Annotated in this window: 47 protein-coding genes and 1 tRNA gene (2 of these 48 running past the window's edge); 18 read left to right on the forward strand and 30 right to left on the reverse strand. The window is 46.1% G+C overall.

Features of this window, described 5'->3' with window-relative positions:
- Window positions 1–260, reverse strand: partial view of a single-stranded DNA-binding protein gene (locus ACU37H_RS04880; RefSeq protein ID WP_472703241.1) — the 5' portion only. It extends 85 nt beyond the left edge of the window; 260 of the gene's 345 nt are visible here — the first part of the coding sequence; the start codon lies at window positions 258–260; its stop codon lies beyond the left edge, outside the window.
- 235 nt (window positions 261–495) lie between these two features.
- On the opposite strand from ACU37H_RS04880, the gene ACU37H_RS04885 reads away from it, so the two are divergent.
- From ACU37H_RS04885 to ACU37H_RS04905, 5 genes are all read left to right on the forward strand, one after another.
- Window positions 496–1,125, forward strand: coding sequence for an HRDC domain-containing protein (locus ACU37H_RS04885; RefSeq protein ID WP_472703242.1), 630 nt, complete (start codon window positions 496–498; stop codon window positions 1,123–1,125).
- Between the two features lie 44 nt (window positions 1,126–1,169).
- Window positions 1,170–1,568, forward strand: a complete 399-nt coding sequence (locus ACU37H_RS04890; RefSeq protein WP_472703243.1) for a hypothetical protein — start codon at window positions 1,170–1,172, stop codon at window positions 1,566–1,568.
- A gap of 78 nt (window positions 1,569–1,646) precedes the next feature.
- Window positions 1,647–2,744 (forward strand): vWA domain-containing protein, encoded by a 1,098-nt coding sequence (locus tag ACU37H_RS04895; protein ID WP_472703244.1) that lies wholly within the window; start codon window positions 1,647–1,649, stop codon window positions 2,742–2,744.
- A 101-nt stretch (window positions 2,745–2,845) separates the two neighbouring features.
- Complete coding sequence (locus tag ACU37H_RS04900) at window positions 2,846–4,372, forward strand: MoxR family ATPase (RefSeq protein WP_472703245.1); 1,527 nt, start codon at window positions 2,846–2,848, stop codon at window positions 4,370–4,372.
- Window positions 4,373–4,875: 503 nt separating this feature from the next.
- Window positions 4,876–5,940 carry an N-acetylmuramoyl-L-alanine amidase gene (locus tag ACU37H_RS04905; RefSeq protein ID WP_472703246.1) on the forward strand — a complete coding sequence of 355 codons (1,065 nt, stop codon included), beginning with the start codon at window positions 4,876–4,878 and terminating at the stop codon, window positions 5,938–5,940.
- 548 nt (window positions 5,941–6,488) lie between these two features.
- On the opposite strand, the gene ACU37H_RS04910 is transcribed toward ACU37H_RS04905, so the two are convergent.
- Together ACU37H_RS04910 and ACU37H_RS04915 are read right to left on the reverse strand one after the other, a co-directional pair.
- Window positions 6,489–7,250: an endonuclease/exonuclease/phosphatase family protein gene (locus tag ACU37H_RS04910; protein WP_472703247.1), complete on the reverse strand. Its 762-nt coding sequence runs from the start codon at window positions 7,248–7,250 to the stop codon at window positions 6,489–6,491.
- Window position 7,251: 1 nt separating this feature from the next.
- Entirely contained in the window at window positions 7,252–7,695 is a 444-nt protein-coding gene (locus tag ACU37H_RS04915; RefSeq protein ID WP_472703248.1) for an acyl-CoA thioesterase, read from the reverse strand.
- Window positions 7,696–7,927: 232 nt separating this feature from the next.
- Here ACU37H_RS04915 and ACU37H_RS04920 point away from each other — a divergent pair, with 232 nt between their 5' ends.
- A complete protein-coding gene (locus ACU37H_RS04920) occupies window positions 7,928–8,641 on the forward strand; it encodes an FKBP-type peptidyl-prolyl cis-trans isomerase (protein ID WP_472703249.1) in 714 nt (237 codons plus the stop codon).
- 26 nt (window positions 8,642–8,667) lie between these two features.
- Here ACU37H_RS04920 and ACU37H_RS04925 read toward each other — a convergent pair whose 3' ends face one another.
- The gene (locus ACU37H_RS04925) at window positions 8,668–9,159 is read right to left on the reverse strand and encodes an Lrp/AsnC family transcriptional regulator (protein ID WP_472703250.1); all 492 of its coding nucleotides are present in this window, start codon (window positions 9,157–9,159) and stop codon (window positions 8,668–8,670) included.
- A gap of 152 nt (window positions 9,160–9,311) precedes the next feature.
- Between ACU37H_RS04925 and ahcY the strand changes: the two genes are divergently transcribed.
- The 6 genes from ahcY (at window position 9,312) to ACU37H_RS04955 (ending at window position 14,032) form a co-directional block, all read left to right on the forward strand.
- The gene (gene ahcY / locus ACU37H_RS04930; protein WP_472703251.1) at window positions 9,312–10,640 is read left to right on the forward strand and encodes an adenosylhomocysteinase; all 1,329 of its coding nucleotides are present in this window, start codon (window positions 9,312–9,314) and stop codon (window positions 10,638–10,640) included.
- A 345-nt stretch (window positions 10,641–10,985) separates the two neighbouring features.
- Window positions 10,986–11,291: a hypothetical protein gene (locus ACU37H_RS04935; protein WP_472703252.1), complete on the forward strand. Its 306-nt coding sequence runs from the start codon at window positions 10,986–10,988 to the stop codon at window positions 11,289–11,291.
- A gap of 176 nt (window positions 11,292–11,467) precedes the next feature.
- Window positions 11,468–11,827 (forward strand): hypothetical protein, encoded by a 360-nt coding sequence (locus ACU37H_RS04940; protein ID WP_472703253.1) that lies wholly within the window; start codon window positions 11,468–11,470, stop codon window positions 11,825–11,827.
- A 118-nt stretch (window positions 11,828–11,945) separates the two neighbouring features.
- A complete protein-coding gene (locus ACU37H_RS04945) occupies window positions 11,946–12,368 on the forward strand; it encodes a hypothetical protein (RefSeq protein WP_472703254.1) in 423 nt (140 codons plus the stop codon).
- Between the two features lie 198 nt (window positions 12,369–12,566).
- Window positions 12,567–13,094, forward strand: a complete 528-nt coding sequence (locus ACU37H_RS04950) for a DUF4251 domain-containing protein (protein ID WP_472703255.1) — start codon at window positions 12,567–12,569, stop codon at window positions 13,092–13,094.
- An 83-nt stretch (window positions 13,095–13,177) separates the two neighbouring features.
- Entirely contained in the window at window positions 13,178–14,032 is an 855-nt protein-coding gene (locus ACU37H_RS04955) for a type 1 glutamine amidotransferase (RefSeq protein ID WP_472703256.1), read from the forward strand.
- A gap of 189 nt (window positions 14,033–14,221) precedes the next feature.
- Here ACU37H_RS04955 and ACU37H_RS04960 read toward each other — a convergent pair whose 3' ends face one another.
- From ACU37H_RS04960 to ACU37H_RS05035, 16 genes are all read right to left on the reverse strand, one after another.
- Window positions 14,222–15,970, reverse strand: coding sequence for an alkaline phosphatase family protein (locus ACU37H_RS04960; RefSeq protein WP_472703257.1), 1,749 nt, complete (start codon window positions 15,968–15,970; stop codon window positions 14,222–14,224).
- A gap of 39 nt (window positions 15,971–16,009) precedes the next feature.
- Entirely contained in the window at window positions 16,010–18,067 is a 2,058-nt protein-coding gene (locus ACU37H_RS04965) for a M60 family metallopeptidase (RefSeq protein WP_472703258.1), read from the reverse strand.
- Window positions 18,068–18,125: 58 nt separating this feature from the next.
- Window positions 18,126–19,868: a DUF4983 domain-containing protein gene (locus ACU37H_RS04970; RefSeq protein WP_472703259.1), complete on the reverse strand. Its 1,743-nt coding sequence runs from the start codon at window positions 19,866–19,868 to the stop codon at window positions 18,126–18,128.
- A 44-nt stretch (window positions 19,869–19,912) separates the two neighbouring features.
- Window positions 19,913–21,556, reverse strand: a complete 1,644-nt coding sequence (locus tag ACU37H_RS04975) for an IPT/TIG domain-containing protein (protein ID WP_472703260.1) — start codon at window positions 21,554–21,556, stop codon at window positions 19,913–19,915.
- Between the two features lie 25 nt (window positions 21,557–21,581).
- A complete protein-coding gene (locus ACU37H_RS04980; RefSeq protein WP_472703261.1) occupies window positions 21,582–22,292 on the reverse strand; it encodes a hypothetical protein in 711 nt (236 codons plus the stop codon).
- 78 nt (window positions 22,293–22,370) lie between these two features.
- Entirely contained in the window at window positions 22,371–23,930 is a 1,560-nt protein-coding gene (locus ACU37H_RS04985) for a RagB/SusD family nutrient uptake outer membrane protein (protein WP_472703262.1), read from the reverse strand.
- A gap of 37 nt (window positions 23,931–23,967) precedes the next feature.
- Window positions 23,968–27,132, reverse strand: coding sequence for a SusC/RagA family TonB-linked outer membrane protein (locus ACU37H_RS04990; protein WP_472703263.1), 3,165 nt, complete (start codon window positions 27,130–27,132; stop codon window positions 23,968–23,970).
- A gap of 39 nt (window positions 27,133–27,171) precedes the next feature.
- Complete coding sequence (locus tag ACU37H_RS04995) at window positions 27,172–28,206, reverse strand: DUF5007 domain-containing protein (protein ID WP_472703264.1); 1,035 nt, start codon at window positions 28,204–28,206, stop codon at window positions 27,172–27,174.
- Between the two features lie 37 nt (window positions 28,207–28,243).
- Window positions 28,244–28,951, reverse strand: a complete 708-nt coding sequence (locus tag ACU37H_RS05000) for a fasciclin domain-containing protein (protein WP_472703265.1) — start codon at window positions 28,949–28,951, stop codon at window positions 28,244–28,246.
- A gap of 35 nt (window positions 28,952–28,986) precedes the next feature.
- Window positions 28,987–30,534, reverse strand: coding sequence for a RagB/SusD family nutrient uptake outer membrane protein (locus ACU37H_RS05005; protein ID WP_472703266.1), 1,548 nt, complete (start codon window positions 30,532–30,534; stop codon window positions 28,987–28,989).
- Between the two features lie 112 nt (window positions 30,535–30,646).
- Complete coding sequence (locus ACU37H_RS05010; RefSeq protein WP_472703267.1) at window positions 30,647–33,616, reverse strand: SusC/RagA family TonB-linked outer membrane protein; 2,970 nt, start codon at window positions 33,614–33,616, stop codon at window positions 30,647–30,649.
- 905 nt (window positions 33,617–34,521) lie between these two features.
- Window positions 34,522–35,628: a hypothetical protein gene (locus ACU37H_RS05015; RefSeq protein ID WP_472703268.1), complete on the reverse strand. Its 1,107-nt coding sequence runs from the start codon at window positions 35,626–35,628 to the stop codon at window positions 34,522–34,524.
- Window positions 35,629–35,730: 102 nt separating this feature from the next.
- Window positions 35,731–36,363, reverse strand: a complete 633-nt coding sequence (locus ACU37H_RS05020) for a fasciclin domain-containing protein (protein WP_472703269.1) — start codon at window positions 36,361–36,363, stop codon at window positions 35,731–35,733.
- Between the two features lie 80 nt (window positions 36,364–36,443).
- On the reverse strand, window positions 36,444–37,982 hold the full coding sequence (locus tag ACU37H_RS05025) for a RagB/SusD family nutrient uptake outer membrane protein (protein WP_472703270.1): 1,539 nt from the start codon (window positions 37,980–37,982) through the stop codon (window positions 36,444–36,446).
- A 12-nt stretch (window positions 37,983–37,994) separates the two neighbouring features.
- On the reverse strand, window positions 37,995–41,186 hold the full coding sequence (locus ACU37H_RS05030; RefSeq protein ID WP_472703271.1) for a SusC/RagA family TonB-linked outer membrane protein: 3,192 nt from the start codon (window positions 41,184–41,186) through the stop codon (window positions 37,995–37,997).
- Window positions 41,187–41,598: 412 nt separating this feature from the next.
- On the reverse strand, window positions 41,599–42,990 hold the full coding sequence (locus ACU37H_RS05035) for an RsmF rRNA methyltransferase first C-terminal domain-containing protein (protein ID WP_472703272.1): 1,392 nt from the start codon (window positions 42,988–42,990) through the stop codon (window positions 41,599–41,601).
- 204 nt (window positions 42,991–43,194) lie between these two features.
- Here ACU37H_RS05035 and ACU37H_RS05040 point away from each other — a divergent pair.
- From ACU37H_RS05040 to ACU37H_RS05060, 5 genes are all read left to right on the forward strand, one after another.
- Window positions 43,195–43,278, forward strand: a tRNA-Leu gene (locus tag ACU37H_RS05040).
- Between the two features lie 286 nt (window positions 43,279–43,564).
- Entirely contained in the window at window positions 43,565–43,981 is a 417-nt protein-coding gene (locus ACU37H_RS05045; protein ID WP_472703273.1) for a hypothetical protein, read from the forward strand.
- Between the two features lie 462 nt (window positions 43,982–44,443).
- Window positions 44,444–44,812: a VOC family protein gene (locus ACU37H_RS05050; protein ID WP_472703274.1), complete on the forward strand. Its 369-nt coding sequence runs from the start codon at window positions 44,444–44,446 to the stop codon at window positions 44,810–44,812.
- A complete protein-coding gene (locus ACU37H_RS05055; protein WP_472703275.1) occupies window positions 44,809–45,249 on the forward strand; it encodes an EVE domain-containing protein in 441 nt (146 codons plus the stop codon). Before ACU37H_RS05050 ends, ACU37H_RS05055 begins: the two co-directional genes overlap by 4 nt.
- The gene (locus tag ACU37H_RS05060) at window positions 45,242–45,703 is read left to right on the forward strand and encodes a MarR family winged helix-turn-helix transcriptional regulator (protein WP_472703276.1); all 462 of its coding nucleotides are present in this window, start codon (window positions 45,242–45,244) and stop codon (window positions 45,701–45,703) included. Before ACU37H_RS05055 ends, ACU37H_RS05060 begins: the two co-directional genes overlap by 8 nt.
- Before the next feature lie 211 nt (window positions 45,704–45,914).
- Here the strand turns inward: ACU37H_RS05060 and ACU37H_RS05065 are convergent, their stop codons facing one another.
- The 9 genes from ACU37H_RS05065 to ACU37H_RS05105 form a co-directional block, all read right to left on the reverse strand.
- Window positions 45,915–46,874: a hypothetical protein gene (locus ACU37H_RS05065; RefSeq protein ID WP_472703277.1), complete on the reverse strand. Its 960-nt coding sequence runs from the start codon at window positions 46,872–46,874 to the stop codon at window positions 45,915–45,917.
- Window positions 46,875–46,962: 88 nt separating this feature from the next.
- Entirely contained in the window at window positions 46,963–48,177 is a 1,215-nt protein-coding gene (locus ACU37H_RS05070) for an acyltransferase family protein (RefSeq protein WP_472703278.1), read from the reverse strand.
- A 149-nt stretch (window positions 48,178–48,326) separates the two neighbouring features.
- The gene (locus ACU37H_RS05075) at window positions 48,327–48,704 is read right to left on the reverse strand and encodes a hypothetical protein (RefSeq protein WP_472703279.1); all 378 of its coding nucleotides are present in this window, start codon (window positions 48,702–48,704) and stop codon (window positions 48,327–48,329) included.
- A 25-nt stretch (window positions 48,705–48,729) separates the two neighbouring features.
- On the reverse strand, window positions 48,730–49,026 hold the full coding sequence (locus ACU37H_RS05080; protein ID WP_472703280.1) for a hypothetical protein: 297 nt from the start codon (window positions 49,024–49,026) through the stop codon (window positions 48,730–48,732).
- A gap of 26 nt (window positions 49,027–49,052) precedes the next feature.
- Window positions 49,053–49,655, reverse strand: a complete 603-nt coding sequence (locus ACU37H_RS05085; RefSeq protein WP_472703281.1) for a hypothetical protein — start codon at window positions 49,653–49,655, stop codon at window positions 49,053–49,055.
- Between the two features lie 128 nt (window positions 49,656–49,783).
- Complete coding sequence (locus tag ACU37H_RS05090) at window positions 49,784–51,688, reverse strand: hypothetical protein (protein ID WP_472703282.1); 1,905 nt, start codon at window positions 51,686–51,688, stop codon at window positions 49,784–49,786.
- A 4-nt stretch (window positions 51,689–51,692) separates the two neighbouring features.
- The gene (locus ACU37H_RS05095; RefSeq protein WP_472703283.1) at window positions 51,693–52,283 is read right to left on the reverse strand and encodes a hypothetical protein; all 591 of its coding nucleotides are present in this window, start codon (window positions 52,281–52,283) and stop codon (window positions 51,693–51,695) included.
- A 56-nt stretch (window positions 52,284–52,339) separates the two neighbouring features.
- Window positions 52,340–53,173, reverse strand: a complete 834-nt coding sequence (locus tag ACU37H_RS05100) for a hypothetical protein (RefSeq protein WP_472703284.1) — start codon at window positions 53,171–53,173, stop codon at window positions 52,340–52,342.
- A gap of 343 nt (window positions 53,174–53,516) precedes the next feature.
- Window positions 53,517–54,533: a hypothetical protein gene (locus ACU37H_RS05105; RefSeq protein WP_472703285.1), complete on the reverse strand. Its 1,017-nt coding sequence runs from the start codon at window positions 54,531–54,533 to the stop codon at window positions 53,517–53,519.
- A 476-nt stretch (window positions 54,534–55,009) separates the two neighbouring features.
- Here ACU37H_RS05105 and ACU37H_RS05110 point away from each other — a divergent pair, with 476 nt between their 5' ends.
- Window positions 55,010–56,827, forward strand: coding sequence for a M60 family metallopeptidase (locus ACU37H_RS05110; protein ID WP_472703286.1), 1,818 nt, complete (start codon window positions 55,010–55,012; stop codon window positions 56,825–56,827).
- A gap of 568 nt (window positions 56,828–57,395) precedes the next feature.
- Here the strand turns inward: ACU37H_RS05110 and ACU37H_RS05115 are convergent.
- On the reverse strand, window positions 57,396–57,671 hold the final stretch of the coding sequence (locus tag ACU37H_RS05115; RefSeq protein WP_472703287.1) for a toll/interleukin-1 receptor domain-containing protein. It continues 1,164 nt past the right edge of the window; only the last 276 of its 1,440 coding nucleotides appear in the window; its start codon lies off the right edge, out of view; its stop codon occupies window positions 57,396–57,398.

Consider the following 57,671-nt stretch of genomic DNA (forward strand, 5'->3'; position numbering starts at 1 on the left):
TAACCCCGGTGAATGAGCTTGCCTTCAATGGCTACTTCTTTCCCCTTTTCAAGATACTTGCCGGCTATCTCGGCAATCTGGCCCCAGGCGACCACATGATGCCATTGGGTTTCTTTCACGCGTTCTCCCTTCGCATTTTTATAGACCTCGCTGGTGGCGATCGTGAAGCGGGCCACTTTCTTTCCGCTATCCAATGTCTTTACTTCGGGATTGATACCCAGGTTTCCGATCAGCTGAACTTTGTTTCTTAGTGCGTACATAATGGTAAGTTTTGTGTTGCCATAGCAACGGTTTACGATTTTTATTTCAATCATCCGGCGCCGGACGACCACACAAAGATGTCCCCCGCCAATACCGTTACTCGTATTTTAAAGATTTACTTACGACAATAAGTGGTTACAAACGTTTACAAATGAATACAGATACAGGTGAAATCAATAAAACAATTAAATTTATATCGCCAAAACTAAGGACACCAACCAACCGATATAACATATGAAAAAAGATAAAGACCTGATAGGTACGATCTTATCCGATTATGAAATAGCGCTGACAAAAATCATTCTATACTGCGTTAATGAACTACCATTCCCTTTGGGTATTAAGAAAACCATCTCCGTACTTAAAGGAGTAAAATCAACGTTTGCAATCAATAATCAATTGCAACATCTTGTAACATTTTCTTTACTATCGTCATTTTCAAAGAGCCAATTAGCCACAATGATCGAAGTATTGCTATTAGCAGAACTTTTACGGATTGAAGGAGTGTCCGTTTATGGCAATATGCCGGTACTTAAAATAAGTGAAAAAGGAAGCAATTGCCTGAACGGAAAAGAAGTACTGCTCATCTCTTTTTTAGACGCACTTACCGACAATGACGTTCAGGAGCTTAATGAATCAGAGCAAATGCTCTTTTTAACGTTAAAAACTTTAAGACGGGCATGTGCAGGAGAGAACGACTTACCTGCATTTGTTGTTTGCAGCGATCAGGTTTTAAGAGAAATATGTTTGAAAAAACCAACAGATAAAAAGTCATTGCTTGCAATAAAAGGTGTCGGGGAAAAATTTATTGATAAATATGGAAGCGCCTTCATCCAATCAATCGAAACACACCTGCAACGGTAGTCCCAAGGTCAGAACAACTATTCATCACACTTAACTGCCACCCTATGCTTCCGACAGATCAAACCCCATCCCGTCTCTGCCTTTCCTGCGGCAAACCCGTAAAGGGCAGAAGCGATAAAAAATTCTGTGACGATTATTGCCGCAATCAATACAACAACCAATTGAAAGGATCAGACCATCTCCTGATGCGCAATATCAATAATGCGCTCAAAAAGAACCGGCACCTGCTGGCCACCTTGCTCCCCACGGGATCAGACACTTTCAAGATCAACCGGGATCGGCTGCTCGCGCTCGGATTCAACTTCAAATACATCACCCATCAGTATACCACTCAAAAAGGAAACACCTATTCCTACTGCTACGACCTCGGGTACCTTCCTTTGGAAAATAACTGGATCCTGGTAGTAGCCGACAAAGACCAGCAAGCGGCGGCCGGGCGATAATCCGGCGCGATTGGGCCTGAAGATCAATTCGTTTGATGATCAGTGAACCGGGTTGCCGTTTTAGCGTTATATTTAGGTATGCGCGGATTCCATTTCTCAAAATTTGACATCAACCAGCAAGGAAAGTCGCCCTTCGAAAAATTGCTGGACATATTTATGCAGCTCCTCACCTACACCAGCGGCGACGTAGGCGAAGTCCTGCAGTGGCTTAACCAGCTGGACAAAGAATACCAGTTAACCGATGATGAGTACGGCATCGGTGATTTCATCGACGATCTCAAACAAAAAGGCTATATCACGGGTGACCAGGAAAAGGGAGAAATAAAGATCACTCCCAAAACCGAACAAGGCATCCGCAAAAAGAGCCTGGAAGAGATCTTCGGAAAGCTGAAAAAAAGCAATCAGGGCGATCATAAAACCTTCAAACCCGGTCAGGGAGATGAAATCAACCCGGAAACCAGGCCATTCCAGTTTGGCGACATGCTGGAACAAATCGACTTCACTGAGTCTATCAGAAACGCCCAGATCAACCACGGTGTGGAAAGCTTTTCGCTTCGCGAAGACGACCTCAGCATCCGCGAAACAGATTTTAAGACCCAGACCTCCACGGTGCTGATGATCGACATTTCTCATTCTATGATACTTTATGGAGAAGACCGGATCACGCCTGCCAAGAAAGTGGCTATGGCCCTCAGCGAGCTGATCACTACCCGGTATCCCAAGGACACACTGGACATTGTAGTGTTTGGCAATGATGCCTGGCCGGTTGAGATCAAGGACCTCCCCTATCTGCAGGTCGGGCCCTATCACACCAACACCGTTGCCGGCCTGGAACTGGCTATGGATCTGCTCAGACGGAGAAAAAACCCCAACAAGCAGATCTTTATGATCACCGACGGTAAACCCACCTGCCTTAAAATTGGCAAGCGCTACTATAAAAACGCTTTCGGCTTGGATCGCAAAGTGGTCAATCGCTGTATGAACCTCGCAGCGCAATGCAAGAAAAATAAGATCCCGATCACCACCTTTATGATCGCGACCGATCCCTATCTTCAAAGATTTGTGCAGGAATTTACCGAGATGAATCATGGCAAGGCCTACTTCGCCTCGCTGGATAACCTGGGAAGCTTTATCTTTAAAGACTTCGAAAGCGGTAAATCAAAGCACGTCTTTTAACCTGGAATTTACAGAGCTAAAATATTACATGAGTAGCGCTCAACTTCACCCTCGAAACCTACATATCACCATCTATAACATTAAATAAAACTTAATACATCGTGGTCAAAACCTTAGGCGAATTAATTAAAAGCGGATACCAATCCAAATCGATCAAAGAAGAAGTCAGGCAAAACCTGATACAGAAACTAAAAGAAGGAGATCCGACGTTTACGGGAATCGTCGGGTACGAAGACTCTGTCATTCCCGAAACAGAACGTGCCTTACTCAGTAAACATAACATCCTCTTATTAGGCTTGCGGGGGCAGGCCAAAACCCGTATGGCGCGACAAATGACAGACTTGCTTGACGAATACATCCCGGTTGTAGCAGGCAGCGAAATCAATGACGATCCCTTAACCCCGATCTCCAGGTATGCCGTCGATCTGATCGCTGAAAAAGGGGATGCCACTCCTATTGAGTGGCTCCATCGCAGCCAGCGCTACGGTGAAAAGCTGGCTACCCCTGACGTAAGTGTGGCCGACCTTATCGGAGACATTGATCCTATCAAGGCCGCCAATTTAAAACTGAGCTTCGCAGATGAACGGGTATTGCATTATGGTATCATTCCCCGGAGCAACCGGAGCATTTTCGTGATCAATGAGCTGCCCGACCTGCAGGCGCGCATCCAGGTATCATTGTTCAACATCCTGGAAGAAGGCGATATACAGATCCGTGGCTTCAAATTAAGACTACCGCTGGATATCCTGTTTGTGTTCACCGCAAACCCCGAGGATTATACTAACCGCGGCTCGATTGTAACCCCGCTGAAAGACCGTATACAAAGCCAGATCCTGACGCATTATCCCAAATCGCTCGAACATGCTTTGGAAATCACGGAGCAGGAAGCCGTCGTGCATGATGAAGTGGTAGAAAAGATCATGATCAGCGACCTCGTGAAAAGACTGATCGAGCAGGTGGCATTTGAAGCGCGCAACAGCGAATTTGTCGATAAAAAAAGTGGCGTCAGCGCGCGACTGACCATCTCGGCCCGGGAAAATGCCGTAAGTGCAGCCGAGCGCCGCGCCCTGATCAATGGCGAAAAATCAACCCAAGTCTGGATCTCCGATCTGGCAGGCATCATCCCATCGATCACCGGGAAGGTAGAACTGGTCTATGAAGGCGAACAGGAAGGACCTTACCAGGTAGCGATGAACCTGGTGGATAAGGCCATCAGAACACAATTTGTTCAATATTTTCCAGATCCCGATCAGCTTAAAAAGAGAAGAAATACCGGGAAGCCCTCCGCACAGCAAAAGGCGGATGAAAACCCATACCGGTCCATCATCAACTGGTTTGACAAAGGCAACCAGTTGAATATTCCTTTCAATACCAAAGATGAGCAGAAACTGCAATTGCTCTATGCCGTGGACGGACTACATGCACTGGTAAAAAAATACTTTGCCGGAGCGAATGACATGCAGGCCGGCCTGCTCATGGAATTTGTATTACACGGTCTGGCTTCCTACTCCACCATCAGCAAAAAGATGTTTGAAAGCCAGGTCGAATTCAAAGATCTTTTCGGAAGCATGATGAGTATGGACACCGGGCACGATGAAGACCTGGGGTTTGAGGAGGACGATGCCTGATCATGCGTCAGTAGCTTTTCATTAACAACAATTATATATATTGGCGTTGTTTAAACTTTTTTCATTCTGCGAAAGGGATGGAGCCGGATCATGTGTGCCAACAAGAGCGATATTTTATGCCGGTCTTTATGGCTTCAGCGGCCCCGCACTAATTCCTGGCGCTGGCAGCGCTTTCTGATCCGATGATTTGATTGGAGCTTGCGTACAGAAACGGTCAGACGGAGACCGTCAGACCGGGTTAGGTGGGACTTCTCCGCTTCGGTTCGCTTTGAATGAGGATATTATTTTAAAATGTTCTGCTGAAAAATATTCAAAAGGTTAAACAACTTCATTGATAAGACACAAATGCGTTGAAGTGCATTTGTGTCTTTTGTTTAATGGACCCTCAAAAATTTAATTGTGCATTCATGGTGTAAAAGTTCACCCGCTCAAACGGTCCAAAGTGGCTCTTATCGCAAGAAAGAGTAGTAACTTTAGTAAAAGATCACACGCTGAAGAACTGTATGACAAAAACCCTGGCGATGCTGTTGCTGCCTGCGATAGGGCTGCTGTTACTGGGCTGCCCCAATAGCTCGGTGCCCAAAAAGTCAAATGTCCTCAACGGATCTCCAGGTGGACAACGCGATCCGCAACCCGCGCCGTCAACGTCGAACCAAACTGTTTTTGTCACACCAAACGATGGCGAAAAAACCGAACCGGCAAAAAAGGATGCTGCCGGGAATACAGCATCGACATCATCCCCTGCAGGTACTGCAACGTTCCCTTACGGATCAGCTGCTTATTACAAGTATAAAGCCGACAGTCTGCAAGCAGCTTATTCCCAAAATGATTACGCCAGGAATATCCGGATCATTACCGATCAGCTTTCGCAACCACCTTACGGACAACCGAACCCGGCGGTCAACACGAAAGAATGGTACGCTGCTATTGACTTTGATATCAGAAAGCCCAACTTTATCATCTTACACCATACGGGTCAGAACAGCGCAGCACAGACCCTGCATACTTTTTCGCTCCGCCGCCCCGGCCGGGAATCGAGCGCCCATTACCTGGTAGGCAGGAACGGGGAAGTGTATCAGTTACTCAACGACTATGTACGATCCTGGCATGCCGGTGCCAGTAAATGGGGAACCATTACCGACCTCAACTCCTGCAGCCTGGGCATAGAAATAGATAATGATGGTAAAAACGAATCGTATAGCGAACAACAGGTCGTTTCCCTGTTAAAGCTCCTTGGCTATTTAAAAGAAAAATATAAAATACCGCAATCCAATATCCTCGCCCATTCGGACATTGCACCAGGGAGAAAAGAAGACCCCAGCATCTATTTTCCATGGAAAAGGCTTGCAGACGCGGGGTTCGGGTACTGGTATGACAGCAGCCGTCTGCAGGAGCCTCCCTCCGACTTTGATCCTATATGGGCATTGCGTTTAATAGGCTACAACGTCAGCGACCCGGCCAAAGCGATCATCGCTTTTAAACACCATTATTTGCAGGCATACAATTCAGGCACGCTGACGGGCTACGATAAAAAGATCCTTTACGCGATCGCCTTGCTGTATAAATAACATGATACGAGCCTACGCCTCGCATCACCTCCGCGGCGTTTTAGTCAACGAACTGAAGTCCGTTGCTGTCAGATTACCGAAGCGCCGCTTATTGTCCCGGTCTTTTTCTCACAATCGTCTCATCACACTCAGCCTTAAGCCCTGTATTTAAAAAAGGAAACGCTTAGGTGCGCGGATACGTTACGGACGTATCCGACGAGGTTCCTGACCTACTGCGTTAGGTTTCGGACACATCCGGACGATCAATACAATGGTTCGTCGGGCTTCCGCGCCTGTTCAAGGCGGTTCCGCACCCAGGTAGTGAGATGTTGAACCTTGCGCTACCGGTGGTTCCACCCCAAAATACCTGTTCGGGACGCGTCGGGAGGGGTATCGAACAGGTATGTACCAGTTTCCGGCTGATCCGGATGATTCCGGAACGCCGGGGAACCATTCAACAACCCCTCTAGATCATTTCCTGCAAGGCACCGAACGAAAGGCACCTGACCAGTCTGAACAAGGAATCTTTCTAACCTGATTGAACCGCTGTCAGCAGGCCCTGCCCTGCATTACCGCAAGACAATGGTAGCCATCACCGGCAGGTGATCAGACAAACGATTAACAGGAACCCCGTGCTTTCGGACCTGCTTCAGGCGGTCTTTTTTCACGAGAATATAATCGATCCTTTTAAAGGCTTCAGGCGCAGGATACGTGAGGATGTTTTGATCATCCGTGTCGGTGAAGTGTTTTTCGAGTTCCCGAATCTCTTTAGCATCAGGCGTCGCATTCAAATCGCCGGTAAAGACGACCGGCATTTCCTGGTTGTGTAAAAACCTGATCACTTCGCTTGCCTGTACCCATCGCGAACTATCGTCCAGCGCAAAGTGAGCCGACGCAAACCGGATCTTTTTATCACCGGGAATAGTAATGATGGCACTGATCATCGCTGTTGAAGCATGCTGGCTTTTCAGCAACGGCATTCTTATTTGCGCCACATCCGAAATAGGATAGCGCGACAGAATGCCCATGCCATACGCACCGCCCTGAAAGGCAAAGTGCCGGACAAAAGCATAATGATAGCCGGTTTGTTCACCCAACCTCCGCATCTGATCTACGTTACCACTGCGCGTGCACACGCTGTCTACCTCCTGCAAACCAATAAGGTCAGCCCCGGACGCCTTTATAAAAGCAGCCATAGCATCCAGCTGACCCTGCTCGTCCTTGTCCGCTCCATGGTGGATATTGTAGGTCATAATGGTCAACTCTTGCGCAGGAGCGGTCTGCGCAAAGGACAACAAAATAGCTATCATCCCGTAATAAGTTGCTTTCATATTATGATTCATTGAGCCATTCAAAATCTGCCGAACGGGGCATGGCGTCATAGGCGGATATGACCAGCTCGGGAGGCGCACATAGTTTTCTTCGGATGGTATCCATCCAGGCGCCATCCAGGTTCAGCACCGCGGAGATCGTGTCACCATTCTTCACAATGGTATGACGCATAGAAAAACGGCTGAAATCTCTTTTCGCTTTCGTAAGTTCCACGTCAATCACCACTTTATCTCCCTGCCTGATCTCGAGCTTGAACACACATTCTTCTCTGAACAGCACCGGGCCGATATGCAGCTCCTGCATGGTAATCGTTGAAAGGCCGTGTTCCAGGAGAAACGCAATCCGGCAGGAAGCGCCCCAGTCGTAATATACACTATGTCTCAGATGCGCATTCGCGTCCAGGTCCGACCACCTGATCTCCACCTCTTGTTGGTATACCGGCATGATCCTGATGATTTAAAGTAGTTTCAAAATTGGGTGCATAAAACTATTCTTCTTCCTCTTTGTGCTGCTCTATTTTATTGCGGTCTCTGTCGTAAAAAATGTATAAGTTCAAAATGTTAAGCACCCCAAAAATTGTTTATCAGTTCCGTAACAATGTTACGACTATTTTTGCACCTCCCGAACCGCCCGGGCCCGGCCCGGGTAGTAAACATTAAAATATAAACATCCACGAATGAAGAAAGTCAGTATTATTCTTGTATCATTTACTATAACCACGGCGGCGTTTGCACAGACCAAGGCCAAGACCCCGGTTAAGCCTGCTGCGACGGCACCTGCAACACCTGTTTTAAAAACCCTGGCAGACTCTGCCAGCTACGCTATCGGGCAGAACATCGCACAATCCATTACAAAAGACCTGAAGAATCTCAACAAAGAAGCGTTCCTGACTGCTATCAAAACCGTGTTTGACGGGAAGGATCCCCGGTTCAGCGAAGAGACCTCCCGCTCCATCTTAATGAATTTCTCGCGCCAGGAAGAAGAAAATCAACACAAAGCAGTGATTGATTCCGGACGGGCGTTCCTGGAAAAGAACAAGGCCAATCCCAGGATAAAGACCACCGCGAGCGGTCTGCAGTACGAAGTGATCAAAGAAGGAACCGGTGCCAAACCCGGCCCGGAAGATACTGTGGTATGTAATTACAAAGGCACATTGATCGACGGTACTCAGTTTGACAATTCTTATGACCGCGGTCAGCCATTGACGATCCATGTATCCAGCGTGATCCCGGGCTGGACAGAAGGACTGCAACTGATGAGCGCCGGATCCACTTACAAATTTTATATTCCGCAGGAACTGGGCTACGGCCTGCGTCCTGCCGGCGATATTCCTCCGGGCAGTACGTTGGTATTCGAAGTGGAATTGCTCGAGGTAAAGAAGTCACAATAACGCTGCGGGCGCACAGCACGCAGGTTTTAAAGTAAAACATGGGTCTGTTTCACAACACCCATCACGAAAGTACTTTGAACGTGCCCCACATTCTCCACCTGGCTTAATTTATTGACATGGAAATCGTAATAGGTTTCCATGTCTTCTGTTAAGACCTTCAGTAAAAAATCAAATTCCCCGGAGATGCTGTAACACTCGAGCACTTCGGGCATCGCCAGGATCGATTTGATAAACCTGGACCCCGCGATCTTGTTGTGTTGCCTCAGCGACACATGGCAGATCACCATCAGACGCTTGCCTAATTTTGCCGCGTCGAGCATGGCCGCATAATGGGTAATGATCCCTGATTGCTCCAGCCTTTTTACCCGTTCATGCACGGGAGTGGTACTTAAATGTATCGTATCAGCTACTTCCTTGACCGTCATCCGGCCATTTTTTTGCAGCAGCTTCAGTATCTCCAGGTCCTTCTTGTCCAGACCCATAGACACTTGTTCTTTCTGATCTTTATTTACTGCCATTAAAAAGAATTTTATTCTGCAAATAAACCCAATTATGGAACTATATTCTAAAATTATCTTTTAACACTAATGTTTTATCCTGTTTATTACTTTTGCAGCAGGATTTAAGACCACGGAATGGTCTTCAACTTTTCAAATTTTAAATGTATAATATGTCAACCGTTACAAAATCACAGATCGACTTCGACCTGAAGTATAAGGTAAAAGATATTTCATTGGCCGATTGGGGCCGCAAGGAGATTCGTTTGGCCGAAGCTGAAATGCCGGGCCTGATGAGCATCCGCGAAGAATATGCTGCGTCTCAACCGCTGAAAGGTGCGCGCATCGCGGGTTGCTTACACATGACCATCCAAACCGCCGTGTTGATCGAAACGCTGGTAGCATTGGGCGCCGAAGTAAAATGGAGCTCTTGCAATATCTTTTCAACGCAGGACCATGCTGCTGCGGCTATCGCTGCTGCAGGCGTAGGTGTATTTGCGTGGAAGGGCCAGACCCAGGCAGAAGCTGACTGGTGTATCGAGCAAACCTTGTTCTTTGGTGCGGCAGATCGTCCTTTGAACATGATCCTGGATGATGGCGGTGACCTGACCAATATGGTACTGGACACTTATCCTGAACTGGTTCAACATGTAAAAGGAATCAGTGAAGAAACAACGACAGGCGTTCACCGTTTGTACGAGCGCGTGGCAAAAGGAACCCTGCCGATGCCTTCTATCAATGTAAACGACTCGGTGACTAAATCCAAGTTTGATAACAAATATGGCTGTAAAGAATCACTGGTAGATGCGATCCGTCGCGCTACAGACGTGATGCTGGCGGGTAAAGTAGCTGTTGTTGGTGGATATGGTGACGTAGGTAAAGGCTCTGCTGCTTCTCTGGCGGGCGCAGGCTGCCGTGTTATTGTAACAGAAATCGATCCGATTTGTGCTTTACAGGCTGCAATGGACGGATTTGAGGTAAAGAAAATGATCGATGCCGTAAAAAAAGCAGACATCATCGTAACAGCTTCCGGATGTCGCGACCTGATCACCGGCGAGCATTTCAAAGCCATGAAAGACAAGGCGATCGTGTGTAACATCGGCCACTTTGATATCGAGATCGACGTTGCCTGGTTGAATGAAAACTACGGAAATACAAAAGATACCATCAAGCCACAGGTAGACATCTATAATGTGGACGGAAAAGATATCATTTTGCTGGCAGAAGGACGCCTGGTGAACCTTGGTTGTGCTACCGGTCACCCCAGCTTTGTAATGAGCAACTCCTTCACTAACCAGACACTGGCGCAGATCGAGCTTTGGACCAACCACGACAAATACGAAAACAATGTGTATGTGTTGCCTAAACACCTGGATGAAAAGGTAGCGCGGTTACACTTGTCGAAGATCGGTGTGGTACTGGACGAGCTGACAGATAAACAAGCGGCTTACCTGGGAATTCCTAAAGAAGGACCGTTCAAACCGGAATTGTATCGCTATTAATAAAACTGCTGAGTTTTATATAAGAAGCTGTCTCGGGGGAGGCAGCTTTTTTTATAAAAAAATTTTAAAATAGAATATTTTGATCGTCAGATAAGCAAAATCCAAAATCTAAAATTTGGCTGATCCGCCTTAAAAAAACAGGCATTTGTAGTGCAGGCACACAGCTTTAAGAATACAGCTCATTCAAATACAGGAAAACAAGAGAGAAATTAAAATATTATTAATAATTCATATTGATACAACATTTAAAATAGCTCGATAAGTAACTGTTTTGTAAGTCGTTGCAATCACTATTTTGGCAACTTTTTTGTAATTTTGTTGTTTCATAAAGTAGTCGGTTTACTAATGAAATTAAGAATCGTACATATCATCGCCTGTTTCCTTTTTTCGCTATTCGTATCGAAAGAAGTGGCCGCAGATGTGCGCTTAATTCATGCTCAGAAAAAAGAAGTTTGTAGTGACTGCGAATCCCGGAGTGCAGAACAAAGCGCTGAAGAACGGGGATTGGAACAGGAACAAAAACTACTGACAGACGCCTTCCTGATGCCGCTGCCTGTGGCGGGAAACCTGCTTGACCACATAGTATATAATGCCCCCTATATCCCTTGCATTGACCTTGGCATTCTAACACCTCCTCCTGAGTTCGCATAATCTTGTGCGGCCCTGAACCGCGCTACAGGCGATCTGAAGCCTGATATTTTCAACAACATTATTCTGATTTTTTAGTCGCCTCGCGGCGAACGTTCCAAAGGTCTGGACAGCCACTACTAAAGATGTAGCTGATCCAACCCGTGAAGAGATAACATTTAACAATTAAACCCCTACATATGAAACAGGTATTTATAGCATTAACATGTCTTTTTATTTCAGCAGTGTCTTTCGGACAAGTGACTGATCCGCAAAAAGTGATCAAACTGGGCGCTGACGCGCATTTTATTGAAGAGCTGAACCTCGAAAAAGGTAAAGAGTATGGCTTCCTGGCCAAGGATGTGCAGGACATGTTCCCTAACCTGGTGAAAGAAAAAAGGATCAGCGAGCGTTTTGGTAAAAATGCGTATCGCACAAAAGTGATCAAAGTGATCGACGAGAAAGCACTGATCCCTGCCCTGGTTTCTTCGCTTAAAAAACAACAAGTGGAAATCCAGGATCTGAAACAAAGACTAGTTACCGTGGAAGGAAAAATGTAACCGTCAAAATATTAAAGCTTTAAAAGCTGTCTCTGAAAACATTCGACTTTCGGAGACAGCTTTTTTGTTGCAACCTAAAATCATTCACCGGCGTCAATGGATTATAAATGATCCAATTATGAGAGCCCTGTTACTTTTATTCATCCCACTGGTGCTGCTTGGCTGCACGAAACACAAACTGCAAAAATTTAATAACCGCATTGTCGGGAATTGGGACCTTACTGAAATCAACACTTTTGGAGTGGGCAGCAGCAACATTGTCTTTGACGGTGGCCAGTTCCAGTTCAAAAGCGACAACGGTGCGGTCTATTATGATCGCTCCAACAACGCCTATTACGGGGAATGGTATATTGATGCCTACACCTACAACGAAGCTGATGGCGACACAGATACCGAGTTTATCCTCAGCATCAATGTGTCTGACGGACGGCATACAAAATTTGACAGCTTTGAAATACCTCGTTTTGGCAATGCAAATCGGTTCAAAGCCAAGATCCGTAACAGCCTCAACACGGTGACTTATGTCTTCGAACGCAGGTAACCCTACATTCCGCGACAATCGTAGCACCGGATGTTGCCGGGAGCCTTTGGCAGACAGCGTCTAACCGTACCATGCTATCGCTTTTTGGGTACAAAACTTGTGTAACTCTTCTCTGTAGCGCATCTTGTTATAAACAAGACGTGCGGGGCAAAACAATTTCCCGGGCGCCATCGGGTAACACATTTTAAAAAGAAAGCGATGAAAAATATTATATCTCATATAAGCATCTGGTGCTTCGGCATCATGACTATTTTAGCCGGTTGCGCTTCTCAACAGGGCGCACAACAATCGGCCGCCACCAATTTTGAGAAACTGGTGGATGAGCAGAACTATACGTTTGTAGCGCAAACAGTGATTCCTACCGAGGACAGCCGCTACAACCCGAGGTTTTTATTTCCCAATGCCAACAACCTGTATCAGCTCACCGGTGGCTACGATGTGAAAGTGCGGCCAGACTCCGTTACAGCCTATTTGCCGTTCTTCGGGCGCTCGTTCACTGCACCACTGGATCCCTCCAAGGGAGGTATTAAATTTACTTCCACTGATTTTGAGTATAAGAAAACCGTACGCAAAAAAAATTACCAGATCACGATCGTTCCCAACGACGTCAGGGAAGTCAGAGCGCTCTACATCACGGTGACCCCTTCCGGATACGCGTCAGTGCAGGTGCTGAGCCAGAATAAAACGCCCATATCATTCAACGGTCGTATCGAAGCCAACGAATAGCCGATTATTGATTATAAACAACTGTTAGTAAATCTACGCGGCCTCAGACCTTCAAAAAAAACAAAAGGTTGTAAATTTGCCGGATGGTTGATTACGATAACAAGCAGATTCGTGTAGCGGTGTTAGACTTGAATGCGGGATATCCCAACCAGGGAATGCGGTGTATTCATGAAATCTTACACCGGTGGGCAGCGGAGAAGGGAACGGGTATCACTTATGACGTGTTTGATGTAAGGGTGAAAAATGAATTGCCCGACCTGTCTTACGACATTTACATTTCAAGCGGAGGCCCCGGCGATCCGTTGAGCACCCGGTTTGACGACTGGGATATCAATTGGAATCGATGGCTCGGTGATGTCATTCGCTGGAACGAAAACCCCGACAACGCTGTCAAAAAATTCGTGTTTCTTATTTGTCACTCCTTTCAGCTGGCCTGCAGGTATTTCAACGCTGGTTTGCTGTGCAAGAGAAAATCCACTTCCTTTGGCGTGTTTCCCATGCATATTATGCCGGAAGCCATTGGCGACCCGGTTTTCCGCCAGTTAAAAAATCCATTCTTTGGAGTAGACAGCCGGGATTTCCAGTTGATCCAGCCCAATCTGGATCTGCTGCATGACATGGGCGCCTACATTACCTGCCTGGAAAAAGAACGTCCTCATGTACCCTATGAAAGAGCGGTGATGGGCATCCGGTTCAGCAGTTATATTTTCGGTACGCAGTTTCATCCCGAAGCCGATGCAGCGGGTATGAGCAAGCACTTTGAAGATGATGAAAAGCGCAAGACCGTCATCGAAAACCATGGAGAGGCGAAACTGGTGAGCATGCTGGAGCACCTGGAAGATCCGGACAAAATCCACTGGACCAACAAAAACCTGATCCCTAACTTCCTGAATGAGGCCTATGACCACCTAATGGTCGGGGAAATGGTCGAGGCATAGATTCCTTTTTCATGATGATCCGCCTTTAGGAATGAAAGGTTTCACGCCAGAAATGAACTCAAAGTAAATCTCGTCGGGATTTAATCAACTTCCAACGAAGGATAATGATCTTACTTTTTTAATGATATCAATAAAAAAAGCTCCTGAAAATTCAGGAGCTTTTGCCATATGCTGTAACCTACCATTACATTAAAATGTTATGAACTCGTTCTCATAGTTCTTCAGCCAATCAATACCTTCGAATCCCCATGAATCAGCCACCGGAATTCGGATCCAATAAAAAGCTGTCCTTGCTATACTGGAACTTGTTATCAATAACTGAGATTTTGAAGGATCGGCCGGAGGCGCTGTAAAGTTGCACGGTATCATGCTCTCAGACAACCAGGAAAAGGGACCTGCTAATGTTAAGGGCAAGCTGCCTCTTCCGGGAGCATAGTTACTAAACTTCCCCCCAAAAGCGTCATTACAAGGCCAATATCCAATTAAATTCTCTTTTTTAGGATGGTCATTAACCACATCCTCAAGACATAGTGTACTTCTAACTTCATTATCAGTCAGGGCTGTATTAAATATCCTTACATCTGCCAATCCATAGGTTACAGGATTATATCCAGGATCGGCACCCCATCCAAATGTCAACGGACTACTATTAGCGATGTTACCCCAACCTGAACCTAAATTCACATTTGATGTTTCAACAATCCGCATGTCATCTGTAAACCGTTTTACCCATCTACTGCCAGCGCTATCATAAAACACTACTGTCAAAGTATGCCAATTGCCATCCGCGTAGGAACCAGTTGGCGCTCCTTGAATTCTTCGTTCCCCGCTGGTGGTTGATCGTACAGAAATAGACCAATTGCCGCCCCCGGAAAAAATAGACCATCCAGAAGTGCTTGGCCAACGGCTCATGGTAGAAACCCAATGGGGATAGTTACCAAACCCTATACCCTTCATTTTAAATTGAATAGTTTGCTGACCGGTTCCTACATTGTACAAACCCCCATCATCAAGTGCCTGTGCTTTTACGGTAGCCCCATCCCTGCCTTTTATTTCTACAATAGAATAATCCGCGCGTCTGAATTCAGTGGGCTTAAACTTTTCGTTATAAAACATGACCAATGAAGAGTTCTCGCTACTTGTTCCACCACCGTATTCATTACCAACGCCTCCATGCGTGCTAGTTAAAATAATTAGCCAATCTTCCTTTTTATTATATTCTGGTCTTGCTTTTAGAGCTGTCATTATTTCCCCTACGTATTCATCAACTTGTGTAATAGCATCTTTATAGCTTGTATTTGCAGTAGTAAATCCTCCTGCTTTACCGGCAATGGACGGCGAGTTAAAATGGAGTACCATAAACTCCGGATTTTTGTTTTTGATACGGGCAATGGCCGAATCTTTCACGCCCTTGTCTGCCGTCGTAAGCACCGGATCTAACACTTCAGGCACCACGCGCTCCACCAATGTGGGCCAGGACGAGATAAAGCTCGTACGCATATTGTTTTTACTGGCAGACGATACTATGTAAGAAAACATAGAAGGGTAAAATGGCGGAGCCCCGGAATGAGGATCACCTCCCTCCCCCGGGCTAAACAGGAAAGAACTATCTTCGATTCTATGACGTCCGTAGGACACTCCCGATACCAGGGTTTTCCAGGACGTCGCATCAGTGGTGATTTCATCAGTAACGCCATCCCATTGAAACTTGGCATGCGCTAACATACTTTTTATGGTGGGCAGGTCCATGGCCTTTACCTCACTACTCACCGCACCGTCAATCCCGATAAGCAACACCCTCCGGCTGGTGAGTACGTTAGACGTATCCAGGTCATCTTCAAAATAAGGAGGAGGATCGGCATATTTCTTACAGGAAGTAAAAGCAACGGTAGAAAGCAGGATCACCGTTAGTAAACTATATACTATTTTTATTTTCATCTTAATCCATTTTTTAAATTCGATTGATAAGCTGATTTTTTATGGTAGCCTGGCTACACCCACTTCACTTAATGCAGCAAACTTGTCACCATCAACAATCGCTGCCCTGTCAGGAATAGTGAGCTTAAAGTATCGTGCAGATATAGAAGTGGGCAACAAAAAGGTTTGTAAACCCTGAATGTTCTGCAAAGTGAACGGGCTTCCGGATACCGGCGTCCAATTGGTTCCGTCGGCGCTTGTTTCTATTATTACTGTTTTAACGGCTCGGCTTGTGCCTGAGCCTGCGTGGCGCTGTGCCAACTGGAAAGCTATAAACGTCTGCTCGCTTTGCATATCTACGGTAATAAAATGCGGAGGCTCGGGCGCAGTCGCCTGCCAGTTAGAGTGCCAGAATGTTGTAAAATCGCCATCTTTCAATGTAGTAAATCTACCGTTCACACTTCCTTCACCTGATGTTTCTTCAGAACTCCCGGTAATCGTCCAGTTAGTCCTTGCTAACGGCACAACGTTGGGGGCATTTCCTCCTGTTTGTGTGATCGGATTATATTCCCAGATCTTTTGACGCATTACCGGGTATTGAGCACCCATTCTTGCCACCAGATTAGCGCTCACTGCAATGCCCCATTGCTGGAAGAAAGGTTGCCAGTTGGTTCTCGTGTAATCACAAATCGCTTCAAAGAAAAAGTCTCTTTTTTGCTGGTCGCTGGTAGAGATCCTCACAGCCCTTCTCACCCGCTTATACAGGAACGGCATAAAATCCCATCCCCAGGGCTGACCCTGGTAACCCCAGTTGGCCGGAATTTTATTGAAGATCTGCAGGAATGGCGTGATCCTCGCAAACGGATCATTAATCGCTGCATCGGATCCGTCGAAGTTACGCGTACCCGTTGCGGAAGAAGCCCAGGCCACAGCAGGCGTCATTTTCCCAGCGAGGTCATCTACAGGATAAGTATGTTTGGCCGGGTAAACTCCCAACCGTTTTGCATTTTTAAATATGAACAGGTTACAGGTCGTCTCGCCCAGAGATCCCCAGCTCCAGTACTGTCCCTGCTGGTTGTTGTGACCAATCTCATGGAAGGTTCCCCAACTGGCAGCATTCTCGATATATTCGTGACTGGTAAATTCATCAAACCAGCCATAGCCGTATTGCGCGCGGAACGGATAACCTGATACACCACCAGCTCCGGGCGGCAAGGTAATATCCTGCACAACGCGCCAGGGTAGTAAAGGGGCCTGGTCCACAGGGTCATCACCGGGTCCCAGCACTTCTTTCAAGCCTTCCCATTCATAATAGTCATACCGGATCGCATCATTCCATTCTTTCATCAGGCGCGCGATGTCCGTTACATTGCGATCCAGAAAGAACTGCCGGGGAAGGGTGAAAATGATGTTCTCACTGCGCAGTTCCAGCCAGGGCGTGCAAGAGCTCCGGATAGCAGCCTGGAATTCTGCCTCAGAAGTTTGCCCATAAATATAGTCCGGCATCTTAACCACGTTGCTGAATGTAAGTGGCACCGGATTATCCATGGGCGTCTGCGGAATGATGTACACAGGACCGCCATACAGATTGCGCATGTAGTTTCGTCCCGGTGATAAACTGGTCCGGGAATAGATCACCGGATCGCGTTGTGAATTCTGCACGGCAGAGGCATCATAGGTCCAGGCGCCGATCTGCACCAACAGTGAGTTCATACCCGCCGGTACGTCGATGATCAGTAATTCCCCGGGCGCTGCATAAAGACCTGTGCTGACGATAGGGCCTATCGCATTCCCAAAATTATTTAAAAGGATGGGGGGCTGCGAGATGCGGAGCTGATCCTTATCTGCCGGGAAATATTTGAAATTCATATTTACCGTTACATTGTTGAGCCGCGGTTCGCTACCGCAAACCAGGCCCGGAAAGATCCTTGCTTTTGCATATTTACTGGCGTCGACATTTTTGACACTTGTGTCGATCGTCACGCCGGAGCCATCGGCTCCGTTACCCGGCACCCCGTCTTCGAAACCGAAATCGCGGTCCCTGTTGCAGGCCGTGAAGCACAGGCTTACTGAGCAGCAGACTGTCAGAAACGGTAGTAATAATCTATTTTTCATCATCCGCATTTTTTAAAGTGAAGCTTGACAGCTTATCGTAATAATATTTTTGTTATCGGGCTTATCGAACGTTAATATATTGGGGCACCCAGGTCTTCCCGTCTAATTTCCAGGACGGCGGCGTGAGTACGCCCAACCACTGATATACCTGCATGGCTACATCCACTGAGTTGGGCACAGAGCGGTATACCGCGGGTACAATAGGTGGACATACTTTCGTACTTACATCATTAAAGATGGCCGGATCCAGCCTTTCGATCAACAGGTTATTGCCGTTACCACTCTCATCAGCGATGATCTTATCAGGACCAATATTGGTCGACGGCCAGAATCCGATCAGGTTGTCTTTATATTCATCATCCGCGATATCGGTCCGGCAATAGTTGGATTGAATGTATTGATCAGTCAGCGCCGTATTATAGAGGCGCACATCGGTCAATATATAATTGGTTAATCCTGTATTATTATCATTATTGTTATTACCAAACGTCAATGGACTGGGTGAATCCAGATTACCACGGCTGGCGATGTTGATCGAACTGGCCGAACGAACGCCGTCTGTATAGACATACACTGTCCTTGTATTAGCATCCACTTGCGTAATCGTAGCAGTAAGTGTATGCCATTGATTGTCGGATATCTTGGTTCCTCTTAACTGGGTGTTACCCTGGCCTACCTGCCCGAAGTTGATCTGCCAGTCACCACCTTCGAGGAAGAATACCCAACCTACCACGCCACCGGTGAAGGTTTCTCTCTTAGATAAAATAGCGGGATAACCTACGTTAACAGCAGGGAGCTTTACCTTACATTGAATAGTATAACTTCCGGTAGCGCCGACGTTCCCGATCGAGTTGTTATTCTGCATCCGGGCCCTCTTATTGTCGGTGCGGGTGCCGTTATAGAAAGTACTGGTACCTACATATGGAATCACAGTTGGCTTCGCTGCGCTCTGAATCCTGAAGTTGGGAACCGGTGTAAAGTTGTAAGCCAGGAACATCGTATTGTGGCGGCCGTCTCTGAAGGCAGACCAGATCTCTCCCGGCCCCGGCACAAAGGGTGTGTTGTTTCCTTTGTTAGAGGAAATCATAATGAGCCAGTTTTCTTTCAGATAAGTGGGACGCGCAGCAATGACTTCCATCATTTCTGCGATCTGCTGATCAACCGTCAACACCGCATTTTTATAAGCCGGATTGGCAGCTGAATATCCACTGGCTGCACCAACGGTTTCCACCTGATGCAGTTGTACAAAAACCAGGTCAGCGCCTGCTTCTGCGGCCAGCTCGGTTTTTGCGGCATCTTTGGCAGAGACATCGTTGTTTTCAAAATTTTGCTTCACCTGCGCATCTGCTGTGAGATGATCGGCAAACACTTTTGTAGTAGTAAAGGCTGCTGTTTTTATATCCGGACGGGCATTCTTCAGACGTGTGAACAGGCTGGGATAATTTGCGAAATTGTTACCGTCGAAGCTATTGCCTGTTACACCGTGCTTTGCAGTACCGGTACCGGTCAGCAGATTAGCCCAGGTAATATAATTACCGTTGGCATTGTTTTCATAATCACTCAAGGCATCCCAGGAGAAGATCGCGTTGTCAGCCATCTGTACGAGCGTTGGAGCCTGCACCTTTCTCACTTCATCTCCCACCGCACCATCGATCATAATGAACAATACTTTGTTCCTGACCACGGTCGTGTCGGCGCGGCCTTCCTCCCCTAACTCGTTTTGAACGGATTTGTTACAGGCGCTCAGCATCATCAATACTGATGCCGCCACCATTGCTACACCGCCAAAAATTTTATTCTTCATTTTATTGCTTTATTAAAATGTATACTAATCTGGTTCAATGATCGCTATTGGTTCTGCACCCTGATCTTGACAATATTGCCTACCTCTTTGCTGTCGAATCGGGTGAATTGCCCTACCAGCATCACATAAGTAATGTTGGGATCTGTGTCACTGGGATACTCCACGAAGTCTTCGACTATTCCATCAAAAAATCCGATATTGTTATAGCCTACCGCCAATGACCCGTCAGGATTCAGCATCATAAAGCCTGGTCTCACAATACCGTCGTATTTATTGAAGGTGCCTGAGACCATGATCCTACCGTCTTTCAATTGACCGGCGAAATTGGGGATACCCGCTTCGACGGCTCTAAACTTGAACGAGTTGTCGACGTTGCCGCTCTCGTCGATCATCACAATGCCATTAACGGGCTGTCCGTTGAACGTAGTGAATTCGCCTGTAAGTAATAGGCGCTGCGTGGTGCTGTTGTAAGTGATCTTATTGATACTACCGTTCGCACCCTGGATATTGAAGGAAGCATCTCTTCTTCCGGTTGCCAGGTCAATGCGTACAATTCTTAGTGCCGGCTGATTTTCGAACACGGTGAAGTTGCCCACCAATAACAATTTATTGTTCGGCATTTCCACTCCATCATAAATAAAACCGTTAGCGCTGGTATATCCCTGAACCGGCCGGGTCCCCACATTAAGATTAAAAGTAGAATCGAGTCGTCCATCCGTGCTCAATCTTGCGACCTGGCTCATCCTGATCCTGTCGATGTAAGGACTTTCGATCGTAGATCGCTCATAAAGGATACTGTTGTAATCTGAAAAATTTCCAACGGCAACAAGGCCTGCCGAAGTATTGAAGATCCTGTTTACCGAACCGGTGAACCCTCCGTTGAAGGCAGGACCGATCGCGGTAGGCAACGAGCCATCACCTGCTACATCATAAGCGATCGTATCAAGAGAGCCATCCACATTGAAACGGGTGATATTGCTGATATTGCTCCTGGAGTTAACAGCACTGAAAACCCCACCTGCAATGATTTTATTATCACTGGTGATAACCGCCGCATTAACGGTACCGTTGAGACCAGTGGCACCAATATTGAATGCCGGCCGGATACTGGAACCGCTACCTGTGGTAGCCAGCGCGCCATTATTATCAATGAAGGCCATACCAGTAATGGCAGCCAATGCGCTGGACTGGTTCTGATAATTACGGAACGCGCCGTAAATCAGGTAGCCGCCGGTAGGCCGGGGAATGATCCCGTTGATCGAGGCGGTAGCGCGGCTGGTAGTGGCATTGAAAGTAGGATCAATATTGAGTTTGCCGCGTATATCGATCAGCGGCCCAAAATAAAACTGGCCATCGATCTCAATTGCACAGGTGCCGGTACTTGCCGTAATCGGGATGCGGATTCGCACTTCATTATCATTGACAGATACCACATCCGCGGGCGTCTGGTTGATATAGAAACGGAATGCGCCTTCCTTATCGCCCAGGCCGTTAACGCGAACGGTGACTATTGATCCTTCTGCAGCCACAGCAGGTGTAGGTGCTGCATCTTCAAAGGCTATCAGCCCCTTGGGCGAAGGTGGATAGAGCGGATCCTCACTGATCAGGTTTTTGGTACAGGACACCATCAACACCGATAAAGCGGTCCAAAGTAAAACGTATCCTGTTATCTTCTTTTTATGTATCATAATAAAATGATTGTAATAAATTGTATTAGTTGTCAATGCCTGCAGCTATCGCCGTTTCCAGAAACTTCACCGCGTCAAACCCGAAGAAATGTGTGGGGTATGTCAGCACGTGTACGTAACCATTCTCGGGATGTACGTTCACGGACGCCACATAGGCCCGGGTCCAGGTCAGGTAGTCTCTTGCAGAAGATGGAGAAGGTATATAAGACAGCACCAGCTGCCTATAACCCGCGTAAGGCACGTTTCCCCCTGCATTATATACGGCGCCTACATTCATGATCTGATCATCGTAAGAATTATAGATCTGTCCGGGATAGGCAGCTATATTGGAAAAATCAATCTGGGGAAAATCAGTGAGCGACCGCGATCCTTTGAAGATATATCTTGATAAAGCCTGTCTCCATACGGCAGGTTTCACCTGTTGATAGCGCGTGATCGGTGTTCTGCCCAGTCTATTCAGGATCTCGTTACAAGAAATATAAGTATTCCGCAGGCTTGAATCTGCAGGGGCAAAAAACGTGATGTCTTCGTTTTCAAACACGTTGGTCATGCCTGCATAATCGATGATCTTCACCAGGGTATCAAAGTATTGAGGTTTGGACTTCAGGTAGTCCAGTATGGAACCGTCGTATGCTCCGCTTTGCACACCCGTGTCTTTGTAATAATCTTTTTTACAAGCCCCTAATAAAAATGTGGCAAGTAAAACTGATACTATTAAAACCGTATTCTTTTTCATCCGTAAATGTTTTATGTTGTTAAGGATCAGCACATGTCCGAATCCTTCACACGGAAGTATCGCTTCCGGTTGATTGAATTATTCCCAGTAATTATTAAGTGTCATTTCTGGATTGTTGACCAGCGCACTGCGATCGATAGGCCATGTCCAGGCACCTGCTCTGAACTGCTCTACCGTTGCGTGATAACAGAATCGATAGCTCACATCAATGATACGCCTGCTTCTTACACAGTCAAACCAATAGTGCCCTTCGCCGATAAACTCACGCGCACGCTCCAGGAAGATCTGTTCTTTCAACTCCTCTCCGCTCTGCGTAAACGGTGCGGCTTTGGCGCGGTCGCGGATCCAGTTAGCCGCCGCTTTGGCAGACGCCTCATCGCCTAATGCTGCATACGCTTCTGCCTGCATCAAGAAGATATCCGGATAACGATAGATACACTGAGTGGCATCGTTACGGTCATTAAAATCAATCGAATTCGGATCAGCAGTCACAAGGAATTTTTTCATTTGAAAAGTCCTGTTGGCATTATAGACTGTTGCAGGATTGAACCACAATTGCAGGCGCTGATCGGCTTCCCCTTCGGGATATAAAGCTCTCATGAAATCAGACGTGTAGCTCATGTATGGAATACTCGCTGTAGTAGGATTCAGCGGGTCATATTTTACCTGGTCGAAGAAATCGCTCCAGCCAAACCGCTCTCCATAGTTCCTGTTTTGAGGAATACCAAACAGATTCTCCTTGCTTCTTCCTTTGAATATTTCAATATATCGCTCGATCGGCAACAACTCATAAGCACCGCCATTTTCATTCCTGGCCTCGTTCCCAAGAGCGATCACTTCGTTGTAATAAGCCTCGCTGTTACCCGCGTCGAACCCGGCAAGCCACATGTTCATTTCCATCATTAACGCAATTGCACCGCCTCTCATGCCCCGTATGCCCACATAGAACGGATCTTCATAGGTCCATACCATGCCTTTATAGTAAGCTTTCATATCAGCAATACAATTTTTAAGCACCTGCACCATCGGCATTCTCTTGAGTGGTTTAGAGAAATAAGGCTCTGTGTAATAAGCCACGTCTCCAAACTGACGCACCATAAAGAAATAAGCCAGGTTGCGGATGAAGACGGCCTCGCCGATATAAGAAGCTTTTAGCTCACTCGTAAGCGCCGGATCAGGAACACCACCGATCCGGTCTACTGCGATGTTGGCGGCCGCAATCACACGATAGTAGCGGTCCCATTGCGTGAAACGGACATGGTTAAAAATCGAGCGCCAGTTATTGCCGCTGTAATTATAATCCACAAAGCGGCGAATGTTGTTATTGGCAAGGTCAGCGATGTAACCCCGTCCCCAGCCCAGCTCTGTATTTTCTTTTACCATGCCACCGCGCAGTTCACCGGCAAACGGCAGGTAAGGATATTCAGCATTGCCGGCTCCCGCCTGCATATTGGTACGGGTAGTTGCTTCTCTGAACAACTCATAGTTACCATTTGTAAAATTCTCTACGTCCTGCAGCGTTTGCCAGAAGTTATTTCCCGACAAATCACTGGGGGGATCCACATTCAGAAACTTTTTACAACCCGTGATGGATGTGAAAAGAAAAGCTGCTGTTACAAAATATAGAATACGTTTCATGTGTCTGTTTTTTATTTCTTGTTGGTCACGGCCACTCTTAGAATTGAACGTTTAGAGACATAGAATAAGTACGGGCATTGGGATATCCTTTCGAGTTGTCGCGCCCCAGGGCCGATACCAGCTCGGGATCGGGACCGGAATACTTGGAGAAAGTATATACGTTTGCCGCTGTGAAAGCCACCCTGGCGGAGCTCATACCAAACCTCCTGATCATTTCGCGTGCGAAATTGTACGAAAACGTGATCTGGCCGATCTTCCAGTAAGAGCCATCTTCAAGGAACAAAGATTGATCGGTACGGAACGGTTGTAAAACGCCGGATCTTCTGAAGTCAAAAGGATTCGGATACATAGCGCCCACAGTACCGTTAGAGCTGCCCACTGCATCAGGCCTCCAGTAGTTGTAATCCTCAATGGGCGGCAGGGCGGTCCCCCCGAAAATATTGTTAGAGAAATTAGACAGATCGCTGGCAGAAGCGGCGTTGAGCACATCGCGGACTAATGTATAGTTCACCTGTGTGATCAATGTGAAATTTCTCCACTGCACGTTGGAAACGATACCGCCGGTCGCACGAGGGAAAGGATTTCCCAAAGGCAACATATCCCTGTCGTCGATCACATAGTCACCGTTGACATCTACCCATTTAGGGTCGCCGCCCTGGAAGTAGAAGCTCTGATTGCCCAGCTGCTGACGCAGGCCGGTGGCGGGATTTACAGGTACATCGGCCGTACTTGCATAAACACCCTGATTATAATATAACAAAGGGGACAGATCACGACCGATCCGGTATACAACGGGAACGCTTACGCCATTGTCCGTTACATTAAAAATGAATTCGCGGATGCCACCGGGCAGGCGGGTCACCACTCTCCTGTTTAAAGCTCCGGTAATGTTCAACGTCCACTGAACGGGATTTTCAGCTTTAAAGATCCGGCCGGTCAATGTCAGCTCATGGCCATACTTGGCAGTGCTTACCTCGTTGGACGCCTGCTTCTGGAAACCACTGGTATTGGGCAGCGGGATCGTCTGAGGTTCGTTATCATTGGTTTCGTAATACGTGTCGTAATAGATCTCCAAACGGTTCTGGTCGAATAAACCCAGCTCCACACCAAAGTTGGTAGACGTTTTGGTTTGCGGTAAAAAACCGGTATTGGGCACTCTTTCAAGATCGATGAACACGGTAGGATTATTATTATATTGTTGTCCCACTACATATTTACCGTACACGTCGAAAATGGTACCGGTAGGCGTAATGTTCTTACCCCAGCTTCCCCTGAAGGCGCCGAACTTAAGCCAGTTCAGATTATCAGATACAAACTTTTCGCGGCCAAAGTTCCAGCGGGCACTGATCGCGGGGTTTACGGTGTAACCGGCGTTTGCACCATTCGTAGACGTCGCATCGCGACGGTAGTTCAGGTCAATCACATACTTGGTATCCCAGTTGAAGCTGGCATATCCGCCAAATCCGTGCAGGCGCTCGTCGGACAAATTATTGAGCACACCACCGAGGGACAATTGAGGATTGTAACCGATGGGCCCTTCCACATCATCGTTGGGAAAGCCGGTCAGGATATTGCGGCTGGCGCGGAACCCGGTGGCACTTATCTCGGTGAATGCACCGGCAGAAAGCTGGAACACATCATTGAACATCTGAACGAAATCCAGTGCAGTACGGTTGTTCAACACGTAACGCCTGTCGTATTGTGTTACCCCTTCTGAATTATTATTATTGATGTAAGAAGGGATATATACATCTTCCGTACCTGAATTAAAATTATAGCTGAAATTATTTCTTGCCGTCAGGCCGGGCACGAACGTCCACTGCAGATCAAGAGATCCAAGGATGTTGGCTGACTTATTATTACTTCTGATCGCGTCGAAATTAAAGGCAGATCCCGTTCCGGAATAGATTGAGGCCGGCAATAAAGAAGACGATCGTACCGCATTGTTTAAATCATCCTGGGAGAGATTGGACCCACTACCTGCCTCCCTTTGCCCCAATGCGCCCTGCAGATTGATGATAGCCCGGAAGGCTTCTGTTGGCTGATACAGTGCGTTCATGCTTAATGTATATCGCTTGAAGCCTGTATTTTGTATGATACCATTTTCCTGATAATAGTTCAGGTTGGTTTTATAGTTGAAGGTCTTATCACCACCATACACCTGCACCGTGTGGTTCTGGTTATAGGTTGTACGATAAAACAGGTCCTGCCAGTTGGTGGAGTTGTTAAAATAGGGATTCAAACTGTCGGACAGCGGCGTGTTAATATTGATCAATCCCATTGCTGATGCCATCGAGCTGTCATAATCCAGGATAGCCTGGATCCTTCTCAGCCTTTCTTCCTTACCACCTACTACTGACCTTAACTTGGGTGGTGTCTTCACAAAGAACTGTCCGGTGTATTGCACGATCGGCGTTTTGGATTGCCCTCTTTTCGTTGTGATGATGATCACCCCGTAAGCAGCGCGCGAACCATATTGCGCAGTAGCGGAAGCATCTCTTAACACGTCGATCTTCTGAATATCTTCAGGCGGGATGAGGGCAATCGGGCTGATACCAGGACCACTGCTCTGGAAACCATACTCGTAACCGGCATTGACATCAATAGGCACCCCATCCACTACAAACAAAGGTGATGTAGGCGTCAGAAACCCGTCGGCACTTACATTGATACTGGAAGAACCCCGAAGGTTGATGCTTCCTATACCACCGGGAGACCCGTTATTATTTTGTACATCCAGACCGGCGACTTTACCTTGCAGCAACTCCACTACGTTCGATACCGGCACGTCCTGTAATGCTTTTCCGCTAACTGAAGCACTTGATCCCGTCGCGACATCGCGTGTTTTATTGCGATATCCTTCCACACGAATCTCCTGCATGGAACCGGTAGCACCAGCCTCAATGAAAATATCCAGCGTACTGTCTGCATCTTTTACAATATAGGTTTGTGTGACATAACCGGTATGGCTAAAGCTCAGGTTGGTCCCTGCTGCAACATTGATGGTAAACTCGCCTTCGGCATTGGTTACACTGATGGGCCTGGGCGGTGTGCCGGCAGAGATAGTTACATTCGCTTTACCCGTGCTGGTTTCCTTATCCCATACACGTCCTTTGATAATGCGCGATGTACTTTGAGCGCTCGCGCTATTCCACAGGCTGCCAACTAATAGTAAGATAAAGGAAAAATAGCTTAATCTCATTTCAATCAATTTTGACTTTATTAAATTCATAGCCTGTTTTTATAGATCATCAGAAGTTTTAGGCACATCGGTTTTAAAAGCGAATATTATTTCCCAATCACCCGGATCGAAAATGGCGAAGTTCATCCCGAACACAGAGTTGATCCGCGCGCCACCGAAGCCTAACCGCGAGTAGGTAAACCGCGCTGCAGCAGTAATACCATCGCCGGAAGTGTATCTCGTCGGAATATTACTGAGAGGAATAGGATAGGCCACATCATACTTCACATATGTATCGGTCTTTTGCATATTGAAACCGTGCACTAAATGTTCCCAATCCGTCGTATTAAAGATGGACGGGTTTAAAGGCCGGAATAGTGTATCGAGGAAACGGAAAGTAAGCGTGTTCCCTGTGGAAGGCTCTACTTTACGGATATACACATCGACATCGCCCGAACCCAGGTACCGGCGGTCATCTTTGGCGCCAACGACATTCGTAATCACAGAGATCCCAAAGTTCTCTCTGATGGGCTGGCCCGTCAGACCGTTGAGATTGGTAGGAATGGTAGGGCTTTCCCTGAAAGGCTTCAGCTTCAGGTTGCGGTAGAACCGCCGTCCGCCGGAGTTGGATAATTCAACATCGAACAGATATCCCGAATCAGGCTGTGGTTGAATGAAGTTGGATCGACCTGATGACCAGAAAGTAATATTGCCGGTATGCGGGCTCATTTCAAGGATAGGATGGTATTCGATAGTCCGTTTCGCTTCGATCTCTTCAATGGATTGCTCCTGGCCATTATAAGCCTCCTTCCAAACCTTTACAGGAAAGGCTTCTGTCAGTTCGGGCGCAGGATCGCCGGTTACGCGGCGGACATTCACAATTTTGAAGTCGGCAGGATAGGTGGTACTGCCTTTAAAAAAGTTATTGGTAAAGTAAGTAGTACGACCCAGGTAAGGTTCGTAAAGATCGATGGTAAACTGTGAATCGGCACCGACAGTATTGCGCTCCTGCGGCAAATATTTTTTACAGGCCACTGCAACTGCTGCAGATAATATGAGCACATAAAAGCCCGGTCTGCTTACAATACGGTTCATATATTTATTATCATTAAACATTAGCATTGTTTTTATCTTAGTTACTGATCGGTCTCCTGTTAAGGGCGTTGATGAAATCGTTTCCGAAACCGAAGTTGTGTCCGACATCCAGCACGTGGATGGTAGCGTTGTCTGTTGTAATATCTACCGTGTTGGTATATACCCGGATCCAGTTGACATTGAACACCGACCCGCGGGTATCACTAAAGAGGATCGCTTTGGGACCACCGCCTAAGTAGCCCGAAGCGTTGGTGACCTCATACTGCAGGTGCATCTCGTAGCCGTATTTCATGGAAGGGAATTCGAGACCATCTGCACGCGACGACAAGTCGCCGGTCTTGATCTGTCCGGGGATGATATACTTACTGAAGAACGTGTCGAGCACACTCTGGTCCATAGTGCTGAAGGACACGGGAGGCAAGGCAGGAACGGAGTCCCGGCGGGCGTTGTTGATATTTTGCAACGCAATCGTATAAGACCTGTTTGAAGTGGCAAAGATGGTATAGTTGCCATTGCGGATAGAATCGGCCACTCCGGGCAGCCGGTTGATCACCAGCAGCATTGAATCATACACACCGGGCTTGGACTGAAAATAGGACAACGCATCCCCGTCATACGTATCAGCATTGTTTTCGTAATTCACAAACGGGCTGTCGTCTTTCGTACAGGATGAAAGCCAGGAAACCAGGCACATGTACACCGTTACTATGGCGATCCATCTTTTGGTCAATAATTTACTTCTCATAAATAGGATATAATCTTGTTAATGACTTTAGCTAACTATTTCCAATAACTGTTTTGCTGAAGATTGGGGTTTCTGTTGAGCACGTCTTGTGCGATCGGCCAGTAAATGCCTCCCTGATCTATCAACTGGTTGAAGGCGGCATTGGTTCTTTTCAATTTATTGAACCGGACAAGGTCGTACCATCTCCAGCCTTCACCCAGCAACTCTCTCCTTCTCTCCGCAAAAATCTCTGTGATCAGATCTAGGTCGGGGGTATAATTCAATCCGGATATACCGCGGTTGGACCGCATAGCATTTAACTTCTGAATGGCCTCTTCTCCCCTGCCCAATACAGCCAGCGCTTCAGCATTTAAAAGGGTGAGCTCTTCCAACCTGGTAAAAATGATGGAGGAATTATACTTAGCAAAGGTTCCGTCACCGCCCCCGCCATTTACTACTCTTATCTTTTTGAACACCGGAATGGCAGATGAAAAATTCTCGAAATAGGCTTCCGTAGGCAAGCCATTCAAAGGGTTAAAACCAAACCGCTGGTCATTGCCGTTAGACCTGGGGAAAAGCGCTGCAATGCTGTCTTTGTTTACATATATGTCCGGAGACTGTTTCGACATGGGGAATGCGGTGGTATTGGCGAGCGTTAACTGTTCGATGTGGCCGGAAGTAGAAGATTCACCGCGTTCATAAATAAAATTGAACCCGATCATTTGATTCCAGCTCACATCTGAAGTACTGAATAAGAACAGTTCTCCTACCAGCTCCGCTGTACTAACGGTAGTCAAATTGGCCCTCGTAGCATTATCTAAAACAAACTGGCTATAGACGGCCACATTGATGTAATCGCCCTGAAGCGCTGCAATATGAGCCAGTATCGCATAGGCCGATAATCTTCCGAGCAAAGTATTTTTCCAATCGGCAGCCGCTTTGCCATAATAATTGGGAGGATATACCAGGTCGGCATCCACGGTAGAATACTGGTACGGTAAGCGATTGGCTACATCAAGTAATTCGTTTTTGGCAAAGCCCAAGACCGCGTTTTTATCGGTGCGAGGTGTATTGACAAAATCACCTTCTCCTGTAGCTGTGATCAAAGGCACATCGCCCCAGGTCCTTACCAGCATGTAATATGCAAAAGCCCTCAGCGCCCGGGCCTGCGCTACATCCAGCTTATAATAGGATTGTGTGTAACGTGGATCAGCCAGACAGCCATCCGCTCTTTCGATAAAAAGATTGCAGGCATTGATAACAGAGTAAAACCTGCGCCAGTTGGTCACTTCACTGATCAGAGGGAAAGAAGCATTCAGGTTTCCGTCAATAACGGCTTTCAAATCCGGGCGGCTAACGGCCTGGAAATCTCCTCCGCGCAACTCGCCAAGGATCCAATAGGCGTTGTTATCAGCCAAGGCTGCACGGAAAAGACCGTACATGCCAGACAGTCCGGCCCGCGCATCTTCGAAGGTGGTCCAATGCCCTTCTTCCGAAGCCTGACGGGTGGAAGCCACATCTAATTGTTTATTGCACGCGCTTGAAAAAGCTATGGCAACGACCGCGATAAAAGCCAGGCGCAGATTGTAACAATATTTTTTCATTCCTCTATTTTTTTAGGGGTCACTGATGGTGACCTGTATGTTGTCGAATTGTAAACCGCATGTCTTACACGCTCTTGTTGTCTGATACGGATCGTATCGTCGGAGCATGCTGTTAAAAGTTCATTCTCACGCCCAGGATCAGGGATGGCGGGTTGGGCAAGCCATAACCATTGTACACACCGTTGTAATTTACCAGTTCGGGGTCATCTCCTTTAAATGGAGATATCGTTAATAAGTTGGTACCGGTAGCATATATCACGAATTTCCTGAAAGCCGTTCTGGTCCCGCCCTGGCTGAGGTCATAAGCAACAGACACAGAGCGCAGCTTGAGATAAGAAGCATTGTCCAGGAATAAGTCCTGATCCAGCCTGTAAGGAACCACCGGGCTCCAGGGGTTATACACCGGGTATCCGGAGAGATCCTGTTTTCTTTCCCAGAAAGTGATTTCTTTAACCGAGTTGATATTATTATTTACCTCCGTGTTAATGAAGTCGAGCCGGGAAGAAGCATATTGGTTTAAAGCATTTCTCTTCAAAGCAAAGTGAAACTGGAAGTCTAATGAGAAGCTCTCGTAAGTCAGGCTGCTTCCAAATCCACCCAGCAACTTAGGCATATAATTTCCTTGTAATACCTTGTCGTCATCGTTGATTACGTAATCGCCGTTGATATCTTCCCATCTTGGATCGCCGGCTTTTAACGCTACGCCTTTGTAGGTGATGGGGCTATTAGTAGCAGGGTTCGCGGGCACTTCCGCATCAGTATTATATATTCCATTGTTCCTGAGCACCCAGAATGCATCGACTGGCTTTCCCACTTCCAATTTGGTACTGCCGATCTCCACATGGTCCAGTCCTTCGGGCAACGCTGCCAATTTGTTTTGATTATAGTTCAGGTTACCGGTAAACAACCAGCCCAGCCGTTGCCTTTGTTGCGGCAGGATCTGCGCAGCAAAGGAAAAATCGATGCCGGTATTGTTCACGGCCAGCCCGCTTTTGTAAGCGCCGTTGTAGCCCCACTCCGCAGCTACGGGCACGGGAAGCAACATGTCTTTGTCCGCTTTCCGGTAGCCGTCAATGCCGAATTTCAGGCGATCTTCGAGCAGGCCAATGCGAAAGCCGATATTTAATTGATCAGTATAAGCCCAGGGAATTCCATAGCCCACCCAACCGGACGAGTAAGGTCTGGATAAACCGCCGATGCCCGAATAGGATCCCATGGTGGGCTCGTCTGTAAACCCAAGATCCACACGATAAGAGGGGCCCGCATTGAAACGGTCGTCACTCAGTAATTTTCCGATGCGTGCGTAAGAAGCATTTACAGAAAGCGCACTTACAGTGTTAGCCTCGGCAATCAAATGTTGAAAATCATATTCAGCTCCTGCAGAATAGTTGGTAAACCAGCGGTTATCGGCCTGCATGTTGGAAGAACCTTCACGGCTGACAATGGCGCTTAGTTTTAATACGCCATTATAGCTATACACCGCGTTTCCGAAGAAGGAAAGCAAACGGGATTGCATTTTTCCGGGGAAATAATTCACCAGGAAACCGCGGGGTGTCAGGTATTCTGAACTATTGGGATCTCCGTTCACCACATTTATTTTCACAAAGTCGTTGGGCGTGTTGTTGGCGTATGCATAGTCATATTTATAGACATCAGATACGAAGTTCTGACCACCTCTGATGCTCAGGTTACTATTGAGACCTAGATCCCAGTCGTAAGACAAACTGTTGGTGATCACTAACCGCTGGTTATAGCCAAAGTAGTTGGAAACAAAATTGTTCCCCTCCAGCAACGCTCTGGGCCAGAACACATCACGAATGCCTTCATTATAGTCAAACCCGATGCGACCGGTATAATTCAGCCTCTTAAAAGGATTAGCACTGATCGCCAGGTACCCCTGGATCAAATTGTTGACATTGTCATCAATGGATCCTGTCGCATAATCTTCATCGAATTCTCTCAGGTAGCTGCCATATAATTCTTTATTTGGCGTGAGCGGGTTGGTCAGGTCCGGGATATAGCGCTGTTCGGCCAGGCGGTCCCTCACATTCCGGTTCCTGTCGCGCTGCTGCCGGGTATACCCGATCATACTGGATACCATCAGCCATTTAACCGGTGCCACATTGATATAGAACGATCCGTTATACCTCGTAAAGGAGGTAGCATCCGCCGAGTTGGCATTCTGCGTCAAGCCGGTGAAGAAGCGGAAATTGGCGCGCTCTGATCCACCGCTGATACTCGCATCGATATTATATGTTGGCGCATATTGGTAATACAGATCCGTCCAGTTAGCTGGTCCGTAATAATCTGAGTTGGTAGAGTCTCTAAGATAAGGCGGGTAGTTGAGCCGGTCGTTAATAGTTCCGTACCGGTTGTAAAACGGTTGTCTGAAGTTATCTTCAAAAGCTGCATTGGTCGCATATACATCGGGTTTGGCCGCATAGCCAAAATAAGAGTTGATGCTGATTTCCCTGAACCCGGACCTGGCGTTTTTGGTTGTGATCCAGATGGCACCATTAGCTGCCATAGATCCCAGCGAAGCCAATGTCAGCGGGTCTTTGATCACTTCAATAGATTCGATATTATCCTGGTTATAAGCGGCCAGCAAGTTTGTTGCGGGACCGATACGGTTAAAATCGAATTTCTGAATCTCATAAGCGAAAGGATTATCCTGGGCCAGCGGAATACCATTCACAAATATGACGGGTTGCTGGTCGAAAAGCTCTCTCTTGCTCAACAGCGGCGCGCCAATACCCCGGATGAAGATCTGCTGTTCCGTACCCGGCTCGCCTGAAGATTCCTGAACATACACACCGGCCGCGTTACCCTTCAACATTTGCTGGACAGAGATGAAGGGTTGTTGCAGCACGTATTGCGCAGGCACTTCATTGATGGCAGCCCCTTTAAACCGATCCGCAATCGTCAGCAGCTTCACCCCGTTAGTGGCCGCTGTCAGCAATGTGTCTTCTGTACCTGTGTCACTGGTATCCACATCCTGAGCCAGAAGGGTAACAGGGAGGGCCAACAGCAACATTTGAAAAATAAAAATCCGCAACGAACTGAAGTCAATGACTAGTCTCATCAAGTTAAAATTTTAGTTTCTTTGTAGGCAATTGTTAAATCATTAAAGCCAATTATCTTTAACAGTTTACTTGTAATGGGGCTCTGAGTTTAATCGGGCTAAGTTCTTCGGGGCCAATCTCGGCGACCATTTCAAACGTTGTAAACCTTTGAAATAGGTCTTGTCATTTTTCTCGAGCACTGTAAATGTAGAGAGGTTTTTTTGGTAATCCGGTGCGCAACCGTATGCGCAAATTTCACAATTCGATAAAGATGTTTGTTAAAATATGCGGGCAATTGAAGTTAATTGTTAAAATATATTTCCAAAATTTCGTATCGCTTTTTGCAGGCTCATCTCATTGAATACAGGCAACAAGGGCAACAGTGAAAAACCAACACCTTCTGTTAATCAAACGCTGAAAGAATCGCTGAAACGCCTGTCAACACTGTGTTTCAACAGGTCACGCACAGATCGCTTATTAATTGCAAATATCCATTCGTAAACAGATCAGCTTCCAATCAACACCACTAACTACAAGAATATAGGCAAACCAGGAACGGGTTTTCTAAACCCGGTAATAAGGCTCATTCATCGGTCAGCTATCGCTCTTAAGATTTATGTATCTTTTTGCGCGCATTACACACGCACGGTAATTGAAAAAGATAGCCTCGTCGCTCAACAACATGGAAGGGGCATAAAAAAAACCGCGCTTCATCTGTTAGATAGAAGCGCGGAATCATCAATATATTTTTGCTGGAAGTAACCGGCGATTGTAGGCGGGTTACCTGACTCCTGTGTACATATTTACTTCAGGTAACGAATAATTGCTTTGGTTAGCGTCTCAGCAGAGATTAGGTTTATAGATCAAACAAAAGATAGCGCCCATGCCCGTTCGGCGGAGCAAAAATGCGATACTACCATCCGCATTACTGCTTAACCTTCGTGTAGGGAATTCTCATTTTCAGTTCCCATGTACCGGTATCATTAATTTTTATACCCCAGCGTATATACCCGTAGTTCCTGATCTCGCCGGTGTTCGGATCTTTGAAAGGCGCCCAGAACGCGTCCCACTGTTCCCTGGTTTTAGGTCCGAAATTGGCCTCGTACGCCTCCCTGTCAACCACAAACGCATCTTCCCTGGTGAGGTAATACATCAGGTAAGAACTGTTTCCGCTATAAGACCGCCCATATTGAGGAAACGGTGGCGCAGGAAGGAAAAATGAGGTTTGCTTTTCACCTTTTATCGTCTCTACGGAGTTGTCATGATAATTTTGCAAATAGGTAGATCCGCTGGGATAAAAAGTAATTTTGTTAGTTCCTACCGATTTGCCATAGCTATCCTGGATCAGCATGTTCACCTTAACAGAGAGCTTAGGCTCCTCACTTATTTTTTGTATCGAGAAATAAGGATGCGTTCCGTTAAGTACCGCAGGTATGTCTTCGTCATCAGGTCCGGAGATAATGTCGGTATAGGCGGTTGTGATGCCTTTGTCTGACTTCAAATACAACCTGGACCTCATTTCAACCGGGAACTCTACCGGCTTGAAAGGCGCCAGTTTGATGATAGCATAGTCCTTTAAAATTTTCTCACCTTTTACGTTGGAGACCCGCAGATCCACCTTAAACGCATCGCCTTTGACAAATTTGGTTGCCTGCGTAAACGCAAACTCTCCGCTCACCTCATTGATCAGTATAGAAGGCTCATTGGACAACTCCAGCTTTTTTTCAGCGAGTGCTAAAGTAGTATCGGTGTCGCCGTTAAACGCTTCTTTCCAGACGCGGATTTCGTGTTTTTGAAGAAGTTCATTATCAGGATTACCTTCCAGGTCGGTAAAACCGACAATCTCCCAGCGAAGCGGTGCCGTAGAGCCTTCCACGGCGGGACGAGCGGAGACGCTAAACGCCCCTCTGTTCACGGTAATGGTATCTTGCACTGAATGGATATTATCACTCAGATACCCGATCTCTGGTCGCCTGCAGGAAACTATTACCAGAAGCGATAACAGCAAAAGCTGGTATATTTCTTTTTTCATTCTCTAGTTATTTTAGTTTTTGATCTAAAACTATTCAGATGGATCACCTGAATAGAACAGCATGATCTCATTTATATAATGTTCACTTGCCGGTGACTTTTTTTATTGATACCTGAACAAGACATGGCCGCCACCTAACACATGTATCACTCCGTTTGTAGACAATAAGTTGGACGTCGTCACCAGGAGCTTAAGGTCATCTTTCGTATCTCCCCAATCGTCCCACTCATTTCCTCTCTTGTAAGTGAGGTATACAAATTCCGGTAAGGAACTAAGCTTACTGTCGTATTTCTTATTCGGTTCGAGCGAGATGCGCCATTGCTCTCCGTTGAGCGCGGTAGTAATACTACCTGGAGCAGTCATATCGGCGCGGGTAATTTTCCCGGGAAAAATATAGCTGCCCATATACTTTTTTAAAGTGTCTACAGGGATATCATTTACAGTGAACACCGCCTCGGGATCAGCTTTTCGCTTTTCAGCTAAAATAAGATCAACATACTTTCTGATCGATAGATTATTCGGCGCAAACAGTGTGTTTCCGGCGTTCACTTCATCAACAAGCCCGGCTTTCTCAATCAACAAGGCTAACGTGTCGAGGTGTGGATGAGATTGCAAGAAGGTGAAAGTATCTGAACCTACTTCCGGGTTGCTCACGCCCCCGTCTACGAGGTAATCATTTTTCGCACATGATATTATGGACAACGCTACCAGTATTATTGATATGTATCGTTTCATCGTTTAATGTTTTATTGAAATTTTAGTCCGCTGAAATAGTCGGCATGATCCTTCCCTACGGACGAATGATTCTATTCAGGTTATAAGCGCCCTTGCCAGTACTCGGTTTGCACGATCGCCGGATTTCTGCTGATAATACCAGGCGAAACGGGCCAGAAATAACCCTTTTTTCTTTTTCTTTCACTATTCATCCAGGGAACACCCTCGAAATAGTCCATCCGGATCCTGTCAAATGCCGAGTGCCCTTCAGCTACCAGCTCAATAGCTCTTTCATTGAAGATCGCTTCAATAAGACCGGCACGATCCGCTGCTCCGGTGTAGTTGGGAACACCTGCTTTGCTACGGATCAAATTAAGATCAGCGATTGCTTTTTGAAAATCGCCCAGCTTTGTATAGGCTTCCGCGCGGAGCAGATAGATATCGGCCAACCTGAAGATCAGGATATTGGTTTCGGAGAAAACACTATGTGGGTCATCAGAGTCAGGATCGTCAGAGCTCAACGCATACTTCAGTGGAAAGGTACGGTTGCCCGCACCGGCGAAGTCATTAAAAAAGATTTCTTTTCTTATATCTTTTTCGCGCTCCGGCTCCCGCATGAATATGAACCCATAAAAATCAGGGTTGCCGTCGGGGCCATCATTATTCTCGGCATTAACAACTGGTTGGTTCAGCGTCAAACCTGATATCGTTCCGTTGTTTCTGCTTACAATATAAGATTCGTTGTCATCGGTACTGATATTGATCTCGAAAAGACCCGTCTTGGACGCTCCTTTCACCATACTTTCGAAACCTTCCTGGCCTTCAGCTACATAGTCCACGAGGCTGGCATTGCTGTTGTTGATCACCGAAGTGGCTGCGGCCACGCACTGTTGCATCAACGCGGTGTTGTTAGCATCTCTGCTGGCATACCACAACGCTACATGCGCTTTCAGCGCTTCGGCACTGGCTTTATTGGCAAAGATGGCCCACCGTTGTGCGCCGGGAGAGGAATACTCCAAAAGGCCGATCGCTTTATCGGTAGCCTCCATAATATATTTCAACACATCTTGTTCTTTGGAACGGGCAATCTCGACGATGAAGCCGTCCTGGGTAATTAATTGATCAGACGTTTCGATCGATTCATGAACAATAGGCACTTCTCCCCAGATGCGCGCCATATAGAAATAAGAAAGAGCGCGTACAAAAGCGGCTTCGCCTAATATCCTTTTTTTCGCCTGTGGCGTGGAGAACAGCTCGTCAGGCATTTCACTAACATATTTTTCTATGGTGAAAGCCCAGTTGGCCGCCCGGTAAAATAATTTCCACTCGGCCGTTTCGCCGCGATAAGGCAGATCGAAGTTGCCATTGTTTTCAATATAATCGATGATCCAAAAATCACTGTCCATAAACGTCATGGCCGGAAAGTCGCCCCAGATCAGGAAGCTGGCCTGAGTCATCAGCGCCTCTTTCAACAAGGCATAAGAACCAGACAAGGCACCCTCGGCATTGCTTTGAGACGTCCAGTAAACATTAGGATGAGTGATGGTGATCGGCTCCTGATCGAGTATGCGATTACAACTGTAAAAGCTCAATACTCCCACCATCAAGGCGCATATTTTTAGTTTCAGTACTTTTTTCATGTTATTCATTTTTTAGAATCTGGCGTCTATACCAAAGAAATAAGATTTGGCTTGCGGATAACCATTGCCGAGTGTGTAACCTTTTGCATCTACCATAGACGCGTCGACAACGGCTTTAGACCTTTGCCACTGATAAGGATTTAACACGGAGAAATAGACCCTCAGCTTATTGAAACCGAGATTTTTAATAAAGGAGTTTTTGTCGAACATATAGCCAACAGAAGCATTGGTAACTCTCCAATAATCCCCGCTTTCAATCCATAATGATTGTGCTCCTCTGAAAGCATAGAAGGGGCTTGAACCACCGCCCGAAGGGAATAAGGCTGGAAAACGTACGCCGGCAGCGCCATCTCCGGGTTGTTGCCAGAAAGTGTAAGCGCTCAAATCCGCGAGGCCGCTGGTAGCCCAATCATCTCCTCCCCTGTCATACTTATCCAGGTAGCTATTGAGCACCGTATTTTTTATATCCGCACCAAAGGAAAACTGGCTGTAGGCCTGCAGGTACACGCCCTTGTAACGCAGATCGATATTGAAGCTTCCTTGTATATCAGGAATCGGAGAGTAATCCAGCGCGGCTATCAGATCGCCCGATTCATCGAGGAGATAATCGCCGTTGATATCTTTCCAGATAGGCAATCCGGGTCGGATCGCGGCCCAGGCAGATTTACCTTTTAAAGGTTCTCCCGTGTATGGGTTGATCGGTAGCTGTCCAAGATCGTCTATGATATAGTCGTTAATAAACAGTCTGTACAGGTTGAGCGGTCGGCCCACTGTAAAGCCATAACTACCTGTAACGTAATCGCGATTACCATTGGGAAGCTTTGTTACGAAATTTTCATTGTTAGCCAAACCCGCGGTCAGGTTTAGTTTCCAATCGTTCGTTCTGGGAAAAACGTCGTAGCTAATACGCCCTTCCCAACCATAGTTGAGTATGCCTGCTATATTCGCCTGGGCAGCATTGTAACCCGAGTAAGAAGGAAAGGCAATATCAAAAAACAACTTGTCGGTGCTTTTGTGATAAGCGTCAAAAGTGATATTCAGCCGCTGCTTCAGCACCGCGATATCAAAGCCGATATCCCATTGGCTGGACTGCTCCCAGGACAACTTATCGTTCCCGATCGAATTGTAGTTAGGCACTACTCCGTTAACGCCGCCATAAGAAGATACGCTCATTTGACTGGTAGGGTACCCGTTCGGCAGGCCGCCTTCTCCGAGGCTATACGCCCCGAAGCGAAGGTAGTTTTCGCTAAACTGCTTACCATTGATTCCCCAGCTTGCCCGCAGCTTCGCAAAATCGAGCCAATCGCCTGCCAGCGATTTCATAAAGGGCTCGTCTGAAAGGATCCAACCAACTGCCGCAGACCCAAACTTGGCCCATCGCACATCCTCACCAAACCTGGAAGATCCGTCAGTGCTGAAGTTGGCGCTAAAAAGGTATCTTTTCTTAAATTGATAATTCAGGCGACCATAATAAGACAGCAAAGCATTTTCACTGATATCGGTTGAGCCGCCGATATTACCTTTCTCATACCTGCTGTTGATGACCTGTATCGCATCACTACCGAAGCCCTGTGCAGCGATCAGCATGTCTTCGTATTTGTTGTAATCAACACGATTACCGGCGATAGCCGTAATCTCATGGTTACCGAAGGACTTGAAATAATCTAAATACAAATCAGACGCCTGGTTCTTACGGGTGTATAAAGAATATGCCGCAAGACCATCTCCGGTCGACCTGATGGAGGAAGGTTCGTAGAAGTTCTTTTTGTTTAAATCGTATTGAAAGGTAAGCTGAGAATTGATCTTAAGCCCTTCCAGGATTTTGAATTGTGCAAAATTGGAGAAGGTAACCTTAAGCTGTTCATCCGTGTTTAGCTTCTCTGACAATTCCCCTTGTAGAGACTGCTTCTTTGCTTCCGTTAAATAAAACAGGGAAGAGTTTAATGAATTAGGATTAACAGGCAGATTGTTGTCGAGATTAAAGAGGCCTCCTCCGGGGTTGCCCTGTCCGGTTTTGTTTTCCGTAAAGGAAGCGTTTAGCAGAAACTGGTTTGTAAATCTTTCTCCTACTTTATTATTGATATGGCCATTCAAAGTGTATCGCGTAAACCCGGTAGCTTTTACCACTCCCTTGTCATCATTATAGCCAAATGATAAACGATAGTTGGCCTCATCACTGCCGCCCCTCATACCCAGGTTGTATCGTTGTGAGAAACCCTGCTGATAAAAAAGTCCCTGGTAGTCTACATTGTTGTTGAACGCAGGATTCAGGCTGTCTGTAAGCAAAATTGGAACATCCCCGGATAGCCTGTTATCATAGTTCCACCATTGTTCCAGCATAGCCATTTTTGCACGGCGTTCCGCTGCGCCCACCAGCATGGGAATCAGGTTAGGTTTCGGCTGAATACCTATGCTGGCAGAAAAGTCAAATTCGGGCTTGGCCAGGGCCTTGCCCCGTTTGGTTTTGATAATGATAACACCATTAGCTCCGCGGGATCCGTAGATCGCGGCGGCCGAGGCATCTTTCAAAATATCAATGCTCTCTATGTCGTTAGGATTTAAAGAAGCCAGGTAGTCTGTGTTGGACACGCCATATCCTGCCAGGTCTTCAAGCGAAGTTTGCACGCCATCTACAACGTACAACGGTGTGCTAAAGGCAGTGAACCGTTCATTGCCATCAAGCCCTCCGGATATCGCGGTGTTACCCCTCACTACCAGCGCGCCCCTGGCACCGGCAGCACCACTGATATTAACCGTTTGAATACCTGTACCCAGCGAGCCCAGTAAAGACGCCACATTGGTAACCGGTATTGCCTCCAGGTCTTCAGCTTTTATACTGTTAACCGCTCCCGTTACTTCTTTTTTGAACACGGATTGGTACCCGACTATCACTAATTCGTCGAGCTCTGAAATGCTTGGTATCAGCGACACATCGATCTTTTGCTGACCGGTGACGGTGATTTCCTGAGACTCATATCCTACGAAAGAGAATACAAGCGTTTGCCCCTTCTGTACGGCCACTTGGTAAGAACCGTCTGTCTTGGAAGTGTAGCCTTTCTCTGTCCCTTTGACTACGATGTTTGCAGCGCCAATAGGCTTCCCTGTTTGCGCATCGTTAATGACTCCGGTTACGGATAGTGTCTGAGCCTTGAGCAGGCCTTGCAAACAAAACGTAAGTAAAAACAGCAATAATGGTTTGGTCATAATACTAATTGTTAAATAGGGATATCGGTGTTGAATAAATTAACTTCTGAACTCGAAGTCGAGTGCATAAAAGAAGCTATTTGTCGCGTCAGCGATTTCAGAAAAGTTCACGAGCAAGAAGGCTTAAAGCATCTCTCTGAACAGCAGTCACCCATCGCAATATCCCCATTACGTTCATAATTTTTGATTTAAAGATCAGAGGGCTAGTTCTCTTCTTCTTTACATCAAACCACAGAATTTTGCGAATCTTAGCAACTAAATTAACGTTAGCAGCCCTGTTAGTTTTTATGTAATCAGAGCCCAAAACTAAAAAAATATTTAACAAATTGCTGCGCAACCGTATGCGCAAATTTCACTATCAGGCTAATAAACAGGTTATCAATAGGATGGAAATTGCGCTATTTTTTAAAAATTATCGCTTCAGTATCCGAAGCTCTTTGGGGTAGTAATTATTGATGCGGTTGGGCAACACATTCATCCAGCCCAACGGTATGTGTTGATAGGTGGCCAATTGCCAGCCGCGGCCTGAAACGTCGATGGATAAAGGGTTTTTCTGCAGGTAGGCGATCGCATCTTCCAGTGAAAGGTCAGCAGTTAACACGTCCCGGGACACGATTCCATTCATAGCTAAAGCATGAGCCGGATTGAATTTCTGATGGGCTAATTCTCCCAACAAAACACCGGAGTAAATCACACGCAGATGTTGCAGTAATATATCATAGTCTTGAAACAACGATGAGGGCCAGGCATAGAGCTTATCCTGCACCTGGATCAATTCGAATGCATCGATATTGACATAGGGCTCCACCACCGGCGACCATTTTTTTGTAACCGCACTGGTGGTAACACGATGTTTTTTTGCGGAGGCTGTAGTTTCGCCATTTTTACGGAATGCAGCCAGGAAAAATCCTTCGCCGTTGGTGAGATGGGGCCAAAACCGGTAGCCATAAGCATCAGCGGCCGTTTGAACTTCAGCAATATTCCAATCCGGCTGAACAGCCAGTTGAATACCGGACAGTTGAAATTCGTTGGTCAGCCATTGCGCAATATCTTCGTCCTCTTCTTTCGAATAGGAACAAGTGGAATAGATCAGGATGCCACCCTCTTTGAGTGACGGAAGTATATCGGCCAGGATCCGCTGCTGGCGCTGGCTGCAGAGAGATACATTGTTCTCGCTCCACTCTGCGACGGCATGCTCATCCTTTCTGAATAATCCACTGCCACTACAAGGCGCATCCACAACAATCACATCAAAATAGTCCGGGAGACTCGCGAAATCTTTGGGGTCATTATGGGTAACCACCACATTGGAGCCGCCCCATTTGATGATATTGTCCCGCAAAATATTAACCCGCTGGCGGATCACTTCATTGCTGACCAACAAGCTGTCTGGTGACAGCAGAGATTGCAGGTGCGTAGACTTGCCGCCGGGCGCGGCACAAAGATCCAACACTTTTAACGGACGGGAGAGGTCTGCTGTTTGGATCAGGGCCTGTTCGACAAACATGCTACTGGCTTCCTGCACGTAGTAGCATCCCGCATGAAACAGGGGATCAAAGGTAAAGGAAGGCCGCTCCGACAAGTAATGTCCATACCGCGACCAGGGAACCGGTTCAGACCACTTTTCCTTAAAATGGCCGGCCAGGGCGTCATCTGTAGTTTTGAGTGGGTTTGTCCGGATCGAGGTCAGCTGTTTGCCGGACTGATGCACGTCCGTAAAAGCTTCCTGATCAAAGCCTGCGACACCCTTGAGGGATTCCAATAAAGCCAGAGGTAATTGCACCGGGCAAAAATAAGGAAGCATATCTAAACCGGTCGTTGAGAACGATGATCTGGACTTTCAAGGACCCGAAACACGCCACGCGCCGTTCTGAAATCAAATGATTAAGGTTAACGTTAGCGAAGTCGCCGCTACCTTTTCCCTGTGTCCAGCCGGGCCGAATAAATTATAGGACGCTCGTTGATATTCACAATAATTTCCGTAATATTGCAGCCGCTTACGCAAAAAGCCCAGATGGCGGAATTGGTAGACGCGCTAGACTCAAAATCTGGTTTCAGCAATGGAGTGCAGGTTCGATTCCTGTTCTGGGCACTTGAAGATCAATTTCATAAAAGACTCACTTAGCGTGGGTCTTTTTTGTTTGCAAACAAACTTTTGCCGCAAAATTGAAAGAACTTACTAAAACAAGGTTAACCATGAGGTTATTCTATTGAATGGCCTGTTGAACAACACAGAGTGCCCACCTATTAGATAAAGCTCGACCCATACAAAAAAACGTTGACACGGAAATCTGCCCCGCCGATAGCGCTTGTAGCATATATTTTAGACGGCGTTGGGACATATTCCGTTTACTTTGTATATTTAATAAAAATACCATATGAGATACATTATTCTTCTTTTAGTAGCATTACCTCTTTTTTCTTTAGCTCAAACCAAAAAAGATTATAAAGCTGTTATGACACGCTTTGCCAATTACTATAATGATAGGGCTACGGACAATATATGTTCGTTATTTCCTTCCAAACCGAACGAAGTTGGAAATTGTTTTTGGAAATCGATTAAACCCGATGGAGGAAAGTCCGTGTATGAGACATATGGTGAGATAAAAAATTATGAATATCTGGGAATAGATACCACTGATCCGAATAAAGTCATCGTGTTTAAAGTTTTGTTTGCTAATAAAGGAGAAAAAGCACTAAGCTTTACTCTGAAGGATCAAAAGTTTGATACTTTTCGCTTTGAGACCTCTTCTGATTTTATCGAAGAAATGTTGAAGAAAACAAAATTACGGTAAACTGCTTTTAAGCCTATGCACTTCCTGAACGCGTTGGGCATACTACTACCACTGTATTGGGATGAAGAAAATAGCAACATAGCAAAAGGATCCTACTGTTCCAACGTGTCATCTCCATACATTAAATGCTAAGTACTGTCGGTGATATACAGCCTATCCCGGACATGTTTGGAATACTTGCCTGTGTTACGGGCAGCTAATAAGATAAACACAACCAGCAACATGCAAAAGAACGTTTTGGTGGTGTCGGTTCAGCGTTGATGATTGATATTTAGAGGAGAACATCCTGCTTCAGCTGCAGCGAATAGCCACTGTATTGATCCCACCATTAAAAAACAGGTAATCGTAGCGATACACTCATCGTTGTGCAAAGAAGCCGCCGTTGAATCCGCAGAATATACCTGAAAAGTTTTGATATTGTTGTCGTATATATTATATTTTTGACAACAAAATTTTGAAATAATGAGAAAATTAGCATTTGCTTCGCTACAGGTAAGAGATCTGGAGGTTTCGAAAAACTTCTATACACAAAAATTAGGTTTTGAATTAGCCGGAATACCCAGTCCTGAAGCCTGTGTTTTTAAATACAGCGAAGGCGAAGCCAGCTTTGCCATACGGAAGCCCATCGGAGATGTTGAAGACAAAGATTGTGGTATTGGCGTTTCAATCTGGTTTGCCATTGACAGTAAGATCGAGGATTTACAAAATGATTTAAAAGATAAGGATGTTACCCTGATCGGAGATATCAATCATACCCCTTTCGGAAAGTCGTTGACAGTGAAAGACCCAGATGGTTATACGCTGACATTCTTACAAACCGGCAACCGATGAAGGAAAGACAGCCTAAATATTGGATATTGGTTGCTTCGAAAGATCATGTCAGGACAGGGATTACAGAGGGAATTGCCCAGGCCTGTCACGGTAAAGCTGTGCCTTTGAAGAGAATGCAAAAAGATGATTTTGTGATTTACTATTCGGGCAAGCAGACTATGGGCGGCGCTTCCAAATGCCAGGAGTTTACTGCCATCGGAAAGGTAAGGGACGAAATCGTATATCCCTTTCAAATGACACCGGACTTTTGTCCATTCAGAAGAAATATCGACTTTTTCAAACACAGAGATGTTTCCATTTTACCTTTAATAAAAGATTTGGACTTTATAGGTGACAAGCAACGATGGGGTTACCCGTTTCGTTTCGGATCTTTTGAAATCAACCAGCATGATTTTGATTTAATTTCAACACAAATGCTAGACAAACAAGATGGCTAAGAAAATCGAATTCAAGTTCAAAACGCCCCATGAAAGTCCGGGTTATCTGTTAGGTCATTTGACAATGTTATGGCAACGGAAACAAAAAAAAGTTTTAGACCCATTAAATCTGACACATACTCAGTTTGTGCTTTTGGCAGCATTGGGATGGTTATCACAGGAAAACGAAAATGTCACTCAGGTAGACATCGCTAATCAGGGCAATGCAGACAGGATGATGGTATCCAAAGTATTGAGAACTTTAGAAGAAAAAAAGTTTATCCGCAGGAAGTCGCATCCGACTGATACAAGAGCTAAAGTGATTCAACTGACTGCTGAAGGAGCAAACGTGTTGCAGGATGCGTTGACTGCGGTTGAAAATACCGATATTGCTTTCTTTTCGGTGCTGGGCAGCCAATTAAATACCTTTAACAGAAGTATGGTTAAACTGATCGGAGAAAACACAGATGAGTAAGGCGATCAGCAAGGATGGAGAAGGAATTGGTGCCTCCAATATTTAGTTAGATCATATTTCATGATTTAGATTAGTTCTTTATCGAACATGGGCGCAAAGCCGATTCTGCTGTTGGCTCTGAACTTACAACAGCGCAGCCCCCCTCACAGTAACGCCCCTCGAAGACCTTACATTTCTTTTACCAACACCCCTATCCGCGTCCACCATCACATCAGTCCCCGCTAACATCAAATGTACTTCGCTCTACCGCCGACTTCTCTTTTTTTACAGAAACCATGGAATTGCCGCGAAAAGTAAAGTGCTGGGTTTCTGTCCAGGTAGCGCTCATTCCCTCCCGCAGATTGACAGCGGAGATCTTAGCGATCACTGCAACCTGGTTACCCGTTGTCTTCAACGATACCCGGTCAAAGGTGCTCTGGACCGTAGCGCCGTCGGGAATGGTCGGACAAGCCTCTAACGCTTGCGATGCCCGCTGATCTTCCCTGAACCACTGGCGCAGGAAATTAAGATGCGAGGAACTGCATTGATAGCCCAGATCTAAGGCCATAAGTATTTTGCACTTGAGATTGCTGCGGTCATCATTGGCGGGCCCGTCCCAGGTGCATTCATTGCCGACAAAAGTGGCTACATAAGCCAGCGCCGCTTTTTCGGGCTCGGAGATTTGACGGATAAGAGTATCGTTGAAGATTATAGTATTGACGGCGGTTCCAAGGGTTTCGTCATAGCGGTTCTCGCGCCATAAGACAGGCACTTCCCGATCTTGTAATTGAAATGGCTTCAGCAGCTTTGCCTCCACTACCCTCCCGGTAAAGTCGAGGATCTCGGGGTCACCGGCCGGACGGATGCTATCCATTTTCCACTGCACCGCTATCTGATCGCCTCTGACAAACGTGTACTCCCCATCATAGATCAGGGGCACCGTATCCCGGCCCTTACTGATGTAGAACAGCCAGTAGTCGCCGTTGTCATCGAACCTGATAAATTGAACGGTATCGGTGTAGACCTGGCCCAACTCAATGGCTTCACCGGGTCGAAGCGCCGTTTGAAAAGTATCTCTGGAAGCGGCAACACGAGGTGCATCATCATTAGCAACAGGAGCGCTTGTCCGGCTTTTGCAGGACAACAGCGAAATCAGGACTACAATAAACATGTAGCTATGGCGATAGGTCATATGTTACCGGTTTTGACTAAAATACAGTTTTTATCAGCCGATTACTCCGCCATACGTTTAAGATTTTTTTTCAGAGTTAAGCCCTTGCTCATCCCCACTTTTTTCTCAACCATTTGCGAACCGGCTCATCATACCATTTCAAACTGGCATAGGCTAAAATAACGGATCCGATCAGGATCAACAATGCATAGGGCCATGCATTGGCAATGGTCGTCCCTTTATTATTACTGATCCAGGCCACATAGAAATAAACGATAGGATAATGCACGAGGTATAGTGGATAAGATATGTCTCCTAAAAATTTGCAGATACTCCGCTCTGCTCTACCTTGTACCACTCCGCTGGCACCCAGGTACACGATCAGTGGGAAAATAATGATGATACAGACGGACTCATAAAGGCCGTTCATCCACAGGTGTTCGGCGCCGCCTATGCGCGGCATATACAGCACGAGGATGATCAACAAGGTGCACCACAAGAAAGCATGCCGGATACGGGTGGGTTTGGCAATTCTTGAAAGCAGCAAGCCAGCGAAAAACGGATACAGGGTCCGCGTGATGCCTACACGCACCTGCTCTGCGTTGAGCGTCCAGCCACCACTGACATCGCCGTTGGTGATAGCCAGATGAGCGAGTGCGACGGCTGCAATGAATACAAAGACGCCCAGGACCTTATTCGAGCATTTCCTGATACCGATCGCATACAGGATATTGGCAATATATTCAAAGAACAAGGACCAGCCCACACTATTCAGCGGATGCATTTCTTCCCAACCCCGTATATCCATCGACAACGGAACCGGCAGGATGGTATAACCGATAAGCAGCACCAGCAACATCTTCCATAAGGGAACTGTATGAATCAGCGGCCAGATCGCTGAGTCAGTGAAGTAAAAGCCGATAGCACCTAACGTCATTCCCAGGATGACCATCGGTTGCAGTCGCTCGACACGGCGCCTCAGAAAGCCGCCAATGGTCATTTTATTCCACCGGTCATCGTAGGCATAGCCAATCACATATCCTGATAAAAGGAAGAAGAAGTCCACCGCCAGGTATCCGTGGTTGACTAAAATATCCAGGTGCCCGGTTCCTAAAGGCTCCGTCAGGTGAAAGGTCACGACAATGATCGCGGCAACGCCACGCAATCCATCTAATATGGCATAATGTGGTTTTGTAGGAAGACTGTTATTATTCATCAGTTTCAGGATATAGCGCTCAGGGCTTGTGGCAAAATGAGCTAACATGTCACGATCTGTCAGCACCGGACCGGCCTTCGCGTTTTCATGCACTCGTTCTGTCTGCAATTCTAAATGAAGCGGTAAATTTAGGCAAACCACTCATCGGCATGCACACAAATAGTCTCAAAATTCAGACAGATAGTCTCATTTTTTATGAACCGTTTGGGTCGTGACAATCAGACGCTATGTGCAGGCATCGCATTACGCGTACATTATCACATTGGGCCGCGCAACCCTTTTCTGAATTTTAAGAAAAAGTATAACAACACCAACAGGTATCCGAAAAAGAGCAGAAAGTCTGGAAGATAAAAGCTAGCGAGATAAGCGCATACCAAAAAAGGCAACAGGAAAAAAGAAAGGAAACTGTAAAACGGGTTTCTGTTGACTTTTTCGAACCTGTTTAGAAAGATCGTACAGCTTGCCAGTGCGATCATCAGGTTGAATCCAATGACGATCGCATAGCCTAGTCCGGGAAAGCAATCTAAACAGGGCTTCAACGATGGGGGCTGCACCATTTTGACTATAAGCAGCAAGGCGATCCCCACACCACTACTGATGACGAAAGAATAAGATATGATTTTAAAATATTTCATTGGTCTGCACAGATGCGGTGTTTAGTCACACGAATTCGAAAAAATATCCGCCAAATACAATCAAAAGCAATACCATCAGAACCATCAATACAAGGCTATGATTCCGTTCTTTGATTTTATGTTGCCTGTTAAACCGGTAGGCTTCATACGTAAAAACACTTAAGCTGATGATGGCGACAGCCAGCGTCATCCGAAAGAAAGCAATAGCTCCTTCCATGTAGCCAACTTCCGGTTCAGCGTTTGCGGCAATATAATTGCTGACGTAATAAATAGCGATGACGGCCGCCGCCATTAGCGCTATTCTTATGAGAATATATTTCATTGGTTTATCTTTCTGCTACATAAATATCAATCATACAATTCATCACCCTTTACAATGCGCTCATCGAATCTTAGCTGAGCCAACGATCCTTTGATACTAGTATAACCGCCTTTGATGTCGGTCGTTTTGCCCGTTGCCGCATCGATCACTTTTACGCCGGTTCTCTTTATGTCGCCGACAGCATGATATGTATCGTACACGACGTATTTATATCCATTGACGGAGAACGCAAGATAGTTGAGGTTCATGCCTTCGTTGCGTACGCCGCCATGTCGTTCCCACCCGGAGTAGGCGAACTTCGAGAAACTGCTGGAATCTTTTGTATCCGGATATTCCAGTTCCAAGTGATCATCAGTTCCATACCGGTACACGATATAGGGCTGTTCTTTATCCATACAAACCGTGAGTTGCCTGCCATTGTTGGTTCGAAGCGAGAAGATAAGATCCTCGTTCGCCAGCTGATAGTCGGGCTGCACTTTATCTTCATCAACAAAGATCTTCTTTTCTTTCGCTGCTGTGTCGCTATCAGGCTGCAATGCGCTTTCCGGCTCGCTTTGGCGTTGACCGCAGGAAAGCAGGACAACGAATAAGAATGAACAGGCTGTATATAATAAGTTTCGCCAAAACATAAGTTGTTTATTACAATTTGACAATGATTTTTTATGAAAAACGGCCGCCACAACCCGGTCCTCTATTGTTATGTGATTCCTTTTCAGTTTTAGATCGCTCTGCATGCGATTATTCCCATGTATTTGTTCTAATAATATATTTCGTATTGCTGATTGGGAATCTGCATTTTATTGTCGCCCGGAACAAAGGCATCCATTTTAGGCAACGAAGTTTTCTTATTGAATTGCTCATTCCACTGCTTTGATATCCTGACGTCCTTGTCGTCTTCTCCACAAGTTTCTTTCTCGTACGCCGCTACCACATCCCCGGTTGATAAGTTATAATCAAAATCAGTAAAATCATCGCAAGGCGCTCCAAAGTGCACGCTGGCGCCAATGAGATACCAATCATTGTTTTGATAGCGATAGATGTGTCTATAACTCCACTTTTGCCGGCTGCCGCCGAAATGTTCAATAATAATAGTTCTGTTGGCAACGGATATCCCAGCAAACGGGTCGCCCATCATACCTCCGCTTTGGGAGCCGAGGACCGGCGATGTGGTTTGATGCCAAAGCGTCCATTGGCCACCTTTCTTTTTAAAGATGGCCAACATTTGTTCAAAGCCGGGGTCAATAACGATAGGCGTTTCAAAAACCGCGACGGCTTCATCGCCAGGGATGTTATCAAGATCACCTTCTGCCGTTGCTTTGAGTTTCCAAAACTTAGGTGTAAAATCTTTTATTTCTTTTGCTTCGGTTTTTGTGATTTCGCTATCATAATTCCCTTTCCCGACAGCTTCATTGAATTCATTGATTGACTGCAACTTCTTTTCAGCTACTTTCGGAAAGGTCGTTGCTACGTCTTTGATCTTTTCGGAAAGACGCGGAAATGGCAGGTCGCGTATTTTTGAAGCGCTGTTGAAATAAGTGATTTCACGGATCTCATGTTGCACTAATTCTTTTTTATTGGATTCCTTTAACCTGACATTGAATTCTTTCCGTTCCGTCCAATTGTCATTCTCATCGTATACATATTCAAAAACGGAAGGGTCGAGCTCGTTCCCCGTGTACTCGATCATCTGTTCAAAGATGAGATCGCCTTGCTTGTTATATTTTCTGACATGCCGGGTAGACTTTTCTGTGCCGAGCCGGTGATAATCCTGTTCGATCCTTTCGCTGTAGTCAGCGTTATACTCATACTCTGTTTTATTCTCTAAAGCGCCGGCCTTTATCCAGGTTTCAGAGGTGACGAATCCGTTTGGATCGTAGGTGTAGTTCACTTGCCGGTCATCAAAAACATGACCGTCCGTTTTGACGGGCTTATAAGCCGATCCGATCCATTGAAGATATTGCTTTTTCGACTGGTAGAGCGGTGTTCGCTTCGTGAGCGTTTCTTTGGCAAAGGTGTACATTTTCTGAGGATTCGGAATGCTGTCGTAACCAATATCATTCACCCTGATCGTAATAGTGTCTCCGTTCTTATCGAAGGCATAGGAAATATACCCCTCCAGATCGAAATCGGTACCTTTATAGGTCCTGTACTCGATTTCTTCCTTAAGGATCTTATTGGGATAATAATTTAAAACATCGTACTCGTTTTTTTCATTTTCGGGATCCGGCTCTATGCGATGGAGTAACAGCAGGTTTTGCCATTGGTCATCATAATGATAATTTTCTATACGCCGGATGTGATCGTAGGTATATTCTTTATAGCGCCTGCGTCCATCTTTCAGATACTCCGTATATGCCTGCAGATAAAAGTCTTTACCTCCGATTTTTTTAAGTGGCTTTGAGTTATTCTTTGGTTCTTCCACCTTATAATATCTTATAGAATAAACAGGCTTCCTGGTGATCCGGAAGGTCTCAAGGTCTTCGCAGGCACTCCGGATGTTGAAATTGTCCAGGTTGTTATTGATTCTCCTGAAATGTTTTTCTTCTGCAACAGGCTCATCCGTATCGTGTGGCCCCGACGACTCTTTACCTGTCTTGTTCGAAGAGCAGCCGCTCTGCAATAAGTAACATATAAACGTGATCAGCGGGAGCCAGTGTTTCATAAGATTAGTGGTTGGTAATTGCCGGGGGCGTGGTTTCATACTTTTGTTCTTTTTCTATCCATTGCGCCTGGTGTTTCACCATTGTGAAAGAGACGTTTTTTTCACTGTTGCTACCGATGTGGTAGAGTGTAAGGTCTACGGTATCTTTTGTTACAAGATCATAGGTGATTTCGTACAGCACTCCCGGGATAGCAGTGGCGCTAATATCAAAGGCAACGGTCTTCGATGTAAACTCATTGCCATTGAGCGTCCCTATGACCACCGTTTTATCATTGAACCGGTACAGGTCATCATAATTAGTTGCTTCGATGATGTAAGGGTTCTCGCGTTTGAATTGTATTTCGTGGATCTTTTCAGACAAAGTGGTTTTCCCATCATAGGTCGGATCGTTGCCACATCCCAGCAGGATGCTGCTTTTTGACAAGAACAACGTATCTGTAACCGGCACCTTATCTGCCGCAATTTTTATGATCGCTGAAGCCAATTGCCGCGAGCCTTCGACATTCTTTTGTCGTGGAACGAAAAGGTCGGTGTATATAACGAGTATACCCAACAACAGAGTGAAAAGGATGAGATAGATGATTTTCTTAGTCATTATTTCGATTCGCTACAACAAATTAAGGACTTTTTCTTGTTCAACCGGATAGCCTATCAATGTTTATTGTGCCCTTCGCTGCTACTTGAACCTATGTTCAGTATGTTGAAATAGGTATCCTCACTACAATCTTCGAGGCGATACAGGTCTTTGATACTGACAGAGCTCCAGGTGGTTTTAGGTCGATCCTTTTCATCGTCAAAGAGATTAGAACCGGTTGTCTCGCTTCGTTTTTTGGTGGAGTAATTGATGCTGGTACTGCTCGCTTCGCCGGAGGCACGGTGAAACTCTGAATGTTCAAAGCCGATCAGTTTTATGGCGTCTTGTTGGTACCGGAATTTCCAGGTGGCGTTGTTCACAAACCAGGATCCGCAGCTGAGCCAGTATTGAAGACGAATTACCAGCAAGCCTTTCACGATCCTGATTTCACCGTCCTGTAATAAGGGATCGGCCAGGCAGGTGCTTTCTTCGTCGTTCTCGCTGGGCACAAAGCCTTTGTCATTTTTAGCGACAAGGCTATACCCTCCCTTTTTCTCTTTGAAAAGCACCATCAACGTTCGGGGATTGAGGTTGAGCGTGTCGGCGCCCAGCCCTTTGGCCGGTTTGAAATGTTCCGGACCGGTATCTTCGATGACCATTGCGGCGTCGCTGATACCATCCTGGTTGAGATCGCCGTTAGCCTGTGCGATAACCCTCCATCCACTGGGAATAAAATCATCGGTGTTCTCTTTTACCGGCCTTTGTGAGACATTGGCAACAGGATCCTGCCCGGGCGCCGCAGCTACGTCGGCTTGATCGTCGCCGGAAGCGGCTGGCCGGGGCTGGTCTTGCCCCTTGCAGCTCATGAAAAGCAAAGCAAAAATGAAGGTCAGTGTAGATGCAACACGCATTAATTATTTATTGTTTTATTAAAATCACAAGTATACTTCCGGAAGTTTTCACTTATGATCTTGTCGGGGAAAAATACAATTTTTTTGAGAAGGCAACCTGTCTTTTAATGTGATCGTTCCATCATGCTTGTACCAATATCTTGCCGGCGATCGCGCTCACTGATCTGTTTCTTTATAGCATGGGAGATTTTCATAAAAAGTAACGTTCAATATTGATATTATTTCGATAACTGTCGATCTGAAATTTGGTAAGTAATAATGCTTCCCTTTCAATGGATCCTATTGGTTTATCGGGTTACAATCCCGTTCTGGCAACGGGTTTGGCAATATTGAGAGGATCACTTCATTCAGACGTCTCCTCCTTTCCCTCGCAGGAATAATAAAATATAGATTTTTCGTTCTCATCAAATCTGCTGCCGCTTGAAAGTCCGTTATTCATCCGTTTGAAAAAATAAATGATCCGCCGGTCCTGGAAGGCGTCGCCGTTCTCTGTTTCCAGTAGAGTTTCATCGTAGTGTTGGCTAACCAGCGCATTGCGGGCGGCATCATAGCGATAGTTGAGGCTGTTAATGAAATGGCCCATTAACGCATTGTCTGAATGCTGCTCCGTGAAGTTGTTGTAAGACGCATTGTACAGTACCGTATCTGGCAGGCCCCTGCTGTTCATCTTCGTTAGTTCTTCGAGGAATTGTTTCTCCTCTTCGTTTATATCCGTCAACGGTTGCCGGGGTTGCCAGGGCGAATGCTCTTCCGTCTCGCTAAAGATCAATTTGCCTTTTCGTATCGCACCGTAAAAAGGCTGAAGATCATGTTTAGGCACATATTGCTCCACTATAAAATCATTATATCCTGCTGTGTTCGCAAACAAAAAAGTATGCGGCGTGCTGTCTGCATAGTCCAGGTTCCGGTAAGTACGCAACACCATCGTGTCTATGCCGGTATCGGGAAACTGATGTACAAATGGCCAGCTGAAGCAATTGGCGCCAGCGTTGAAAACCCTTCGCAACACAGGCCGTGGCTGTTGCGCATGGATCCATCCGATGTAAGTAGGCGCTTCCTCACTTCCGCTAAAATAAATGCGTACAGATCCCTTCAGCCGCGGATCTTTTCTTCCATACACCACAAAGCGCTCTTTTACATAGTAGGGCTCGAACTTCACCTGCGAACCATTTTCTATGTGCCAGCTTCCTGATACAATGCCACCAAAATGCGGAATGAAGAAAGTTCCGTTTTCAAAAATATACAACTGCGGAGCGCCCTCCGGCGAGCGGCTGGAACTTAAATAAACGCCTTCGATATCTTTTCCTTGAGCATAGCTGTTACTGCCTGTTGACACCAGCAGTGCCAGTAAAAAGATCATGACAGGAAGATATTTATTGCATATGCTTCGCTTTAAAAAATGAGTTTCTTTACTTCGCATCGATCTTTCGTTTCTTCATTACGATGCACAAGTTAACAAACTGTTTGAGAGGTGCAGCAATCTGTTTGGTCCGACAGCAAGCTTTGATTACATCTTTCTTGCGTTGCTCAATCTATCGAAAGAAAAATAATAACATCCACAGGCAGAAGCCCCATAAGTGTATTTAAAGACAATGGGTTTTAAGTAAGACGCAGTAGTCAAAAAAGCATGGTAAATGGAAGCATTAAAATCAATTCTTAACCGGAAGCTCTTCCGCGGCATTTGAATCCGCCCCTGCCAGGTGTTGGTGGTAACATTAAAATAGCGCAACCGGTTGCACATTCAAATGCAGCTTCCCGACTGTAACTTACAAGTATAAACCAAGTCCAGATTGTTTTGCAGCTCTTTCATTTTTTACCTTTAAAACCCAATAGTTTATGAAAAGAACAAGATCACTTTTTGCGCTGCCAGTTGTTATCCTCTTCACAAGCGCATGTCAGCGGTCCTTTCAGGACATCGTGCCTGAGCCATCACTTTTGCAAAGCTCAGATGTCAACCTTTCACTTCAGGCCCTTAATAGCATAGGCGCCAGCGTGCAGGAATTTGACGAGATACCTACCGGACAAAAAGAGTCAGTAGACCGCATGAGAGTAGGAAACCCATGGTCTGATTTTGAACCTACCGGTTACTACCTGCTTCCTAATACCAGCATGAGCATTACCGTAGAACAACTCAGTGGCACAGCCCTGCCTAAACTACTCATTGGCTCCTATTCCAGAGATACACTTCGATGGGATCCCCGTTCTGTTCAATTAAATTCAGGCGTGAACAACATTACCCAAGATGCTCTGGGTGGAATGTTATGGATACGATTTACTACTTCCGGCACTCCGGCTTCTAAAGTAAGAATCACGTTCAATTCAGGAGCGATACGTGTCCCAGTGTATATCAAGGACCAAACTTCAGACTGGCAGGCACAACTGACGACCTACGCCAATGCGCCCGATGTACTTCTAATTAACGACCATGTATATATTCAATACAGCCGGTCGCGCGCCGTCAACACTACCGGAGACGTTAATTACCTGCTGCAAACGATCGACAAGGCAGTTGCTTTGGGTGAAGACTATATATCTGGATTTGATAATTCAGCTCCCGAACATATGAAGCCTGTACATAAAATCCTAATGACCCAAACTAATCAGCGTAGCGCCTGGGGCGTAGCAAGCTGGTATCGTACATGGTTTGCACCCGGATTGATTGATGAGGCACTTACTCCAACAACGGTTACTACCGGCGGCTGGGGTGCCTGGCACGAACTGGGACACATGAGGCAACAACAGGCATGGAAATGGAATGGATTAGGGGAAGTGACAGTAAATATTTATTCCCTGGCAGCCGAAAGGGCACTAGGTGTCAATGCTGACAAACTCAAAGGCAATACCACAACAACCGCATTGAACTTTATCGCCAATACTGACCCCAATAAAGATTTTAATGCATCTTCCGTAAGCGTATGGACACGCTTATTCATGTTTCACCAACTATGGCTGGCTTTCGGCGATCCATTCTACATAAATCTTCATAAACAAACAAGGGTTGAAAAACCAAATCCGGCGAACGACGAAGAAAAGATGCGTTACTTTATGCTGAAAGCCTGCACGATCTCGGGCAGGAATCTGACTACCTTCTTTCAAAAGTGGGGCTTTAAAGTGAATGCTTCTGTTTACACAGAGATCGCCAATCTGAACTTACCTCAACCAACGGTGGAGCCGAGCACTCTCACTGACGACAACGTTTCAGCCGCCTTGCAGGAAGGCAGCATTTACAAAATTCAGACCGCCATTAATAATAGTAGCGTTATGGATGTCAACAGCCATTATCCTGTAAACGGAACAGCCGTCACTTTATGGTCCAATAACACTCCGTCTTCATTAAATCAGCAATGGTTGTTACGCAAAAGTAATGACGGTTACTTCCTGCTTAAATCCAGAACAGACACAACTAAAGTACTTCATGTACAGTCAGCAGGCACTTCCAACGGATCCCCTTTAGAAGTTTATACATTCAATAACACTGCTGCGCAGAAATGGTTAATCAACTATACCGGTGCCGGCAACTACCAGCTTTCACCAGCCCATGCACCTCGCAAAAACGTGGATGCCTGGGGCGGATCCGCAACAAACGGAACAGTATTAGCCTTATACACGCCGCATAACAGCAATAACCAAAAGTTCAGGTTTATTAAACAGTAATCTACCGCGCAACGAATTTTATAATAAGGGGATTCCTGCAATCATCACAGTTATATTTTTTAACAGCAGCTATCATTGATATGATGGCTGCTGTTTTTTAAGACTGGGCAACATATTTGACCGGATCCCTTGATCCCAGATTTCAACCCTGCTCCGAAATGCGCTTCCCATCGACTAAATAAAAAAGCCTCCTAATAATCAGGAGGCTTTTTCTTCTGTGATTCCGCTGGGACTCGAAATCTCTTTCATTATATTTTACAAATCAACGATTTGCGTTTTTCAAAAATTGAACAGTCCCCTTTTTAGTCCCCCTTTTATTAAGGCTGCTTAACTGGGATTCAATGAACTTTTATCACTATAAAGGTAAAAAATAATCTGCGTCTATTCAAAATTGCCAGTGCACAAAACAAGGCTGCCCTTAAAAGGTACAGCCCTACCCTCGGGTGCCATCGATTTGCGTAGTTTGGTTTATCGTCCCGAAGGTGATACAAACCTAGCCAACTGATCAAACGTAAAATAGGCAAAATAGGCTGTCTAAATTTAAGAATTGTTAAAGTGCCAGCATATCCTATTTGTCCATACCGATCCGTTCAAATTTGACAAATCGTTCTAAACCAGGTATCCTACTATTGAAGCCACCGTTGTAGCCGTGACCATCTGCTTTAATAGTGCTGGCTGCTTTGGTCTTAAAGTCATTGACGTTATCAAAGCCTAACACACCCTTCACTTTCTCAAAATGCTTTAACGATACTAATTTGTTGAAAAGTTCAAAGGAGTATTTATAGTCGTTGAGATAAACATAGGTCAGTGGAAACCATCGTAAATTGTGGAGCTCCGCGATGTA

This window comes from Niabella sp. ZPM-14 (assembly GCF_055693045.2).

Bases quoted from the DNA above. Each gene is read 5' to 3' on its own strand.
- ACU37H_RS04885 (WP_472703242.1), top strand. From the start codon at position 496: ATGAAAAAAGATAAAGACCTGATAGGTACGATCTTATCCGATTATGAA.
- ACU37H_RS04890 (WP_472703243.1), top strand. From the start codon at position 1,170: ATGCTTCCGACAGATCAAACCCCATCCCGTCTCTGCCTTTCCTGCGGC.
- ACU37H_RS04895 (WP_472703244.1), top strand. From the start codon at position 1,647: ATGCGCGGATTCCATTTCTCAAAATTTGACATCAACCAGCAAGGAAAG.
- ACU37H_RS04905 (WP_472703246.1), top strand. From the start codon at position 4,876: ATGACAAAAACCCTGGCGATGCTGTTGCTGCCTGCGATAGGGCTGCTG.
- ACU37H_RS04910 (WP_472703247.1), bottom strand. From the start codon at position 7,250: ATGAAAGCAACTTATTACGGGATGATAGCTATTTTGTTGTCCTTTGCG.
- ACU37H_RS04915 (WP_472703248.1), bottom strand. From the start codon at position 7,695: ATGCCGGTATACCAACAAGAGGTGGAGATCAGGTGGTCGGACCTGGAC.
- ACU37H_RS04920 (WP_472703249.1), top strand. From the start codon at position 7,928: ATGAAGAAAGTCAGTATTATTCTTGTATCATTTACTATAACCACGGCG.
- ACU37H_RS04925 (WP_472703250.1), bottom strand. From the start codon at position 9,159: ATGGCAGTAAATAAAGATCAGAAAGAACAAGTGTCTATGGGTCTGGAC.
- ahcY (WP_472703251.1), top strand. From the start codon at position 9,312: ATGTCAACCGTTACAAAATCACAGATCGACTTCGACCTGAAGTATAAG.
- ACU37H_RS04935 (WP_472703252.1), top strand. From the start codon at position 10,986: ATGAAATTAAGAATCGTACATATCATCGCCTGTTTCCTTTTTTCGCTA.
- ACU37H_RS04940 (WP_472703253.1), top strand. From the start codon at position 11,468: ATGAAACAGGTATTTATAGCATTAACATGTCTTTTTATTTCAGCAGTG.
- ACU37H_RS04945 (WP_472703254.1), top strand. From the start codon at position 11,946: ATGAGAGCCCTGTTACTTTTATTCATCCCACTGGTGCTGCTTGGCTGC.
- ACU37H_RS04950 (WP_472703255.1), top strand. From the start codon at position 12,567: ATGAAAAATATTATATCTCATATAAGCATCTGGTGCTTCGGCATCATG.
- ACU37H_RS04955 (WP_472703256.1), top strand. From the start codon at position 13,178: ATGGTTGATTACGATAACAAGCAGATTCGTGTAGCGGTGTTAGACTTG.
- ACU37H_RS04960 (WP_472703257.1), bottom strand. From the start codon at position 15,970: ATGAAAATAAAAATAGTATATAGTTTACTAACGGTGATCCTGCTTTCT.
- ACU37H_RS04965 (WP_472703258.1), bottom strand. From the start codon at position 18,067: ATGATGAAAAATAGATTATTACTACCGTTTCTGACAGTCTGCTGCTCA.
- ACU37H_RS04970 (WP_472703259.1), bottom strand. From the start codon at position 19,868: ATGAAGAATAAAATTTTTGGCGGTGTAGCAATGGTGGCGGCATCAGTA.
- ACU37H_RS04975 (WP_472703260.1), bottom strand. From the start codon at position 21,556: ATGATACATAAAAAGAAGATAACAGGATACGTTTTACTTTGGACCGCT.
- ACU37H_RS04980 (WP_472703261.1), bottom strand. From the start codon at position 22,292: ATGAAAAAGAATACGGTTTTAATAGTATCAGTTTTACTTGCCACATTT.
- ACU37H_RS04985 (WP_472703262.1), bottom strand. From the start codon at position 23,930: ATGAAACGTATTCTATATTTTGTAACAGCAGCTTTTCTTTTCACATCC.
- ACU37H_RS04990 (WP_472703263.1), bottom strand. From the start codon at position 27,132: ATGAGATTAAGCTATTTTTCCTTTATCTTACTATTAGTTGGCAGCCTG.
- ACU37H_RS04995 (WP_472703264.1), bottom strand. From the start codon at position 28,206: ATGAACCGTATTGTAAGCAGACCGGGCTTTTATGTGCTCATATTATCT.
- ACU37H_RS05000 (WP_472703265.1), bottom strand. From the start codon at position 28,951: ATGAGAAGTAAATTATTGACCAAAAGATGGATCGCCATAGTAACGGTG.
- ACU37H_RS05005 (WP_472703266.1), bottom strand. From the start codon at position 30,534: ATGAAAAAATATTGTTACAATCTGCGCCTGGCTTTTATCGCGGTCGTT.
- ACU37H_RS05010 (WP_472703267.1), bottom strand. From the start codon at position 33,616: ATGAGACTAGTCATTGACTTCAGTTCGTTGCGGATTTTTATTTTTCAA.
- ACU37H_RS05015 (WP_472703268.1), bottom strand. From the start codon at position 35,628: ATGAAAAAAGAAATATACCAGCTTTTGCTGTTATCGCTTCTGGTAATA.
- ACU37H_RS05020 (WP_472703269.1), bottom strand. From the start codon at position 36,363: ATGAAACGATACATATCAATAATACTGGTAGCGTTGTCCATAATATCA.
- ACU37H_RS05025 (WP_472703270.1), bottom strand. From the start codon at position 37,982: ATGAAAAAAGTACTGAAACTAAAAATATGCGCCTTGATGGTGGGAGTA.
- ACU37H_RS05030 (WP_472703271.1), bottom strand. From the start codon at position 41,186: ATGACCAAACCATTATTGCTGTTTTTACTTACGTTTTGTTTGCAAGGC.
- ACU37H_RS05035 (WP_472703272.1), bottom strand. From the start codon at position 42,990: ATGCTTCCTTATTTTTGCCCGGTGCAATTACCTCTGGCTTTATTGGAA.
- ACU37H_RS05045 (WP_472703273.1), top strand. From the start codon at position 43,565: ATGAGATACATTATTCTTCTTTTAGTAGCATTACCTCTTTTTTCTTTA.
- ACU37H_RS05050 (WP_472703274.1), top strand. From the start codon at position 44,444: ATGAGAAAATTAGCATTTGCTTCGCTACAGGTAAGAGATCTGGAGGTT.
- ACU37H_RS05055 (WP_472703275.1), top strand. From the start codon at position 44,809: ATGAAGGAAAGACAGCCTAAATATTGGATATTGGTTGCTTCGAAAGAT.
- ACU37H_RS05060 (WP_472703276.1), top strand. From the start codon at position 45,242: ATGGCTAAGAAAATCGAATTCAAGTTCAAAACGCCCCATGAAAGTCCG.
- ACU37H_RS05065 (WP_472703277.1), bottom strand. From the start codon at position 46,874: ATGACCTATCGCCATAGCTACATGTTTATTGTAGTCCTGATTTCGCTG.
- ACU37H_RS05075 (WP_472703279.1), bottom strand. From the start codon at position 48,704: ATGAAATATTTTAAAATCATATCTTATTCTTTCGTCATCAGTAGTGGT.
- ACU37H_RS05080 (WP_472703280.1), bottom strand. From the start codon at position 49,026: ATGAAATATATTCTCATAAGAATAGCGCTAATGGCGGCGGCCGTCATC.
- ACU37H_RS05085 (WP_472703281.1), bottom strand. From the start codon at position 49,655: ATGTTTTGGCGAAACTTATTATATACAGCCTGTTCATTCTTATTCGTT.
- ACU37H_RS05090 (WP_472703282.1), bottom strand. From the start codon at position 51,688: ATGAAACACTGGCTCCCGCTGATCACGTTTATATGTTACTTATTGCAG.
- ACU37H_RS05095 (WP_472703283.1), bottom strand. From the start codon at position 52,283: ATGACTAAGAAAATCATCTATCTCATCCTTTTCACTCTGTTGTTGGGT.
- ACU37H_RS05100 (WP_472703284.1), bottom strand. From the start codon at position 53,173: ATGCGTGTTGCATCTACACTGACCTTCATTTTTGCTTTGCTTTTCATG.
- ACU37H_RS05105 (WP_472703285.1), bottom strand. From the start codon at position 54,533: ATGATCTTTTTACTGGCACTGCTGGTGTCAACAGGCAGTAACAGCTAT.
- ACU37H_RS05110 (WP_472703286.1), top strand. From the start codon at position 55,010: ATGAAAAGAACAAGATCACTTTTTGCGCTGCCAGTTGTTATCCTCTTC.